Origin of the sequence: Cupriavidus sp. L7L (assembly GCF_004353535.1) — a bacterium.
In the GTDB taxonomy this organism is placed as follows: Bacteria; Pseudomonadota; Gammaproteobacteria; order Burkholderiales; family Burkholderiaceae; genus Cupriavidus; species Cupriavidus oxalaticus_A.
This window is the reverse complement of record NZ_SMNY01000034.1, coordinates 1-57,671: the sequence shown is the minus strand read 5'-3', so window position 1 is coordinate 57,671 and position 57,671 is coordinate 1. Positions and strand designations below refer to the sequence as shown.

Sequence of the window (57,671 nt, the reverse complement as noted above, 5' to 3'; positions counted from 1 at the left end):
TCAACTATAAGGAGCCAATCGCCCACCGTCAAGGAAGGACCAACGAGGGTTTACGCCAGTCTCGGCGCCAGCTCGAAAGGAGCCAAGCAGTCTCGTGACACGGTTGCTTGCACAGCCCCGACTCAGCGGGGACTACGGCGAAGCAACAGAAAGCCCAAGATTCCCACGATCGGGCCTGGCAGAAGGATCCAGGAAGTTCTCATCCCCAGATCGCCGAGCAATGTGGACACAAGGGCAATGGAACCCACCGTCAACGCGAATCCGATCGAGTTTTGAATCGCGAGCGCTCCGCCGACCAGCGCCGGCGGGCATGCCTTGGCAGCGAGCGCTGAAAACTGTGGCGAGTCCGCCACGACTGCTGCCCCCCAAATCAAAAAGAAGAGCAACAACCAACCTGGCGATAGCGACTCCGCTGCAAATGGCAGGAGGAGGCAGCACGCGCCGGATATCGCGAGCGCACTGAGCGCAACGTGGGCACTGCCTACCCAACGTGTCAGCAAGCCGCCGAAGACGCATCCGACGGCGCCAACACCAGTAATGGAGAACGCCAGCGCTGAGACTCCTTGGACTTCGAAGAGCGAAGGCAGGGACGAGCGAGCAACAAGCATGGGTAGTACCGTCCAAAACGCATAGAGCTCCCACATGTGGCCGAAATAGCCGACCGCTACCGCTCGGAACTGGCGATCGCGAAAAGCATGCAACGGATTGCCCGGATTCGGGCCCTCCTGGCGGCGCACGGGCAAGTGCGATCCGTTGCCCAAGTGGATGACCATTGCTGCCGCAATACATGCTAGAAACGACGAACCAGCCATGACGTACTGCCAGGGCCATTGCGCGGCAACGATGCGCAAGCCATGCGGTAGCGCAGTCCCTAACGTCAGCATGCCCACCAGCAATGCAAGCGCCGCCCCTGCTCTCTCCGGGGCCCAGCTAATAATCAGCTTCATCCCGATCGGATAGATGCCAGCAAGACACACGCCCACAGCGAACCTAAGTCCGATCGCAGCGGAGAAATCTCCCGAAAGACACGCAAACCACGCATTGAAGGCGGCGCCAAGCAGCGCCGAAAGGCAAAAGATTCGGCTCGCGGAGAACCTGTCCGCGAGTCCAAATAGGGCGAATACCAGAGTTCCCAAAATGAAGCCGCTCTGAACCGCCGCCGTGAGCATGCCAATATTTGCGGCCGTCAGCCCCCAAGTCCGTGCAAGATCGTCGGCGGCGCTGTTGGCGCTGAACCAGAGCGAGGTCCCGAACAATTGCGCGGCGGCTATTGTCATTACAGGGTCGAGACGGAGCGATCGCGACTTCAGAGCGGTATTTGAGGACTGAACCATATTCTGGGAATGTATTCTGCGCTGGTACCGGAGCGTCCGCGGGATTAGCCAGCGCAAAATCTTTGATCTGTGAGGGGGCGATGGGGAAGACGTCTGCGCTACTGCTTCCGTGCACCATCCGGGTCACTGCGGTGGTCGATGTTAAGTTGCATGAAAACTAGGTCGAGCCACTTGCCGAACTTCGTGCCAACCTCCTTCATCAGGCCAACCTGCTCGAAGCCCAGCTTTTCATGTAGCCGGATCGAGCTCGCATTTCCCGCTTCGATGGCGCCTACCATGATGTGTTTGCCCAATTCATCCGCACGCTCAATGAGAGCTTTCATCAGCGAGCCGGCAATACCCTTGCCACGCTGGTCGGTTCGCACATACACCGAGTGCTCCACGGTATGACGATATCCATCAAATGCGCGCCAATCACCAAACGACGCATAGCCGACTACGACACCCTTCTCGTCCTGCGCTACAAGCACCGGGTAACCAGCTTTGCGACGCGCCGCCAACCAGTCGACACGGTTTCCGACATCGACAAGGACCTCGTTCCAGATGGCGGTAGTATTTTCCACCGCATCGTTGTAGATCGCACACACAGCCTCCATGTCTTCTGGCGCAGCGTCGCGAATCGTGATTTCTGTCATTCTTTACACCTTCAAATGTCGTTGCTCTTCTTCGGTTGTTTCCCATCGCCGTCACGGCATCGGGCCACTACGCGACTGTCGGAACCAGATGGGCTACTGCACGGGGAGCAAGATGTCTTGCCGCCTCCGCAGAAATTCCCCCACGCAAGCCAGCAAGTCGCCCGACCGTCTGAAAACAAGCATCCGCCACCTCCTCCCCTTTGGCAATCAAATGCTTCGCGAAGAATGCATGCACCGGTTCCTCCGGGCGGAAATTGTGTGGCGTCAGGACCATCGAGAATACAGGTGTGTCCGTCTCGAGTTGGACACGCATCAGAGCGTCCACGACGGTCTGTGCTACGAACTCGTGCCGATAGATACCCCCGTCAACAACGAGCGCGCCTCCAATGACGGCTGCATAGTCACCGCGCGCTGCGAGCCGTTTGGCAAACAGCGGAATCTCGAACGCGCCTGGTACATCGAAGAAGTCGATTGTTTCCTTCGACACTCCGATCTCACCCATGCGACGCAGGAATCCCTCGCGTGCATTCTCAAGCAAATCCTTATGCCACTCCGCCTGAATGAACGCCACACGCGATTCGCGGGAAAAAATGCATGTCTTCATAACAACCTCCTGGCGGAGACATCGCCTCCGCCACAACATCAACCCAACCGCTATTGGGAAACGGTAGCCGTCAGACTCTGACGCGCGCTCCGCCGAGTCAGCAGCGTGACGATGACTAACGTCACGATATTTAGCACCAGCGCTACTACGCCGACATTCACATCCTTCAGGGCATTCGGCAGGAACGGGAACAGCGATGCCACCGACTGCTTGGTCAAGGAAACCCACGCGACGGTCGCCTCTCCGACAGCGATGCTGGCTATCGCCGCAACAGGCGTCACTGGATTGTTCCGCAGAAGGCTCATCAGCAGCACGGGGAACAACTGCGTCACAAACGCATAGGCCATTAGAAGCAATGCCACAATCGTCTTCCCACCTTGCAGCGCAAAGAACAGGCCCACTGCCATGATGCAAGGGGCCATCCATTTACTCAGTTTCACAATCTCAGCGCTGCTGGACGATGGTCGCAACGGGCGATAGACATTGTTGGCAAGCAACGTGGCCGACGTCATCAGAATCATGGATCCGGGTACGATCGCGGTGAGAACGCCTGCCGCTCCGATGACCCCCACAAACCAAGGATCAAACGTCTGGAGTGAGATCTTCAACAACGCCAGATCAATGTCGCTTCCCTTGAGCCCCGGAATCTGCAGAACGGCAGTAAATCCGACGAAGAAGATGAACAGGAGCATCAACTGGTAGATCGGCAGGACATAGGCATTCTTGCGCAGGACCACATCGTTCTTTGCCGTGTAGGTCGCCATGAACATGTGGGGCCACATGTAAAATCCGAGCGCTGAGAGCAGAACAGTTGAGACCAACCACACCGGACTTTCGCCCGATTCGCGCAGGGCAAGGAAGCCAGGCTTCGCTGCCTCGATGTCGGTGAACATCTGCCCCACTCCACCGTGGTAGTGGAACGGCAGATACAAGCCCAGGAACACGGCGACAAACATCACCAGAATGTCCTTGACCACCGATGTCCAGGCGGATCCGTGTACGCCGGAGATGGCCACGTACGACGCGACCACAATAGCGCCGATCCACATCCCATGATTCGAATCGATGGCGCCGTAGGATGCGACACTAACAATGATGCCGAGTCCCTTGAGTTGCAGCACGAGGTAAGGCATCAGCGCGACGATGCCAACTACCGCTACCAAGATACCCAAAGCGCGGCTTCCATACTTCGATGCAAAGAAGTCGGACTGTGAAATGAGATTCTTCTCTTTAGCATAGCGCCAGATCGGTGGCAGCAGCCAGTACGACAGCACGAAGCAAAGACTTCCGTATCCCAACATGTAATAGGCCGGTCCACCATGACCGTAGGCATAACCGCTAGCACCGAGAAAGACAAACGTCGTGTAGATTTCGCCAGCCATCAACAAAAACACGATCGCAGTACCAAATCCACGACCGCCTACAGCCCACTCCTCCAGACTCATCTTCTTGCCGCGCCTAGCCAGTAAGCCAAGCGCCAGTGCTAGGGCAATGGCGCCAAAAATGAAGAAAAGCGCGCTATTCATACGTGCTCCTTGCCAGACGCCCCGCGATCCGCTTGGGTCTTACTATCGAAATGGAAAATGGTTGCCATCATGACGGAGGTAAGTACGAGGTTGAGCGCAAGCCAGCCAAGCAGAAATGGCATGCCAAGAATTAGAGGGGTCACACGGTTCAGAAAGAACGGGCCAATCAGCACGCCTACGGTTGGTAGCAGGGCTAGTAGGTGGATGGGGCGCATCGGCATCTCCTTAGTGGCAAAAAAGTGGCGTCCTGCCCTCAGAACTGGCAATTGGAACTGCTACCACTTTGACGGGCGGGACTGGGCGGGTAGTTGTTGTGCTTATTAGAGTTATGCTGGTGTTCGTCGCTCTTAGGCGTCGGTCATCAGATGTGAAATGCTTTTCACGTTCGTGTAGCACTCGAGCCCTTCGGTACCTCCTTCGCGTCCGTAACCGCTTTCCTTCATACCTCCAAAGGGAGTCTCCGACACGGCCGAAGTAAGGTGATTAATCGCGAGGTTGCCAAGCTCCAGTTCGTCACCAAGTCGATAGGCGGTTGCCGCTGAGCGCGTGAAGGCGTAGCCGGCGAGGCCATAAGGCAGGCTGTTGGCACGCTCGATGGCTTCTTCGAGGGATTCGACAGGGGCGACAAGGCTCAGAGGCCCAAACGGTTCTTCATACATCGCACGTGCGGTGGGTGGGACGTCCGCTAGTGCAGTGAACGGGAACATGTATCCTGCCCCCGGCAACTGCTCACCGCCGCAGAGCAGTCGAGCGCCCTGCTTAATGGCGTCCTGCACCATTTCGCCGAGACTCGCAAGACGCCGCTCATTCGCGACAGGTCCAATATCGCTGCTGGACTCTAGGGCGTGCCCCACTCGGATCTTCGCACCGTAACGCGCAAATGCCTCGACGAACTTGTCGTAGACTTTCCGATGGACGAAGAAGCGAGTGGGAGCAACACAGACCTGTCCGGCGTTGTTCAGCTTGCCTTTGACACATGCAAGGGCCGCCGAATCGGGATCCGCATCCTCGCAGACGATGACCGGAGCGTGACCACCCAGTTCGAGAATCGCCGGCTTCATGTACTGGGCCGTCAAGCCTGCCAGGTGTTTCCCGACCGGCGTGGATCCGGTGAACGTGACGGCACGGACGACCGGACTTGCAATCAGATACGACGAGATCATCCCAGGGTCGCCGAATACCAGATTCAGTACACCGGGTGGCAGTCCGGCGTCACGGAAGGCTTCTGCCAGCAGCACAGCTCCAGCGGGCGTTTCCTCGGCCGCCTTAAGAATGATCGAACAGCCAGCCGCCAATGCCCCACCCACCTTGCGAGCGGGTGAACTCATCGGGAAATTCCACGGCGTGAATGCCGCAATCACGCCGATGGGCTCCCGAATCACGGTATGCCGCATCGGCGGCTCTGCCGGAATCACGCGGCCGTACAGCCGCTTGCCTTCATTGGCATCCCAGGTCATCAGATCACAACCTCGTAGTACCTCGGCTCGCGCCTGCGCCAAGGTCTTGCCTTGTTCCAGGGAGATTGCCGTTGCAATGGGCTCGACACGTTTGCGAATCAAGTCGATCGCTTTCAGCATGATCTCGGTGCGTCGCGCAGGAGACGTGCGACGCCACACTTTCAGGCCTTCAGCCGCCGCAGACAGGGCCGCATCGAGATCCGCCGTAGTCGCCATTGGCACCGTGCCAATGGTTGTCTCGTCAGAAGGGTTGATAACTGGGCGACCGGGCGCAGTGCGCCACTTGTCGCCAATCAGCATTCGAATTTCCGGATAGGAAGTCATGTGCATGGCCTGCTGGGGAAAAGTGAGTGGTCGATGCCGTTCCGTCGCTTGCGAAGGGTCGCCAGCAAAACTTGGTGCGCTTCAATAAGCGTTTGCAGTTGGCACGGACGAGCGTGTCCGACATGGGCGCATAGCGCCCATGTGCGACCTGATGTTTCGGGATTTTTGTAGCTGGACTTAGGCGGCTACGGCGACCTTCGCAACCGGCGCTTCAACACTATGGAAGTTCCGCGCAAAGTAGATCAATGCGTCGCGATCATTGTTGGTCCGCACAGCCTTGATTTCGCAGAGAAACATCGTGTGCGTTCCAACGTCCGTCATAGAGGTGACTTGGCAGTCCAGGGCACTAACAGTTCCGGCGATCACGGGGGCGCCTGTTACCAGGCGATCCCATTCCACACCGGCAAACCGCTCCTCGATCGAGACGCTCTTGCTTGAGAATCGAATCGCTGCATCCTGCTGGCCCGCCGCGAGGACATTGACGCAAAGGCAGCCGTTCTCACGCACAACCTCGTTGTTTTTGCTGCCGCGATTGATACAGACAAGGAGAGTCGGCGGCTCGTCGGTGATGCCGCAAACTGCCGACACTGTGCAGCCCGCCAGGCCGCTTTCTCCATTACTGGTGATAATGTTGACCGCGGCCCCCAGCCCGGCCATAGCTTCTCGGAACGATGATTTGTCTACCATAGTGTTCCCCTTTGCTTGGGACCTCTCAAACGGTTAATGGGGTGCTGCGCGGCTTAGCACGCGGCATTGCGAGCCTTTGCTGCGGCATGGGTTGCCGGCAGTCTGGCCTGACCGAACAACTTTTCGCGGTATGTACCTTCGCGATACGCCGTCTTGTACACGCCGCGCTCTTGCAGAATCGGAACCAGCAGATCAATGACGTCGTCAAGGCATTCCGGAGCGACCGTGCGCGAGAGGTTGAAGCCGGCTACACCGGTTTCGGTGGTCCACTCGATCATCAAGTCTGCAATCTGTTCAGCAGAGCCAACCCACGGCGCCTGACGGCTGCCCAGCGGCATCTGTTCGAGCAGTTTGCGCAGTGTCCATTGCGGGCCAGCACTGCGAGTCATGGCTTCGACGTTAGAGACGATTGCCTGGCTCTTGGTCACGTCGATCGGCTCGTCGAGGTCGTAGCGGGAGAAGTCGATGCCAAGCGAACTCGCTGCGTGCGCCAGCGCGCCCTCCGAACTCACATATCGCTTGTATTCCTCATACTTTTCTTGCGCTTCCTTTTCGGTCCGGCCGATGATTAGCGTTGCGCCCAGAAATGCCTTGACGTCATCCGCACTGCGACCGAAGGCCACAGCTTTTGCACGGATATCGTCAACGATGGACTTCACGCCATCCTTCTTCTGGCCATTCACGAAGACGCACTCAGCGTGCGTCGCGGCAAACTGCCTGCCTCGCGTCGACGAGCCTGCTTGATAAAGCACCGGTGTCCGTTGCGGCGAGGGGGCGCACAGATGCATTGCATCCACTTTGTATTGACGGCCGTGGTGGTGAATCACACGGACTTTCGTTGGGTCTGCGTAGATGCCTTTGACCTTGTCGTTGATGACCGCGTCATCATCCCAACTCCCTTCCCAGAGCTTGTAAACCAGTTCCAAGTACTCGTCAGCCAGGTCGTAACGGTCATCGTGAGCAACCTGCCCGTCGAGCCCGATGGCCCGCGCAGCGCTGTCCAGATAGCCCGTCACGATGTTCCAGCCGATGCGTCCACCTGTCAGATGGTCAAGCGTCGACATACGGCGGGCAAACAGAAACGGCTGTTCGTACGTAAGGTTGGCCGTGACGCCGAAGCCAAGATTGCGTGTGACCGCAGCCATTGCCGGAATTACCAGCATCGGATCGTTTACCGGCACCTGCACGGCATTTCGGACAGCCGCGTCGGCATTACCACCGAAGACGTCATAGACGCCGACAACATCTGCGAAGAAGATGCCATCGAACAGCCCGCGCTCGAGTTTCTTGGCGTAGTCCACCCAATATTGAACTTCGCTGTAGCGGGTTGATTCATCCCGGGGATGGGTCCACAGCCCCTGCTGAATATGACCCACACAATTCATGTCAAAGGCGTTCAGGTGAATTTCACGGCTCATTTCTGTTTCCAGGTTTTCAAGAATGAAAGTGCGAAGGGGGCAACCCCGCCTTCATGTCGTTTACTATAGTAGACGATAGAACACGAAAAAAGACTTTTTGGACTGGGGTAAACACTAGGTTCAGGTATGCCCAACGCCGACGCGTACCTGTTCTGTTTTGGTGCCAACGGGCCGAGGCCGCCGCCTGCGCGCCCGTAACTGAGCGCGCATCACCCGTTATCTGAGCCACGGTCTTGTCAAGGACGCCGTCGCTGCAATGCCGACGGGCTGGCGCGGGGGTGGTGGCCGTCGGCCGGGACGCACGCAGGCCGTACAGCTAGAGCACGGTCAACACCAGGGGCAGCGTGCCGCGTGCAGGCGTGCCGCGGCAGCAAAACGCGCCCATGGTCGCCGGGGATCGAGCTGGTGCTTGGAGGTGACCGACAAGGGCAGCAAGGCCCGGCTGGTGCCGGCGACTGACGAATTGATTGCCGAACTAGCGCGCTACCGCCGGGCCCACGAGTTGCCGGCCTCCCCCGCAGTTCGGGAAGAAGCATCCACTGGTGCTGCCGGTGATTGGAAGCAGCGAGAAAGCGCTGTCACGCGTGCTTTGCACCTGATCCTGAAGGAGGTGTTTGGCATGGCCGCGGAGCGCCTGCGGGCGCGCGGGCCGGAATGGAAGGCGCAATCCGCGGTGCTGGCCAGCGCCTCGGCGCACCGGCTGCGCCACACCGCCGGTTCGCACATGACCGACCACCAGGTCGACCTGCGCTACGTCAGGGATAACTTTGGGCATGCGTCGATCTCGACGACGAGCGGGTACCTGCACAGCGAGGAGGATGCACGCCATGAAGCCACGCAGGCGCGGCACCGGATCGGCTGGGGCACTAAGAAATGACGGGACGGCCGGCTATTTCGCGATCGTGAAGCTTAAGTTGCCCGCCGTGATGAAAGCTCGCGAATCAAGTTTGTAGTCAAAGTCTGGCGATTAATTGCATTTAATTCTGGGCAGCAGCTACGCGCCTTGTTGTTGAACATCGTGATTCGGGGGAGTGGAACGAAATTGGGGGAATGCGGCATGTAGTTTGGATAGGCGACAGTTTATCAAATGCTACATCACTGATTCTGTCGGAGCGGTAGAGATTCGCCTCCCCGCCCGCCTTTGGGTGACATGCACGAAGGCCGATCTGACGCCTTTCAAAAAGCATTGATCACCTTGTCATCTCACGAGTTCCCGCAAGCGATGCCGCACAACATGCAGTGCGCAGCAAGATCGAAGCGAATTGCTCTATCAGAGCTCTGTAGCCGGCCAAAGTCCGGAAGGATTGCGCAGCTAAGTCCTGCTTTCATTGATCAGCCGGTGGAGCACGGTGATTCGTAACCGTCCGACGGACAGCGTTCGTGACGACGGGGTTGCTTTCAGGCGGCGGTCGAGCGGATCTGCTCAGCCATGGCCCATGGCAGCAGTTGGCTAACGCGATTGACGGGGTGGTCGGCGATGCGCGCAATGACGTGGCGCAGGTAGGCCTCGGGGTCGAGGCCGTTCAACTTGGCTGAGGCCACCAGCGAATAGATAGCGGCACCGCGTTCGCCGCCACTGTCAGAGCCGAAGTGCAGGAAGTTCTTTCGGCCGAGGGCAACGGCCCGCAGCGCACGCTCCGCTGCGTTGTTATCGATCTCAACGCGACCGTCACTGGCATACAGGGTCAATGCCGACCACTGATTCAATGCATAGCCAATAGCCTTCGCGGTATCGCTTTTGGGCGACACCTTGCTGAGCGTCGAACGTAACCAGATCTCGAAGGCCTCCAGCAATGGACGCGCCCGTTCCTGTCGGACGCGCCTTCGCTCGTCGGGAGGCTTCCCGCGGATATCAGCCTCAATAGCGTAAAGTTCGCCGATCCGGCGCAGCGCCTCAGTGTTGACGTCGTTCCTGCGTGCCAAGTACAGATCGTGGAACTTTCGTCTCGCGTGAGCGACACATCCGGCCTCTTGCACCTCGCCGTCTCTGTAAATCGAGTTGTAGCCTGCGAATGCGTCAGCTTGCAGGATCCCCCTGAAGCCTTTCAGGTGGGCTTGCGGATATTCGCCTGACCGACTCGGGCTGTACGCAAACCATACGGCTGGCGCGTCCACTGAACCAGCGGGCCTGTCGTCACGTACATAGGTCCAGAGCCGTCCGGTCTTGGTCTTACCCTTCCCAGGTTCAAGTACTGGTACCGGCGTATCGTCAGCGTGGATCTTCGACGCCGCCATCACGTACTGCCGGATTGCATCGACCAGGGGGCGCAATAGTGCGCTGGCTTGTCCGACCCAATCGGCAAGTGTCGAGCGGCTCAACTCGACGCCATCCCGCGCGTATATCGCCGACTGCCGATACAGAGGGAGATGGTCGCAGAATTTTCCAACCAGGACATGGGCGAGCAGACCAGGACCAGGCATACCGCGATCAATGGGCCGGCTGGGCGCTGGTGCCTGTACGATGCAGTCACAGCAGGCACAGGCTTTCTTTGGTCGACGATGCCGGATCACTCGCCAGTGCCCCGGCACGTACTCGAGTTGCTCGGCGATGTCTTCGCCAAGCTCGTTGAGCGTTCCGCCGCACTGCGGACAGCACACATCGTCAGGTTGATGGACGAGATCTTCGCGCGGTAAATGATCAGGGAGGGCTCTGCGTCCAGTCGGCCTGGTCGCGTCCTTTGAGCGCTGCTCGCTTGCGTCGAGCACTCCGGCACCTTCGTCGGCCTGCAGATCCTCCAGACGTAATTCCAATTGTTCGATCTGGCGATCAATCTTCTCGGACTTGCGCCCGAACTGCATTCGTTGGAGCTTTGCGATCCACAGCTTCAGGCTCTCGATTTCCAGTGCTCGATCTGAGAGTGTCCTCTGAAGCGTCGCGACCGTGCCACGTAGATTTTCCACGTCGCTGTCGCGCTCGCGAAGCTCAGCTTCCCGCGCCAGAAGTAGGGCCTTCAAGGCGTCGATGTCGTCGGGAAGTGAAGCGTTACTGGAGGTCATGCAAGCAGTCTAGGCGCCAGCGTCACTCCCCACGTGTGTTGTCACAGACGTTTACAAAGCACTGCACGGACGGGCCGCATCGATGGGTTGCCGCCAGTCGAACCCCTCCAACAGAAGGCCAAGTTGCGCATTCGTCAGGGCCACCACGCCACCTTCGGCACGCGGCCAGGCGAACCTACCCCGTTCCAAACGTTTGGCGAACAGGCACAAGCCACCGTCCCGCCAGTACAGGCACTTGAGCAGATCACCACGTTTGCCCCTGAAGATAAAAACGTGGCCAGAGAATGGGTCTTTCTGCAGGACCATCTGTACTTTGGCAGCTAGGCCATCGAAACCACATCGCATGTCAGTAAATCCTGCAGCAACCCAGATCCGGGTGTTCGCCGGCGGCTCCATCATCAGCTCAGGCACTGCACCACCATACGCAGGGTTTCCGGATCGACTCGGCCTTCAATGCTCACCTGGCCCTTGGCTAGGTGCAATCGGATGACTCCTGCTGGCAACGCTTCCGGCCGCTCGCATGGCTTGCCCGTGAGCGACGCTTCGACTCCGGGGCCTCTGACTACAACGGGGAACAGAACTGGGGTGTCACCAACATGGGGGATCCCTAGTTGGCCTGCTCGAAGCATGCGACGCCACCGAAAGACCATGTTCACGTTTAGACCGTGTTCCAGCGCCAGCTTTGAAACCGAGACGCCTGGCACGCACGCAGCTTCTGCAAGCCTTTGCTTCAGTTCGATCGGATGATTGCGGCTGCCGCGTACGCGGCCACCACGCTTAGCCACAGTCTCCAAAGTAGTCTCCACCAGATTTTTGATGGGAACTACTCTGGATAGGTTCGACTCTCGCGTCTACACGGCCATCAGCGGACGCTTACGGTGATTCAACGGCAGCAATTTCCCAGGATTCATCAGGTTTCTTGGATCGAGCGCGCGCTTGATTTGCCACATCAAGTCCAGCTCCACCGGAGCTTTGTAACCTTCTAGGCTATCGCGCTTAGCCACACCAATACCGTGCTCTGCTGAGATCGATCCGTTCTCTGCGTGCGCTAGATCGTCGACTAAGTCAGACACGGGCTTGGACCACCGTGCCAGAAACTCCCGGGCGTCTTGATCCACTGGACGCAGTGGGTTGAAGTGCACGTTTCCGTCCCCTATATGGCCGTAGACGACCATACGCATAGCTGGCTCCAGCGACTGCACCTCTGCAGATGCCTTCTCGATAAACTGCGCGATGCGCGAGATTGGCACCGAGATATCGCACTTGATGCTGCCGCCGGCGTAACGCTGAGCATCCGAGATCTCTTCACGAATGCGCCAGAAAAGTTGTCCGTCGGCGAGGCTGGCGGCCACCGCCCCATCAACCACCCACCCATGCTCTAAGCCACGTTCAAGAAGCTCCATCATCGAGTTGTTCAAGTGCTCCTCTTCGGTGCCAGCCGTCAGCTCGATGAGCACCATCCAGTCGTACCGACCCTGCAGAGGCGACTGGACGCTGCCAAGATGGTTTAGCACCAGATCCAGGGCCGGCGCAGAAATCAGCTCAAAAGCCGTTACAGCCTCACCAGATAGCATACGTGCTTCGCTCAGCAGCTTCACGGCAGACGCTGGACACGGCACGGCGACGAACGCTGTCACGGTTGACCGCGGCTGCGGCATTAGCTTTAGCACTGCACCGGTGATGATCCCCAGCGTGCCTTCGGCACCAACAAACAGCTGCTTGAGGTCGTAGCCGGTGTTGTCCTTCCGCAGGCCTTTAAGAGATGAAAGGATGCGACCGTCAGGCAGCACCACCTCAAGGCCAAGCACAAGGTCGCGCATGCTGCCATAGCGGAGGACCGCAGTGCCGCCTGCGTTAGTCGACAAGTTGCCGCCGATCTGGCACGTCCCCTCCGAACCAATGCGCAGTGGAAATAATCGCTTTCGGTTCTCGGCCGCAGTCCGTGCCGCGGACAGCGTGACTCCGGCTTGCACCGTCATCGTGTCATTGATGGTGTCCACAGCAAGCACGCGGTTCATCTTGCGTAAGCTAATCACCACCGCTGTGGCGCTGTCGTCGGGCACGGCACCTCCCATCAGCGATGTATTGCCGCCTTGGGGGACCATCGGAATTCCATGCGCGTGGCACCAGGCAACGACCTGGCTCACCTGCGCGGTGGTGGTGGGCATGACCACTACTTGCGCCTTGCCGCGATACGCGCCGCGGTAGTCAGTGACGAATGGCTCGACGTCCGCTTCGTTTGCCAGGCAGCCGGCACTGCCGACGATGTCGCTGAGTGCCTCAAGCACTGCGGTTTGGGTCTCCACTGCGTTCAGTCTCCGTTGCAAAATGAAAGGACACACCTAGCGCACTGCACGCGCACTCAGAACTTCTGGCGCACGCCCACGGCAACACCGAACATGCCCCGCTGCCCCGCAGTCGGAAAGTATCCGTTCGCGAAGCCGAGCGCCGACGTGTCGAAATTGAGGCCCGCGTTGCGAGCATAGGCCGTGGTCAGGTAGACGTCGGTGCGCTTGCTCAGGTCGTAGTCGGCGATGAAGTTCACCTGCCAGGGGTTAGCCGGCTCGGTCGCTGGCGCGGTGGCCGACAGGCGCACGAGCCTCAGCCTGGCATAGGCATAGCCGAGGGTCAGACCCAGCGCCGGCGTCAGCTGGTAGTTCGCACCCGCCCAGTAGTAGTCGTCGCGCAGGAGCGTCGTGCCGTCGCCCGCATCGGCGCTTCCCCAGCGGTAGCCTGCCATGACCTTGACCAGCCCGGTGGCGTAGCTGAGCGCGCCGGCGGCCTTGCGTGCCTTGCCTGGCTGTCCGGCGACCGCTGCCGGGTTCCACTGGTCGTAGCCTAGCGCTGCGCCAAAGCCGTTGGCCAGATAGGCGACACCCGCTCCCCAGGCGGTGTTGTCGCGCAAATTGCCCGGGGTTTCGCCGTTGCCTCCATTGGCGAGCGGCATCCCGGCAATGGATCCCAGGCCAGTACCGAACGAATAGTGCGCCGTTGCCATGATGGGGCCGAAGCTGCCCGTGTACTTGAGCATATTGTCTTCGCGGTAGTTCGGGCCAAGCTGCCAGGCGATCGGCTCGTACAGCACCGCATACCGGTTAGGCGAGAAGTTGGCCAGCACGTCGAACAGGCTGGTGTACTGGCGACCGAGGCTGAGACGCCCAAGCTCGCTCTGCAAGCCCACATAGGCCTGGCGCCCGAACAGCCGGCCACCCGCGATCGGCACGCCGTTATCGAGGCCGAAGCCGCTCTCCAGCACGAACAGGGCGCTCAGTCCGCCGCCCAGGTCCTCGGTCCCGCGCAGCCCCCAGCGCGCGCCCGACAATCCGCCAGTCGTGGGCATCGCGATGCGCTTGCCGCCAGGCTGGTACGACAGTTGGTTGTCGACCACCGTCGGGACGCCCCGCCCCATGCGGTTGACGTACTCGACCGGCATGTCGACTACGCCATACAGGGTCAGGCCAGACAACTGCGCGGACGACTGCGCGCTTGCGGAGCCGCATAGCAGGCTCAGGATGGCAAGGAACGACCTTCTCATGGCAAATTCATCTCCCCTGGTATTTTTTTCTGGTCGCACGCGTAGACCGGCACGGGAGTGCGGTGGCGCCGCACTCCCGTGTCCACCGTGCGTTTCCTGCGGAATGAGACTGGCCAGCGGACCTAGCCAGCCGAACTCGCCGACAGCGTCTGCTTGACGAGCTGGGGCGAGCCAGCGCCGTTCGGACTGCCTCCGCTTTCCGCGTTGTGGGCGTGCGCCAGTTGATGCAGGCCGAAGGCAAGGTCGGTGCCGCTGCGGTATCCCATCAGGTCGTCGCACTGGTTGATGGCCTTCTTGGCAAGCGCCAGCCCCAGCCGTGGGCGCTGGGCGATGCGCTGGGCCAGTGCCAGCGATGCGTCGAACAGTTGCTCGCGCGGCACCAACCGGCTCACCATGCCGAGGCGGTATGCCTCGGCGGCCGACAGCCGCTCCGCGGTAAACAGAAACTCCTTGGCCCTGCGGCTGCCCAGCTCCCACGGATGCCCGAACAACTCGACCCCCGGGATGCCGAAGTCCACCGCCGCGTCGGCAAAGTAGGCATCCTCGCTGGCAACGATCAAGTCGCAGGACCAAGCCAGCATGAGGCCGCCCATGATGCAGGCGCCCTGTACCGCGGCGATGGTTGGCTTTGGCAAGTCACGCCAGCGCCGGCAAAGCCCGACATATAGCTCGCTCTCGCGCGCGAAGCGGTTCTCCACGCCGGTCTTGCCTACGTGGTCCCACCACAGGGACTTGCGCTCGAATGAGACATGCCGGTCCGCCGTCTTGCCAAGGTCATGGCCCGAAGAGAAGTGCGGCCCGTTGCCCCGAACAATGGCGACTGCGAGCTTGTCGTCGTAGGCGAAGCGCTCCAGGGCACGGTCCAGGTCATACAGCAGCGCGCCATTCTGTGCATTGCGCACCTCCGGGCGGTTGAGGGTAATGACGCCGACCGGGCCGATCGTCTCGAACAGCACGTTTGCCGTGCTCGATTGGATTTCCATGATGTTCATCGTCCTTGGGCACTGGATTGGCCGCCTGCGGCGTGCCGCAGGACCTCGGTGGTGTGCTCGCCCAACGCGGGCGGGGCGGTAAAGTGCTCGGCCGCCCCGGTCTTGATGGGGTTGCCGACCATGCGCGTGACCCTGCCGTTGGGCTCCTGCACCGACACCACCATGTTGCGGCGCGCGACGGTCGGGAATGCGAAGGCCTCGTCGACGCTTTGCACAAGGGCGGCGGGCACGTCGTGGGTACTGAAGCGGTCGATCCAGTAGGCGGAGGGATGGCTGGCGAATTGCGCGAGCAGGATGGACTCGAGTTCGTCGCGGTTGCGCTGGCGCAGCGCCAGGTCCGCGAAACGCGGATCCTGCGCAAGCCCGGGCAGGTGCAAGGCTTCGCAGTAGGCCCTCCACCAGTGCGGCAGCGCGCTCGGTGTCGCATAGACATGGCGGCCGTCGGCGCATTCGAATGCCTGGCTGGGCGGCAGGGTGGCATGGCGTGTACCCATGCGGGTATAAACCGTGCCGTGGGTAAGATAGTCCTGCGCCTGCCAGACCAGCAGGCTCAACTGCGCATCGAAAAGCGCCACTTCAACATGGCGGGGCTTGCCATCGGCATTGCGTCCGTGCACACCGGCCAGGATCGCGATCGCGGCCCAGAGGCCGGCACCGGTGTCGCCGATCTGCACACCCACGCGGGCCGGCGGGCCGTCGCGCTCACCGGTCAGGCTCATGATGCCGCTCAGGGCCTGGACCAGCGTATCCACGGCGGGACGGCCGGCATACTCGCCTTCCTTCTCGAAGCCGAAGATCGAGCACAGCACGATGTCGGGCTTGCGTTCGCGCAGGGCGGCGTAGCCGATCCCAAGCCGGTCCAGTACGCCAGGGCGGAAGTTCTCGCACACCACATCGGCACTTTCGACCAGCTTGAGGAATGCCTCCCTGCCCTCTTCCGACTTGAGGTCGAGGACAACGCTCTTCTTGTTCCGGTTGACACTGAAGTAAAAGGTGCCGACGCCTTCGTCATGGAACGGCGGAATCTGGCGGGTGGGATCGCCGCCGGGCGGTTCGATCTTGATGATGTCCGCGCCCAGGTCGCCCAGGATCATGGTGGCGAAGGGCCCGGAAAGAAAGTGCGTCAGGTCCAGCACGCGCAAGCCGCGCAGCGGCGGGGCCGCCGTGGTTTCAGCAGCAGGATTTCGCATGGCTCACACCCTCTTCAAGTGCGCGAGCGTGATCCCACCGTCCAGCAGGCGGCGGTTCGCCGGCACCTGCTCGGTCAGCCAGCGCACGCGTTCGGCATGTTCCGCGTTGCCGCGTGGCACGGTTTCATCGACACCAGCCTTGATATAGGACACCGCGTGCGGATCGGCCTCGGCGATCTCCCTGGCCCAGTCCAGCGCCACCGTCTGCGCCTGCCCCGGTTCGACCACACGGTTAACCAGCCCTGCGCGATACATGTCTTCCGCGCTCTGCACGCGGCCGAGCAACAGGATCTCCATGGCGATCTTGTGGGGCACCTTTGCCGCCAGCCCGACCGCGAAGCCGCGGGTCAGGCCAATGCGCGCTTCGGGATAGCGGAACCTGGCTGACGATGCGGCAATGCACAGGTCGACCTGCTGCAGCATGATCATGCCGGCGCCGATGCACCAGCCTTCGACCGCCGCGATCACGGGCTTGCGAACGGGCACCGCCAGGTTGGGGGCCCAGTTGGCGTTCAGCGGCGGGGCGCCGACATCGATGCCCGCCGTGAAATCTTCCGCGCCGGCGATCACCGCCACGCGGTCTTCGCTTTCGCCGAAGCGCAGCCACGCCTGCTCAAGTCCGCGCGCGACCGACTGGTTCACCGCGTTCTTCTTCCGGGGGCGCCTGATCGTGATCCGAGCCACGCCTTGCGCCGATTCATAAGACACCTCTCCTTCGGACACAGCCTCTCCTCGTCTTGGTTTGAATGGATACAGATTACACATTTGGTATCCCATTTGCAAATATCGACGAAGGCAATATCGAGGACACGCTCACTCGTTTACCCGGGGAAACTGGCGGAAATCCAAGTAAAAATAGGACATAGCGCCTGCTATGCGGCGTCAGCGTCATTTCAGAGCCAATTATTGTAACGCTGATGGATTCCATCAATTGAATCCCAAATATTTATTCTGTATCCTAAATCAAACCACAAACGAAAGGAGACGCACATGCCCACTAGGCCCGCCATCCCTCTGGTATGCGGTCGCACACCGTAGCGGAAGGACGAACTCCCGTCAGCCAACCAGAAGCAGTTGCAGCACCGGGACGCGTGCCTGCGCGCGTTCAACGCCCGGCGGTCCGGCCGGCCCGCCAAAGACCAACACCTCAGGGAACGTCATGCTTAATCCAACACAACTCATGTCACCAGCCACACCGCTACGCTCCAGCTACCGCTGGACAGTGCTGGCGTTGCTGCTCGTGGTCTACGCGCTGAATTTCGTTGACCGGCAGATCATTGGCATCCTTGCCATTCCCATCAAGCGCGAGCTTGCGCTGACCGACACGCAGCTCGGCGCGCTCGGCGGCGTTGCGTTCGCGCTGTTCTACGCCGCACTCGGCATACCGGTGGCCTGGCTCGCGGATCGCAAGAGCCGGAGCTGGATCGTGACGATCTCACTCACGTTGTGGAGCCTGTTTACTGCCCTTTGCGGCACGGCCACCGGCTTCTGGCAGCTCTTCCTCTACCGGATGGGCGTCGGCGTCGGCGAAGCTGGCGGGGTCGCGCCGTCCTTTGCGCTGATCACCGATTACTTTCCCAAGCACCAGCGCGCCCGGGCTTTCGCGGTGTACTCGTTCGGCATTCCGATCGGCTCCGCCACGGGCATCCTGCTCGGCGGCTGGATTGCGAATGCCGTCGACTGGCGCACGGCATTCGTGGTGGTTGGCCTGGCCGGCGTCCTCTTTGCGCCGATCTTCCGCATGGCGGTGCGTGAACCCGCGCGTGGCGGCCAGGACGAACACACGCCGGCACCTCAGGCCGGCACCAGCTTCGGCCAGATCGTCAGGCTGCTGGCCGGCAAGCGCAGCTTCTGGCTGATTGCCTTTGCTTCCTCGTTCGCGTCCATGGTGAACTATGGCCTGCTCTTCTGGCTGCCGGCGTTCTTCGGCCGGAGCTTCGGGCTCGACCTGGTCCAGATCTCCATGTTCTACGGGTCGCTGGTGCTGGTCGGGGGCCTGATCGGCATCTGGTGCGGCGGCTGGCTAGGCGACCGCTTCGGCGCCTCCAACCCCGCCGCCTATGTCTTGCTGCCGGCCTGTGCGTTCGTCCTCGTGGTCCCGCTCTACGCGATCGGGTTGCTGAGCCAGTCGCTGCTGGTGGCCTTCATCCTGCTGTTGCCGCCGAGCGCGCTGGCCTACCTCTGGATCGGGCCGGTCATCACCTCGATCCAGCATCTGGTGCCGCCGGAAATGCGGGCCACGGCGTCGGCCTGCTTCCTCTTCATCAACAATCTGATTGGCATCGGATTCGGCAGCCTGCTGTTCGGATACCTTGCCGACGTGCTTGGCGCCCAGTTCGGCTCCCAGTCGCTGAAGTATTCGATCCTGTTCGGGCTGAGCATCTATGTGCTATCGGCCGCCTTGTTCGCGCTGGCTTCGCGCCATATCCGCCGGGACAGTCACTGCTGAGTGCCAGGTCCTGGGTAGCGGCATCGCGCCGCCAAGAAAAAACCGGCAGCTTGTCAAGAGCGCCGGTTTTTTTATGCCGCAGGATGGGGCCGGTCCCGGCGCCGTGAGCTGCGCGTCACGGAAGCCGGACCAGCATCTTGCCCAGATTTCGCCCGGAGAAGAGGGCAAGGAAGGCATCGGGTGCGGACTCAAGACCTTCCATCACGGTCTCGCGCCCCACCACATCTTCATTGGCCACCCACCGCCCCATCGCCGCACGGAATTCATCGAGGCGATGGCTGAAGTCACTGACAATAAAGCCCTCGATGCGGATGCGATGGGAAATCACGCGGAACAGGTTGCGCAACGCGACCTGTTCGGTGCCGTTGTACATATCGATCATGCCGCATACCGCCACCCTGGCGCCCTGCCTAGCGACGCCCAGCGCCGCATCGAGATGATCGCCGCCGACATTGTCGAAGTAGACATCGATGCCATTCTTCGCTACGGCGGCAAGCTTTTCCTGAAGGTCACCTTCCGACTTGTAGTCAATAACGGCATCTGCGCCGAGCGACTTCACGTACGCGCACTTCTCTGGCCCGCCAGCCGAAGCGATGACCGTCATCCCCGTGAGCCTCGCGATTTGCACCACTGCTGAACCCACCGCGCCTGCAGCGGCAGAGACGAACAGGGTTTCGCCAGGCTTCGCTGCTGCCACGCCAAGCAGTCCAAAGTATGCGGTGGCGCCGATCATGCCCAGCGTATTGAGGTATGTCTGTGGCGGAACACTGCTATTGCCAAGTTTGACGAAAGTGTGCGCGGGGCCCACGATTTCGTCGCGCCAACCGAACCGATGTGACACGAGATCGCCTGGTGCGAAGCCCTCCGCTTTCGACTCCAGCACTTCGCCGATCGCAGCGCCGTCCAGGGGCGCATCTAGCGAAAAAGGAGGCACATAACTTTCTACGTCGTTCATCCGTCCGCGCATATAAGGGTCCACGGATAACCACCGGTTTCTGACCCTGATGGTGCCGCTGGTCAGGGGCGCCAGTTCCACCGACCGCAGTTCAAAGTTGTCGAGGCTCGGCATGCCCGCCGGCCGCGATTTCAGGTACCAGGCTCTTGCCACATCTGCTCCTTGGAAGATATAAGGCGAGCGCGTCTGCGCTCGCCGGTGCCGTCTCGGCTCAGGCTGCCGTCGTGATGAACTTGTTCACCAGGTAGGGCTCGACCGCATCCGGCCCGCCCTCTTCACCGTAGCCCGAATCGCGCACGCCGCCGAACGGCACTTCCGGCAAACCCAGGCCACTGTGGTTGATGGTGGTCATGCCCGCCTCCACGCGGGTTCCCACGGCGTGGGCAATCGCCGTCGAGCGCGTGTAGGCGTAAGAGGCAAGACCGTAGGGCAGGCGGTTGGCTTCGTCGACGGCCTCGTCCAGCGTGGCAAACCGATTGAAGAGCACAACCGGCCCGAAGGGCTCTTCGTTCATAATGCGCGCGGTGAGGGGGACATTGGCCAGCACGGTAGGCGGGAAGAAGTTGCCTGCTCCGCCCAGGCGGCTGCCGCCGGTGATCAGTTCGGCGCCATGCACCACGGCATCCTGGACCAGCGCCTCCAGCGCCGGTGCGCGCCGCGCATTGGCGAGCGGACCAATCTGCGTGTCGGGGGCAAGCCCGTTGCCGATGCGCAGCGACCGCGCGGCGGCGACAAAACCATCGAAGAAGCGGTCGGCGACCTTGTCTTGCACTAGGAAGCGCGTGGGTGAAGCGCACACCTGCCCGGCGTTGCGAAATTTGGTGGTGATCAGGATATCGATGGCGCGGTCGATGTCGGCATCGTCGAAGATCAGTACCGGCGCATGGCCGCCCAGTTCCATTGTGGCCCGCTTCATGTGCAGGCCAGCCAGCGCCGCCAGGTGTTTCCCCACCTCCGTGGAGCCGGTGAACGAGATCTTGCGGATGACAGGATGGGGAATCAGGGTCTCCGAGATCTCCGCTGGAACGCCGTAGACCAGGTTGATCACCCCGGCCGGCACCCCCGCATCCAGGAAGGCCTGAACCAGCGCGGCCGGCGACGCCGGCGTTTCCTCAGGCGCCTTGACGATCACCGAGCAACCGGCAGCCAGCGCGGCAGCCAGCTTGCGTGCCACCTGGTTGACGGGAAAGTTCCACGGTGTCAGCGCGAGCACCGGGCCTACCGGCAGCTTCACCGTCAGCTGCATGACCTGGGAAGACCGCGAGGGGATAACGCGCCCGAAGGTGCGCCTGGCCTCTTCGGCCAGCCAATCCGTCATGTCGGCCGAAGCGCCGATCTCCACCGCCGCCTGCGCCAGCGGCTTGCCCTGTTCGCGCGTCAGCAGCCAGGCAATATGCGGCGTGCGCTCGCGCAGCAGGGTTGCGGCCCTGCGCAGGATCTCCGCGCGCTCGACCGGGGCAAGCGCGCGCCAGGTCCTGAAGCCTTTTTCCGCGGCAGCTGCGGCCGCCTCCAGGTCCGCGCGCGTTGCCCGCGCTACCGAGCCGATGGTCCCGCCGGTAGCCGGGTCGACCACGGCAATGGTGGCGCCGTCGGCGGCATCCCGCCACGCTCCGTCAATCAGCAGCTGGACATCCGGATAGCTTTGTTCAAACTCCGAAACGCTCATTTGATATTCTCCGGCGGCGCGCAGGCCATGGCCTCGCGCCGCAATATGGAACACATTGATATGGGGCCGGCATCCGGCGCGCATGCGTCAACCGGGGCCGCATGGACGAATGCACCGGACCGACGCCGGCGTTCACGACAAAGCGCGATGGAGCGCCGCGCAAGCCGCGTCAAATTCCGCCCGCGCCCGCCGGCTCTCGTTGCGCATGCGCAGGAAACCGTGAACCAGGTCGCCCGCCAACCGGTACTCACATGGCACGTCTGCGGCGGCGAGCCTCGCCGCGTATTCGGCGCCCTCATCCAGCAGGGGATCGAAGCCGGCGCCTGCGACAAAGGCCGGCGGCATGCCAGCCAGGCTTTCGGCGCGCAGTGGCGCGGCATAGACATCGGGGGTCGCCCATGCCTCGCCCAAGTAGTGATGCAGGAACCAGATCATGGTCTCCCTCCCCAGGATGGGCGCATCCGCATTACGCCGGTACGAGGGCCGCTCCACGTCGACATCCAGCGCCGGGTAGAGCAGGCACTGGAAACAGAACGGCATGGCGCGGCCCCGGTCGCGATACGCAAGGCACAGCGCGGCGGCGAGGTTCCCGCCCGCGCTGTCCCCGCCGATAGCGATACGCCCCGGATCGAGATCGAGGCCGTCCAGGTTGGCGTACAACCATTCGGCCACCGCCTCGCCATCCAGCAGCGCGGCCGGATAGCGGTGCTCCGGCGCCAGCGCGTACTCGACCGAGATCACCGTGCACGAGGCGCTGGCGGCAATGTCGGCGGCAATGTCGTCATAGCTGTCGACACTGCCGACCATCCAGCCGCCGCCGTGGAAGAACAGCAGCGCACGGCGCCGGCATGGTGCCGGCGCGTCCGGCCGATAGAGCCGCACGCGCACGCTGCGCCCGGCGTGCGTCGCAATCCGGTCCTCCACCGCCATGCCGGACGGACGTGAGCCGGTGCCGGCACCGGAGTTCTCGAGGGCAGCCCGGAAAGCCTGTGGCTGCATCCGGTGGATGGGCTGCGGCAGCGCCACTTCGAAGCGCGCCAGGAAAGGCCTGATCTCTTCGTCCAGCCGCGCCGCGGGCGCGGCAACTGCACCGGCGGCCTTCATGGCGTCAGCACGGCGCGGCCAATCAGTTTGCCGCCATGCAACTCCGACAAGGCCTCGTTGACGCGGGCCAGGCGCACGGTCGTCACGGGAATGGCCGGGATGTCCTTCTCCTGCACCAGATCCAGCAGTTCCTGCGTTTCCTGCAGGTTACCCACATAGCTGCCCTGGATCGTGATCGCCTTGATCGCAATCAGCGGCAGGGCCCAGGGTGCGCCGCCGCCGAAAAGGCCGACCGTCACCAGCTTGCCGCCCTTGCGCAGGCACTCAAAGCCGAGCGTCGCCGTATCCGGGTTGCCGACGAAATCGATCACCGCGCTGGCCGGCCCGCCCGCCGCGGCAACCACCTGCTGCACGGCATCCGGCGCGGCGGCGTCTACCGTGGCCAGCGCCCCCGCCCGGGCCGCGGCTTCCCGCTTCCTGGCATCGATATCGACCACGATGGCGCCCTTGCCGCCCATGGCGCGCAGCAGCGACAGCGCCATCAGGCCCAGCCCGCCAGCGCCAAGGATCACGATCGGCGAGGCGAACACATCCTGCACCTTCTTCAGCGCCCCGTACGCCGTGACTCCGGAACATGCGTAGGGCGCGGCGGCGACCGGGTCGAGCCCCTTCAGGTCCAGCAGATAGCGGGCATGCGGCACCATGACGTGGTCGGCATAGCCGCCGGCCTTCTGCACGCCGATATAGGCCGGCTGCAGGCACATATGCTCGTCGCCCGCCCGGCACACCGCGCACTCGCCGCAGCCGATCCACGGGTAGACCAGCCGCACGTCGCCGACCCTGACGCCGACGGCGTCAGGCCCGACCGCCACCACCTCCCCGGCGGTCTCGTGGCCCATGGTGATCGGCAGTTTCATGCCCCGGTCCGCGAACGACAGCTTCTTGCGCCCGTGGCCCAGTTCATAGGCGCCTTCCCAAATATGCAGGTCGCTGTGGCAGATGCCCGCGCCGACGACCTTGAGCAATACCTGCGTGCCCTGCGGCGCCGGCGTCGTGGCATGCACCTCGACCAGCGGCGCACCAAACTCGGTAACCTGATAGCTCTTCATGGCTTTCAATCCTTGATGTAGATGGAGTCGATATCGAAAGGGGCCGCCGGCGACGAGGCCGGGGAGTCGGTCGCGTAGTCTTCGTCGGGCCGCCCGAAGCGGAAGCCGGGGTAGCCGCGCGCCTCGATGCGTTCGCACAGCTGGCGGTAGCGTCCCACGCCACCGGCGTATGGCATGAACAGGCGCGGCTTGCCCGGGATATTGGCCCCCATGTACCAGGAGGTTCCTCTTGGAAAGAGCGTGGCATTGGCAAGCGTGTTCAGGTGCTCGACCCACGCCTGCTCGGCGGACGGCATCACCTCGATGGTGTCGGCGCCGGTCGCGCGCATGGTTTCGATGCAGGTACCGATCCAGTCCACGTGTTGCTCGATCGACGTCATCATGTTGCTCAGCACCGAGGGACTGCCCACCGTAGCCACCAGGAACAGGTTGGGATAGCCCGCGCTCGACAGGCCCAGGTAGGTACGCGGGCCGGCCTCCCAGTGCCGGCGTAGCGGCAGCCCTCCCCGCCCGACGATGTCGATGGCATGGATGGCGCCGGTCATGGCGTCAAAGCCCGTGGCAAAGACGATGGCATCGACCTCATAGGCGGAATCGCTCGTCACCACCCCGGAGTGCGCAATCTCGACGATCGGCGAAGCCTGCAGGTCGACGAGCGTGACGTTGTCGCGGTTGAAAGTCTCGTAGTAGCCGGTGTCCACGCACGGACGCTTGGCGGCAAGCGGGTAGCCTTTCGGCACCAGGCGTTCGGCGATCCCGGGATCGCGCACGATACCGCGGATCTTGCGCCGCACGAATTCCGCGGCGGTCTCGTTCGCTTCGGCGTCGACGCGCAAATCCATAAACGTCGACGCGAAGTTGAGCCCGCCTTCCTGCCACTTGCGCTCGTATTCCGCCTCGCGCTCTTCCGGCGAGACCTGCAGCGCACCGACGGTCGGGTCGATACGGTTCACGCCCCCCGAGTTGTAGCGGGCAGTACGGCGGCGCTGGGCATAGCCAGCCTTGATTTCACGATCCTGGCCGTCGGTGATTGGCTGGTTCCGCGCAGGCAGGCTGAAGTTCGGCGTGCGCTGGAACACGTAGAGCCGCTCGGCCTGCTGCGCGATCATCGGGATCGACTGGATCGCCGATGAGCCCGTGCCGATCACCGCAACGCGCTTGCCGGTGAAATCCACCCCCTCGTGCGGCCAGTCGCCGGTGTGATAGCTGGGTCCGGCAAAGGTGTCGCGCCCCTTGATGTCGGGCACGTTGCCGACCGACAGGCAGCCGGTAGCCACAATGAAATAGCGCGCCGAGACGAGCTGACCTTTGTCCGTCAGCACCTGCCAGCGCCGGGCCGCCTCATCGTAGCTGGCACGCACTACCTGGGTATCGAACTGGATGTCGCGCCGCAGGTCGAAGCGGTCCGCGACGTGATTGACGTACTCCAGGATTTCAGGCTGCGTGGCGAAACGCTCGGACCAGCGCCAGGCCTGCTGCAGCGTGTCGGAGAACGAAAACGAATAGTCGGCGCTTTCAATGTCGCACCGGGCGCCCGGATACCGGTTCCAGTACCAGGTACCGCCGACATCGGCACCGCGCTCGAAGGCGATGGCATCGAGGCCAAGGCCGCGCAGCTTGTGCAGGGCATAGAGGCCGGAAAAGCCGGCGCCGACGATCACCACATCTTTCTCGAAACGGTCGCTGACGGCGGGCAGCACCTCACGCTTGCGGAGCAGGCTCATCGCGCGCCTCCCGTGTCGGTCCCATGCAAGCCCGACGCCCTGGGGCGCCGGGGAACCTCGCGCGCCTCGCGCGCTGCCGCGGCCATGCCGCTTACCGCCAATGGGTGATCCATATCGCTTGTCTCCTTTGCTGCCTGGTTGATGGAATCGGCCGGTCCCGGGGTGCCGCAAACCCTTGTCGATTGTTGTACACCGTATTTATTTTCAGGATACCGCAAATAAACTTGGTATTCAATTAAGAATGCGGCGTCCATGGGCCTGTGTGACCTGGCTTCATCATTTGCACGCATGGCCATCACTTTCGGCAGCAACGCCAACGGCATCGCTTGTCGCACCCGGGGCAACTTCGATAAGATTCCATACCACTTCGATAATCTGTATCCCGGGCCGGCGATGTGCCGCCCGCCCGGCCTGACCAGGAATGCCACTACCGATGTCATCGCCGTTGCCCACTGAAGCGTCCCAGCTGCGCGAGAAAACGTATGAGGCGCTGCAACGCCTGCTGCTCTCCGGGGAGTTCCCCGTGGGCACGCCGTTGACCGAAATGAAGCTGGCGGACCGCCTCGGCGTCAGCCGCACGCCCGTGCGTGAAGCGCTGACCCGGCTGGCGGACGATGGTCTGGTCGACACCCGGCCGAGTGGAACGCGCGTGGTCGCCGACCTCGGCAAGAAGGTCGCGGAAGTGCTGCAAATCCGCGTGCAACTGGAACCCTTCGCCGCCGGCCTTGCCGCGCATCGCGTCAACACGGACGACCTGAACGCACTGGGCGAGATCCAGGACCGCATCGAGCTGCTGATGAAGGACTGGGACAGTCATGTCGAAGAGCTGCTGCGCCTCAATCGCCAGTTCCACCGGCAGATCGTGGGCCATTGCGGCAACGCCAGCCTGGTCGACGTGCTCGACCGTCTGAGCCCGTTTGCCGTCTTCCCGCGGACGCTCACGCTCTACACCGAAGCCCAGCGCGTCCAGGCCTTCGCCGAACACCGCGACATCCTCGATGCGCTGTGGAAGCGCGACCAGGCGGGCGCGGAGGCCATCACGCGCACGCACCTGATGCGTGGTGCCACCGCCATCAGGAAGGCCATAGGCTGACGCCGCACCGCGGGCACGGCCTTGCCGCCCCGCCGGTGGCAGCAAGGCCCGCCTAGGTCGCGCGGACCTGGCGGAATGCCGCCACGATCTCGGCCAGCACCTCAGGGTCCTCGACGGTCGCCGGGATCGACCAGTCCTCCTCGTCCGCGATGCGCTTCATGGTGCTGCGCAGGATCTTTCCGGAGCGTGTCTTGGGCAGCCGCGGCACCACCACGACACGCTTGAACGTAGCGACCGGCCCGATGCGCTCGCGCACCAGCGCGACCAGCCCCTGCTCGACGGCGTCCGGCGTGCCCGCCGCATTGGCCTTGAGCACGACCACACCCCAGGGCGTTTCGCCCTTCAGCGCATCGCGTACGCCGATGACCGCGCACTCCGCCACGGCCGCATGCGAGGCGATGACTTCCTCCATGGCGCCGGTCGACAAGCGGTGGCCAGCCACGTTGATGACGTCGTCCGTGCGCCCCATGACGAAGACATAGCCATCCTCGTCGATAAAGCCGGCGTCGGCCGTGTTGTAGTACCCCGGGAACGTGCCGAGGTAGGCATCGCGAAAGCGCGCGTCTGCCCGCCACAGCGTGGGCAGATTGCCCGGCGGCAAGGGCAGCTTGATGGCGATGGTACCCATGCGGTTTGCCCCCAGCCGCTGGCCGTCCGCGTCCAGGATATGGAGCGCGTATCCCGGCATCGGCACGGTCGGAGAGCCCGCCTTCAGCGGCAAACGATCGCCGACGACCGGATTGCCGACGATGCACCAGCCGGTCTCGGTCTGCCACCAATGGTCGATAACAGGCACCCCCAGCTGCCGTTGCGCCCATTGCACCGTATCGGGATCTGCGCGCTCCCCGGCCAGGAACAAGGCACGCAACGAGCACAGGTGATGGCGCTCGCGCTGGTTGCCTTCGGGATCTTCCCGCCGGATGACGCGCAACGCGGTCGGCGCGGTGAACAGCACCGCCACGCCATAGTCGGAGATCACGCGCCAGAACGCGCCGGCGTCCGGCGTGCCCACCGGCTTGCCCTCGTACAGCACCGTGGTACAGCCATTGAGCAAGGGTCCGTAGACGATGTAGGAGTGTCCGACCACCCAGCCGACATCGGAGGCACACCAGAAGGTCTCGCCGGGGCGCACGCCGTAGAGATGGCGCATGGTCCATTGCAAGGCCACCAGGTAGCCCCCGCAGTCGCGCACAACGCCCTTCGGGTTCCCGGTCGTGCCCGATGTGTACAGGATATAGAGCGGATCAGTCGCCAGCATTGGCTCGCACGCCGAGGCGCCGCCGGCGCGCCTGATGGCTTCGATCATGGCCGCCCAGTCGTGGTCGCGTCCGTCGTTCAGTTCGGCGATGGCCTGCGGCCGCTGCAGTATCACGCAGGCCGACGGCACATGGTTGGCTTGCCGGATCGCTTCATCAAGCAAGGGCTTGTATGGCACGATCCGGCGCGTCTCGATGCCGCAGCTGGCACTGAGCACAACGCGCGGAGCCGCGTCGTCGATCCTGGCGGCGAGCTCCTTCGCGGCAAACCCGCCAAAGACGACCGAATGCACGGCCCCGATCCGCGCGCACGCGAGCATGGCGATCACTGCCTCGGGAATCATGGGCATGTAGATCAACACACGGTCGCCCTTGCGCACGCCCAGTGTCTGCAGCATGGCACCGGCGGCGGAGACTTCATCCTGGAGCTGCGCGTAGCTGATGCTGCGCTTCTCTCCGGCAACCGGGCTGTCATAGAGAATGGCAGTCTGTGCGCCACGCGTGGCGACATGCCGGTCCACGGCGTTGTAGCAGGCATTGCACCAGCCATCGACGAACCAGCGCCCATACACCCCCGCGTCGGCATCGAAGATGCGGGTGGGCGGCCGGATCCAGTCGATGGCGCTCGCGGCTTTGGCCCAGAAGGCTTCCGGATGTTCAAGGGAATGGCGATACGCCTGGATGTAAGGATGCGTGTCAATAGCCAGGGTCAAAGCGGTCTCCATGGTTTCAGCTGCCGGCCGGTGTTGCGCGTGGCCTTGCCCGCGGGTCAGGCGCCGCGCCGTGCCAGCCAGCGTGATGCCGCGTCGCCCACCCGATTGAGTGCCAGCACGCTGGCGGTGATGGCCAGGCCCGGTGCCATGATCTGCCAGCCGCTGTGCGACATCGAGCGATACGCGCGCGCCAGCATCTGGCCCCAGCTCGCGTCCGGTGGCTGCACGCCGAGCCCCAGGAAGCTCAGGCCGGCCTCGGCCAGGAAGGCGAAGGAAAGCATCAGGAACCACTGCACCAGGATCGGCCTCAGGCTGTTTGGCAGCAGGTGGCGGATCATGATGGCGACCTCGCTCATTCCCATCAGTCGAGCCGCCTCGACGAAGGACTGCTGGCGTATCACCATGACCTGTGCGCGCAACAGCCTCGCCAGGCGCGGCGAGTACACCAGGCCGATTGCACACATCGCATGCCCGAGACCCGGCCCCAGGATGCCCACCACCGCAAGCGCCAGGATCGTGGCCGGGAACGCCAGCATTGCATCGACGATGCGCATCAGCATGGCATCCACAGCGCCGCCCATCGCGCCGGCGGCCAGGCCGACCGGTAGCCCGATCAACAGCGCCACGGCGCCGGCCGCACAAGCGCCGAACATCGAAGTGCGCGCGCCATACATCAGCCGGCTGAGGATGTCGCGCCCGACATCGTCCGTCCCGAGCGGATGGGACCAGGAGGGCGTCCGCAGGATATTGGCCAGGTCCTGCACATAGGGATCGTGGGGCGCGAGCGCCGGCGCGGCGGCCGCCACGACCACCAGCAGGACGACGAAACCCAGTGCCATCCAATGGCCCCAGCCGAGCACGGCGGGCACCCCGACGCCGGCGCGGCCAGATCGCGAAAAGGCTGGAGGGACTACAGCGTTGGCTTTTGGCATGTCATCGGGTCCGCGGGTCGAGGAAGCTGTAGAGCACATCGATAAACAGGTTGGTGAGAAGGACCAGCACCGCCAGGGCCAGCACGACGCCCTGCACCACCGGGATGTCCCGGTTCTGCACTGCCGCGACCGCGAGGCTTCCGATCCCCGGCACGGCAAAGAGAATCTCCACCACCACGCTGGCACCCAGCAGGTGCTGGAAGATCAGGCCGATCACGGTAGACAGCGGGATCGCCGCATTGCGCAAGGCGTGCTTCAGGACGATGGTGCTCTCGGGCAGGCCGCGCGAACGCAGCGCGGCGGTGTGCTGCGCTTCCAGCGCCGCGATCACGGCCGAGCGGGTATGGAGCACCAGTTCGCCGGCACCGGCGCTGCCCAGCGCCAGCATAGGCAGCACCAGGGCGTGGACAAAGCCGGCGAAGTTCTCGGCGGGAGGGCGAAAGCCGGTGGCCGGGAACCACTTCAGTCCGATCGAGAACACCAGCACGAGGAACAGGCCCAGTACGAAGCCGGGCACCGAGATCATGACCGCCGCCGCGGTGCTGATGATGCGGTCAGGCCGCCGCCCGGCGAACGCCCCCGCGAGGATTCCGCCCGCCAGCCCGACGCCGCAGCTCACCAGCATCGCGGCGCCAACCAGCAGGAGGGTGACCGGCAGGCGCTGCGCCACGGACAGCGCGACCGACTGACCGTCGAACAAGGAATGCCCCAGGTCACCCTGGGCCACGTTGCGCAACCAGGCGGCATATTGATGCCAGGCCGGCAGGTCGAGTCCGAGGTCGCGGCGGATCTGCTCGACCAGCTGCGGGGTAGCCGACTCGCCGGCGATGACCACCGCCGGATCGCCGGGAATCAGCCGGCTCAGTCCGAACACCAGGAGGCTGAGCACGAACAGCAGCGGCGCCATCGCCATCAGCCGGCGCAGGATCGTGCCAGTCATCGCGCCTCCCTCAAGCATGGCATCAGGTAGACAGTTGGTTCGGGCATGCTGGCCTCATCGGGAAAGGGAGACACCATCGAAGCGCGGCTTCGACAGCAGGTTCGGCACGAACCCCTGCACGCGCTTGTCATAGGCGACGATGCCTGCCTGGAAGAACAGGGGGATGTTGAATGCCTCGTCGAGCAGGATGCGGTTCACCGTCGCGTAGGCCCTGGCGCGCTGCGCGAGGTCGGTCGTCGATTCGCCCTGCGCCATCGCCGCCAGCAGCCCAGGCGATTCATGCTTGCCGACGTTGGTAAAGCCGTTGCGGGAAAACTGGCCGGCGTATGTCATGGCCGGATCGATTCGGCCGGTCCAACGATTGTTCAGCACAGGGACTTCGCCGCTGAGGTAGCGGCTGATGGCCTGCGCGGTTTCACTTGGCAGCAACTCGACCTTGACATTGATCCGGGCCAACTGGGCCTGGATGACTTCGGCGCGGCGCTCGTTGATGGCCCCGGCCTCGAACGCCATCTTGAAGGTGAAGCCGTCGGGCAGGCCCGCTTCGGCAAGCAGGCGCCTGGCCTGCTCGAGATCGTAGGGCGGCTGGTTCGCGATTGCCGGCGTATAGGCCCATTCGCCGGACGGCATCGGCGACCAGGCCGGTTCGCCGTGCCCCTGCTGCACCGCCGCGATCAGGGCATGGCGATCAATTGCCATGCTGAGAGCACGGCGCACCTTGACCTGGTCGAACGGCGGCTTCGCCATGTTGATGTACATCTCGAAGTAAGCCAGCGACTTGGAGACGACGGTCTGCAGGTTGCGCTGCTGTTGCAGCGTCGGCAGCGAGGCCGGGTCGACGTCGTAGATCAGGTCGACGTCGCCGGAGCGCAGCGCGTTCAGGCGGGTCTCGGGGTCCGGCATCAGGCGAAAGAGGATGCCGTCGAGCCGGGGCTCGCCCCCTACATGGTACTTGTCGAACTTCGCCACCCGGATCCGGTCGCCCGAGACCCATTCCACGAAGCGGTAAGGGCCGGCCCCGACCGGGTTGCGACCAAACCCGCGCGGATCGCGTTCCAGTGCGGTCGGTGAAACCATCATGCCGGCACGGTCTGCCAGCGCCAGCAGCACGCTGGCAGCGGGGTATTTCAGATGCAGCGTGACCTCGTGCGTGCCGCTGGCCTCCACCGACGACACGGCCGCAAGGTCGGCGGCGATGGTCGCTTTGCCGGACACCAGCCGATCAAGGTTGAACTTCACCGCCGCGGCGTCCAGCGGCGTGCCGTCCTGGAAGGTTGCGCCTTCCACCAGCTTGAGCCGCAGCGTTTCCCGGTCCACCCATCGCCACGAGGCCGCAAGGCCGGGGGTTGCCTGCAGGGTTTCGGGATCGAAGTTGAGCAAGGTGGCGAAGATTGTCCACAGAATGACATGCTCGCTGCCCTCGGTGCCGTTATGCGGATCGAGCGTGCCCGGATTCTGTGCGCGAAACGCGACCCGCAGCGTGTTGCCGGCGGCGGCATCCGCTGCGGGCTTGCCGCAGGCGGATAGGAGGGCTGCCAGGCACAGGGCGCACACGGCCAGGCAGCGTGAAAGAGAAGGGGCAGATTGGCTCATTGGAAATCGGTACGATCAGTTTGGCGTGGCAAGAGCGATGAGGGGGGTGCGCTGGTCGTCCCGGGATCGAGTCCCCGCGCCATCCGCCGGAGCGGCGCGGCAAGACGTTCGGAAAAGTGGCAGGCGACCATGCCGCCGCCATCGACCTGACGAAGCACCGGCCGCACTTCGGCACAGCGCGCCTCGGCAAACGGACAGCGCGTGCGAAACTGGCACCCGCTCGGCGGGTGCAGCGGGCTTGGCAGTTCTCCGCGCAAGTGGCTGCGCGGACTGGCCTCGCCGGCCAGGTAGCCCTGCGGAGATGCGCCCAGCAACGCAGCCGTATAGGGATGACGCGGACGCGTCATGAGTCGTAGTGCCGGTCCCTGTTCCATGACTGTGCCCAGGTAGAGCACGATTACCTGATCAGCCAGGTTCGAGACAAAGGAGAGGTCGTGGGAAACCAGCAGGCACGACGATCCGGCTTCGCGCGCCAACGCCGCCAAGTGCGTGCCGACGCCTGCCTGCACGGAGACATCGAGCGCCGAGGTCGGTTCGTCGGCCACGAGCACGGCCGGATCGCCGAGCAGCGCACGCGCGATGGCGACCCGCTGGTTCTGCCCGCCGGACATCTGGCCTGGCCTCTGGTCCCATACCCGCTCGGGCAGGCCAACCGAGCGGATAAGCTGGCGTGCGCGCGCCGCACGCGCCACGATGTCGTCACGCCCCCACCCCGCCAGCAAGGACTGGCGCACGGTGAAGCGTGGGTCGAGTGAAGCGGCGGGATCCTGCCAGATCATCTGCAGCCGCCGCGAGCGGCGCAGTGCCAGCCGTGCGCCACGGCCGATGCGGCAGAGGTCCATGCCGCCAAGCAGGATCTGGCCGGCATCAGCCTGTACCAGGCCCATGATGGTCCTGGCGATGGTCGATTTTCCGGAGCCGGATTCGCCCACCAGGCCGACGATGCTGCCCGGCTCGATCGCAAACGACACACCGTTCACGGCGCGCACGCGCGACGCGGCCTGCCACGGGAACGTCCTGCGCGCAGGAAAGCTAACGTGGAGATCGCGGACCTCCAGGCGGTTCTCAACTCGCTTGTTCATGGTCTGGTTGCGCTTGCGGGCGCCGCGGAATCGCATCGATCAGGCTGCGGGTGTAGGGATGGGCAGGGCTGCCGATCACCGCGCGGGTCGGCCCCGCCTCAACGGCCCTGCCCGCATGCATGACGATGACGCGATCGCAAAGCTCCGCCACCGCGCTCAGGTCGTGCGAGATAAAGATCAGCGAGGCACCGCGCTGGCTGCGCAGCTCGCCCAGCAAGGACAGGATCTGCGCCTGGATCGACACGTCAAGCGCGCTGGTCGGCTCGTCGGCAATCAGCAACTCCGGCTCGCAGGCCAGTGAGAGCGCGATCATCACGCGCTGTGCCATGCCACCCGACAAGGTGTGGGGAAACTCGCGCAGACGCTTCTCCGGTTCCGGAATGCCGACAGCATCGAGCAGCGCCACGGCGCGTTCGACCGCGGCAGCCGTCCCGAGACACTGCCGCCAGCGCAGCGTCTCGACCAACTGGGACCCGATGGTGAACACCGGATCCAGCGCGGCCTTGGGGTTCTGGAAGATGTAGGAAACAGGCGCGCGCAGCGCTGCGAGGGTTTTGTGGTCGCCCGCGAACAGCGAGCGGCCCTGCAGGCGGATATCGCCGGACACGCGCGCCGGGGACGGCAGCAGGCCGGCAATTGCCTTGGCGGTGACGGATTTGCCGCTCCCGCTTTCGCCGACGATGCCAAGGGATTCCCCCCGCGCGAGGGTAAAACTGACGCCCTGCACCGCGACAACCCCCGCGTTGCCGCTGGCCTGGAACGCTACGGACAGCGCTTCCACGCTCAACCAATCCGTCATGCCATGCGCTCCACGCCAATCCATGCATCGACGTTAGCCGTGACGTCGTGCCACGGTGCAAGCCAGATCCCTGAAAGAACTCCGCCATGGCGGGGTGGTTGTGAATTGGTGGACATCTGCCTGCCTCCTGGCTAGAACCGGCCATCTACAATGGGATTCAGTTTATTATTTCGGTATCCTGTTTATAATTAAGGTATACCATTATCCGGAGGATGTGCGTGGTGGATTGCCCGACTTCTTGTTCAAGCAGTGTCAGGCAGTCACTTTGCGCCCCGCCGCATAGCGCATTGCGTAGTGCCACGCCAGGTCGGCCATTGGCCCGGCCTTGCGCCCGGTTTCCAGGGCATCGGCCGCCGCCGCATTGCCTTGCCGGGCACGTTCGGCGATGCCAAACAGGATGGCGGCGAGGCGAAACAGGTTGTAGGCGATATAGAAATCCCAGTGTTCGATTCCCGCCGTGCCGTTGGCATCGAGATACCACCGCATGTAGGTTTCCTCGGCCGGGATGCCAAGGCCAGCAAGGTCGAGACCGGCGATACCACGCCATAGCGACGACGGGATGTGCCAGCTCAGGCAGTGGTAGGCAAAATCGACCAGCGGGTGACCCAGCGCGGACAGTTCCCAGTCCAGCACGCCGATGACCTTCGGTTCGGTCGGATGGAAGACCAGGTTGTCGAGGCGGAAGTCGCCATGGACGAGCCGGGTGTCGTCGACTGCCGGGATGTTCCGAGGCAGCCAGCTCGTCAGGGCTTGCATGGCGGAGCTGTTCGCGGCGCCGGTGGCGCGGCACTGGCGTGTCCAGCCGGCGATCTGGCGCGCGAGGTGGTTCCCGGCGGGGCTGTAGTCGGCAAGCCCCACCGTCTCGATATCGACCCGATGTAGCGCCGCCATCACACGATTCATCTCCGCGTAGATGGCGCCGCGCTCGACGCGCTGCATGCCCGGCAGCGACTGATCCACCAGCACCCTGCCATCGAGGTATTCCATCAGGTAGAACGGGCTGCCCAGGACGGAAAGATCTTCGCTGAAAAGACACACGGCGGGGACCGGCACGCCGCTGCCTTGCAGCGCGCGCATGACGCGGTACTCACGGTCGATGGCATGCGCCCTGGCCTGGATCTGCCCGACCGGCTTCATGCGCAGGACATAGCGCTGCGTGCCGGACAAGACCAGGAAGGTCGGATTCGACTGGCCGCCGGTCAGGCGGGTGGCGGTGAGCGAGGCGTGCTCGATCAACCCGTGCGCGCGCATCAGCCGTGCCAGCGCATCCCAGTCACGTTGGGTGGTTTGGTTCATCGGTCTGTCTTCCTCGCTGGTGTGTGGAATCGCGCGCTGCATTACAGCGAGCTGACGAGGTGCCCGCCGTCGACAGGCAGCACGGCACCGGTAATGTAGTCAGAAGCCTCGGAGGCCAGCAGCAGCAACGCGCCGTCAAGTTGGGAGGGCTGTCCGAGGCGCCGCTGCGGGATCCGCCTGACCATGGCTTGCCCGCCTTCGGTCTCGAAGAAGGCCCGGTTGATGTCGGTGGCAAAATAGCCGGGCGCCAGTGCATTCACGCGGATGCCATGACGCGCCCATTCCAGCGCAAGCGCCCGCGTGAGCTGGATCAGGCCAGCCTTGGCGGCCGTGTAGGCGGCGACTTGCTGCGCGACCCGCAGGCCCAGGATCGAGGCAATATTGATGATGCTGCCCGGGCGGCCGGCATCGCGCATCTGCTGGGCGGCGTACTGCGCGACGCGCCAGGCACCTGACAAGTTGGTTTCGATCACCCGCGCCCAATCCTGCTCGGTCGTTTGCAGCGCGGGCTCGGTGGTCGCAATGCCGGCACTGTTGATGACGATCTCCACCGCGCCCAGCGCCTGCTCAGCCTGGAAGAACGCGCCGGATACGGAATCGGCGTCGCACACATCCAATTGCACGACGCATCCGCTGGCGCCCGCCGCGCGGATTTCCGCCAGCAAGCGCTCGCCTTCGGCGAGCCGCCGGCCGGCAAGCACCACGCGGCATCCCGCGTTTGCCAGGGTCAGGGCGAAGTGGCGGCCAAGCCCGCTGAATGCGCCGGTCACGAGTGCCACTTTGCCTTCCAGGTCGGGAAAGACAGGTTGAGGACGAGGTGCGGAAGCCATATTTGCCGTCTCCTTCGACGCGGTGTCGGAACGAAGGTTAAGCCGCCGCGTTCGGGAAACCAGCCACCCGAACGGGTAGCCCCCCGCACCACCACCCTCCTACCAGCCTCGCGAAGCCTGGCGCCTCCCCTATCGGGGGGCTGAAAAACAGTGCCACGGTGCTTACGCTGCCAGGCATCCGGCGTCCCTGGCGCCAGCATGCAAGCACTGGCGCATGCTGCCCGGGCCGCTGCCACAGCGATCAAGGAGTCCCTCCGTGACACGGCCTAACCCCATTCCACGCACCCCATCGGCGTATGCCTATCCGCTGCTGATCAAGCAACTCCTGCACGCGCCACTGGCGGTCAACCCAGAGCAGGAAATTGTCTACCGCGGCCAGGTGCGGCACAGCTACTGGACCATGCGGCACCGAATCGGCCAACTCGCAAGCGGCCTGCAAGCGCTCGGAATTGAACCGGGCGACACGGTGGCAGTGATGGACTGGGACAGCCATCGCTACCTCGAGGGCTATTTCGGCATCCCCATGATGGGCGCGGTGCTGATGACGGTGAATGTGCGGCTGTCGCCGGAGCAGATTGCCTACACCCTGAACCACGCCGACGTCAGGCTGCTGATCGTTCATGCCGACTTCCTGCCCGTGCTTGAATCGATTCGCGCTCAACTCGAAAGGGTCGAGCGTTTCGTCCTGGTCGGGGAAGACAGCTTTGCACTCGACAGCGCGCCCCTGCCTGATGGCTTCAGCGCTGAGTATGAGGCGTTGCTGGCAGCATCACCGCCCGACTACCCCTTCTTCGATTTCGACGAGAACGCCCGGGCGACGACCTTCTACACCACCGGCACCACCGGGCTGCCGAAAGGGGTGTACTTCAGCCATCGGCAGATCGTGGTTCATACGCTGGCCACCATGGCGGCGCTGGCCGGTGCGCCCAGCCAGGGGCGCGTACATAGGGACGACGTCTATATGCCGCTGACGCCGATGTTCCACGTGCACGCATGGGGCATGCCCTATGTGGCGACGGCGCTTGGCATGAAGCAGGTCTACCCGGGTCGCTACGCCGCCGATCACCTGCTGCGGTTGATGCAAGACGAGCGCGTCACGTTCTCCCACGGCGTGCCCACGCTGCTCCACATGATCCTGTCGCATCCGGGTTCGGCCGCAGTCGACCTGAGCGGCATGAAAATCATCGTGGGCGGGTCGGCGCTGCCGCGTGGCCTGGCGCAGGCCGCCATCGACCGCGGCATCGATGTGTTCACGGGCTACGGCATGTCGGAGACCTGCCCCATTCTCACGCTGGCGCAGGTGAAGACCACGCTGCTTGGCGATGCCGCCACCGAACTCGACGTGCGCACCAAGACCGGCCTGCCGATTCCGCTGGTCGACCTGCGTATCGTCGATGACGAGATGCGCGACATTGCGCACGATGGCAAGGCCAGCGGCGAAATCGTGGTCCGTGCGCCGTGGCTCACGCAAGGCTATCTGGGCAATGCGGCGGAGTCCGAGCACCTGTGGGCCGGTGGCTACCTCCATACCAACGACATTGGCTCGATCGACAGCGATGGCTATCTGCAGGTCACCGACCGCATCAAGGATGTGATCAAGAGCGGCGGCGAGTGGGTGTCGTCGCTGGAGCTTGAAGACCTGATCTCGCGTCACGCCGCGGTGAGCGAAGTGGCGGTTATCGGCATCAAGGATGCGCGGTGGGGCGAACGCCCGCTGCCCTTGATCGTGCTGCGGCCGGGACAGTCGGCCGGGACAGAAGAGATCCAGGAGCATCTGCGCGATTTCGTCCGCCGTGGCGCGATCTCGAAGTATGCGATCCCGGAACGGGTGCTCTTTGTCGAAGCAATCGAGAAGACCAGCGTGGGCAAGATCAACAAGCGCCTGCTCCGCGAGAAATACCAGGCAGCCCCGACCCTTTCCTCAAATTCCGGCACCAATCCATGAGCCGGCAGCCAATGCCGGTCTGGAAAGGGCGTTTTCCCTAGAAAAACCGCTTCAGGAGACAAAGCAATGCAAGCTTCCCCCACAACAGAGCGCATCCGGCGCCATCCCAGGTTCGGCGAACTGGTCCGTCGCCGCGCCCGCCTCTCGCGGACCTTGCTGGTCCTGGTCCTCGTCCCCTATCTCGCGCTGATGCTTGCGGTTGCAATGCAGCCTCAGCGCTTGGCCGAACCGCTTCATCCGGAAACATTGCTCAACCTTGGCATCGTCCTCGCTGTAGGCAGCGTGCTGCTGGGCTGGGGCGCAACGTGGTACTACGTGCGCCTTGCCAATGGCAAGCTGGAGACGATGGTGCAGCAGATCCTGTCGGAGGCCAACCAATGAATCTCCAGGCCATTGCCATGTTCCTGCTCTTTGTCGCGCTGACGCTGGGCATCACGTACCGGGCCTCCTTGCGCACCCGGACCGCCAATGACTTCTTTACCGCCGGCGGCGGCATCACCGGCATGCAGAACGGCCTGGCCGTGGCGGGCGACTATATGTCGGCGGCCACGCTGCTCGGGGTGGTCAGCCTGGTCTATGCGCGCGGCTTTGACGGACTGCTGTATATCGTCGGGTTCTTCATCGGCTGGCCGGTCATGCTGTTCCTGATGGCCGAGCGGCTGCGCAATCTCGGCAAGTTCACCTTCGTCGACATTATTTCGGATCGGCTCGATCCGGTCAGCACGCGCTGCATGGCGGCAGCCAGCAGCCTGGTGGTGGTGCTGCTCTACCTGATCGTGCAGATGGTCGGCGCCGGCGAACTGGTCCAGTTGCTGTTCGGCATCGACTATGTCTATGCCGTCATCGGGGTTGGTGCGCTGATGATGATCTACGTGACCGTTGGCGGCATGATCGCCACCACATGGGTGCAGATCATCAAGGCCGTGCTGTTGCTGTTCGGCGGCTCGCTGCTGATGCTGCTGGCGCTGGGGCACTTTGGCTTCAGCCTTGAAGCGCTGGCCGCCAAGGCAATCGCGGTGCACCGCAGCGGCCCTGCCCTGCTCGCGCCTGGCACGCTGTTCGCCGATCCGGTCTCGGCGCTTTCGCTGTGCGTGGCCACCGTGCTCGGGCTGTCGGGACTCCCGCATATCCTGATGCGCTTCTTTACGGTGCCGAATGCATGCGAGGCACGCAAGAGCGTGCTGGTGGCCAGCACCTGCATTGGCTACATGTTCCTCGCCATGTTTGCCATCGGGCTCGCGGCCATCGTGATCGTCGGTACCGATCCGCGCTATTTCGAAGGCGGCCAGATCGGCGGAAAGCTGCTCGGCGGTGGCAATATGGTCGCGATGCATCTCGCCAGCGCGACAGGTGGCAATCTGTTCCTCGGCTTCCTGGCGGCAGTCGCCTTTGCCACGATTCTCGCCGTGGTTTCGGGCCTGACGCTGGCCGGCGCTTCGGCGATCTCACACGACATCTACGCGGGTGTCCTGCGCCGCGGCGCCGCCACCGAGGCGGCGGAGATTGCTGTCACCAAGCGGGCCACGCTCGCGATCGGCGTCGTCGCTGTACTACTGGGGATCGTGTTCAAGGGGCAGAATCTCGCGTTCCTGGTCGCGCTGGCATTCAATGTGGCAGCCTCGGCGAATTTCCCGGTCCTGGTGCTGTCGATGTACTGGCGCGGGCTGACCAGCCGCGGCGCGGTCTGGGGCGTGGCGTCGGGCCTGGTGTCGTCGGTCGCGCTGGTGATCCTTTCTCCTGCCGTGTGGAAGAACGTGCTGGGGCATCCCTCAGCCATTTTTCCGTACGACCACCCGGCGCTGTTCACGGTCCCGTTCGCGTTCCTGGTCACATACCTGTGCTCGCGCTTCGACCGGAGTGCCAGGGCCGAGGCAGAGCGCCAGGCCTTCGACGCGCAACTGGTCCGCGCACAGACCGGCCATGGGGCGGCGGCAGCGTCCAGGCACTGACGCCCCGGCACGCGTCCGCGTGCGCCGCCTACGACACGGCATGGGCCAGCGCGGCATAGAATGCCGCGTTGTCCCAGTAGGCGCGCATGAACTCGATCCTGGCCTCGCTGTCCACGCGTGCGATGAAGACGTGCGGCAGCGAGAAGGACTGGCTCCGGTTGGCTATCCCCAGCACGTCCCGCGCCTGCGTTCCCGTAATAGTGACTTCTGCAATCACGGTGCGTTGAACGTCGTCGGAATAGATCGCGGTGACCCGATTGCCCAAGTCCGGGAAGCCATCAACCAGCGTGCTCCAGATATTCCTTCCTGTCTCGTCGACCGGCCCTGCCATCATCATGGGGACATAGTCGATTCGCGCACCTGGCGCAAACAGTGCCAGCATGCCCTTAAGGTCATGCTCGCGGTAGCGCGCGAAAAACGCCTGAACGGTCTCGATCTGGCTCATCATGGGTCTCCCGGAAGATTGGTCACGGGCAAAGCTGCCATTGCATGCCTCAGCCCTTCCGCACATCATCTCGCTTGCGCGAGCGCAGTCAATGGCCCTCCCCGAACAGGTGGCACTCAGTCCGCCCCGCGCTAGCGCAGGCGCTCGAAGGCAAGCACAATCTCGTCGATTGCAGCGCGTATGCGAGCGCTGTGACGCAGGTCCTTGTGCGTCACCAGCCATACTTCGTAGGGCGCCTCGCGGCTGCGCTGCGGCCATAGCCTGACCAGGCCATCGGCCTCGCCCATGTAGACCGGGATCTCGCCGACGCCCAGGCCCGCCTTGATGGCGGTGCGCACCATCAGGCTGGAATTGACTGACGCCACGATGCGTCCGCCCGAGATCGGCTCTCCCGCCAGCGTCGGCGCCCTGGACGCCAGCACATACGGCTGATACACGACCAGGTCATGGCCGGCAAAGGCGGTTCCGGGCTCGGGCTTTCCGTGCGCCCGCAGGTAACCGGACGAGGCATACAGGCCCATCGGCCACTGGGCCAGGCGCCGCGCGATCAGGTCAGGGTTGTCGGGCCGGACGGTGCGAATCGCGATATCGGCTTCGCGCCGCGCCAGGTTCAGCATCTGGGTTGATGCGTGAATCTGCACGACCACATCCGGATACCGGGCGCGCAGGCCCTCCAGGGCAGGCATCAGGAAATCCATCGCCAGGGAATCTGTCGTGGTAATCCTCACCTCGCCCGCAAGACGATCGTCGAGGCCTTGCGTCAAGCGCTGAAAATCATTGGCCGACTGCTCCATGCGTTGCGCCGCATCGAGCACGCTTTCGCCCGCCGCGGTCAGTACATAGCCCCCAGACGTGCGCAGGAACAGGGTGGCCCCGACCACGCCTTCCAGTGCAGCCAGGCGCCGTCCGACGGTCGCCTGGTCCACGTCCAGCGACCGCGCCGCGGCGCGCAGCGTGCCTTCGCGATAGAGCGCGAGAAATACCCGGGCATCGTCCCAGTTCATATTGCCCTCTTTATCTCAGATAACCGATGCGATTCTGCATGGCAGCCATGAAACCCTGCATCACCTAATCAACCCGCTGCTACCTATACTCGCTCTCAACCGCGATGGCCACCCCATGATGAAGGTCTTCGCCAAGTCTCGCGAGTTAATCAGGAAAATCTATGCATTCGCCTTTGAATCACATCCCCGATACCATGACGGCTATCGAAATCACTCATCCTGGCGGCCCTGAAGTGCTGGTGCCCACAAGGCGTCCGGTGCCCACGCCCGGCCCGGGCGAACTGCTGATCCGCCACCAGGCGGCAGGCGTCAATGGCCCCGATGTATTCCAGCGCAAGGGGCTATACGATCCGCCTCCGGGCGCCTCCGATATCCCGGGCCTGGAAGTGGCAGGAGAGGTTGCGGCCGTCGGCCGCGGCGTCACCAGGTTCAAGGTAGGCGATCTCGTCTGCGCCCTGATCCCGGGGGGCGGATACGCCGAGTATAGTGTCGCCAACGAGCACAATACGCTACACCTGCCCGACGGCCTGCAATTGGTGGAGGCGGCCGCGATGCCCGAGACGTTCATGACGGTCTGGCTCAACCTGTTCCAGCGCGGCAGGTTCACCCGGGGTGACACAGTCCTGATCCATGGCGGCGCGTCCGGCATCGGCACCACTGCCACCATGCTCAGCAAGGCCTTTGGCGCGTCGAAGATCATCACCACCGTGGCCTCGGACGCCCAGCGCGACGCCAGCCTCGCACTCGGTGCCGACTACGCGGTCAATTACCTGGAAGAGGACTTTGTCGATGCCGTCATGCGCGTTACCGATGGAAATGGCGTCGACGTCATCGTCGACATCATCGCCGGCGATTATGTCGCCCGGAATTACACCGCCGCCGCCATTAACGGGCGCATCGTGCAAATCGGCGTGATCAAGGGCGTTGCCAAGGAAGTCGACTTGTTTCCCATGCTGACGAAGCGGCTTACCCATATCGGCTCCACCTTGCGCTCACGCACGCCTGAAGAAAAGGCCGAGATCATCCGCGAGCTCGAGGCGCAGGTCTGGCCACTGATGGCCACCGGAGCCGTCAAGCCGGTCATCTACCAGACCTTTGCACTGGAGCAGGCTCGCGCTGCACATGAGTTGATGGACTCTGGCACCCATATCGGCAAGATCGTGCTGAAGATGGATAAGTAGCGGCAATGCCGGGATCGCGCAAGCCGGGCACGGGCGATGGTATCCGTGCTCGGCCCGGGCGAGGTTCCGGCTACCTGGCCCCGGGGGGCGCGCGGTACTAGCCGTAAGCGCTTCACGCCTCGCAGGGCACCCGTCAACGATGCCTGCGAACGTCAGCATCACGGCGGAGAACTCCCAGCGCTCTCGGTATAGCGCACAGATCGGGGCGGTACACTCGCCGCCGCCATGACGTGACAAGGATCGCGCCTTGAAGGGCGAACGCACGCCCTGGCTCCATGCGGGTTGCATGCAAGGCGGGTCCGGCTGGGCAGTACATGGGACAGGCTAATGGGGGTTCGCGCTCGGGTCTTGCGCGCGGGCCGCTAGCTCTGCGGCACGGTTCGCTCCGTGACCCGGGGCAGGTCCCGGCCCAGGCCGCTTCGGACCGCCTGGATACGCGAATTCACTTTCAGCTTCTCAAAGATATTCTTCAGATGCCACTTCACCGTTTCCGGGGCGACGCGAATGGCCCGGGCAATTTCCTTGTTGGAAAGCCCCCGTGCCACATAGTCCAGGATCTCCACCTCGCGGGCGCTCAGCCGGCTGGCTGCGACCGGCTCCGCCTGCTCATCCTTGACGCCTGGCGCGCTTGCCGGCGCATCGAACCCGGCGTAAAGCTTACTCAGATACCAGGGCTCGATCTCGGCCAGGCGGTCTTCCTGCTGGCGCAGCGCGTCAAGGATCTCCCGGACCTGTGGTCCGGCGTCAAGAATTACACGGTGCAGGCCGTTCTTCTGGCCATACGCGAGCGCGGCGCGCATCGCCAGCACGGCCTCTGCACGCTGCCCCGCACTGTGCAGCGCGACAGCCAGCATCACCGAAATCTGGGCGGACATGTACTGCATGCCCGCCGCACGCAACTCCGCCTGCACGCCCTGGAGAACCGGCACGGCTTGCGCGGCGCGGCCGCGCCCCACCAGCAGCCGGCAATACGCCACCTGGAAGCGTTGCCAGGTCTCCAAGTAGCTGCCTTGTAAGGTCGCCTGCTTCGGCCCGACCAGCGCCTCTAAGTCGTTCCCGATCCGCGTGGCGCGGCTGATATCTCCGGCACCGATACTTATACGGATTGCCTCGGCCTTGCACGCGACCTGCATGCGCAGCCACTGGCGCTCGCGGGCAACGGCTTCTGCGTCGTCCACGATCCGGTAGGCTTCGTCCTGCTTGCCCGCCAGCAGCCGCAGCCGCGCCAGCGTCACGCAAAAGCCGATCAGAGGCCCCAGCGAGCACGCTTGCAGCGCCATCTCGAGCCGGCCTTCCAGCAATTCGGCGACCCGGTCCAGGTCATTCCATTCATAGTGGATGGCGGCCAGGTATCCAACCGGGAGCACGGATGCGGCTGAATGCCTGCCGGCGCGCGCATTGGATTCGCGCAGTACATCCTCCAGCGACTGAACCGCCTCGCCCAGCCTGCCTTCCACGAACAGGCTGAGCCCGACCATGCTCTGCCGGTACACCTTGGCGTAGATCGGCGCATCCGCCCCGGTACTGAGGATGAGCGTACGTCGCAGGCGTTTGACTTCGTCGAATCCCGCCGCATAGCTTAGCCCGAAGATCTGCGTCGTCAGCCCGATGCCTTCCTCCCATGAGCCGGCTTCCGGGCCGAGCGCAAGCACCTTGCGCCCCATTTCCAGTGAGAGCTGGCTCTCATCGGACAGGCCCGCGATCAGCGCCTTGACCGCCTGCAGCTCGACGCGCACCACATTGCTCAGGGGCAGCTGCCCGCGATCGATATCGTCCTCGACCGCCTGCAGCGCAGCTTTGGCCGCGAGGGTCTGCATCGTCAGCGCAAGCGCCCATGCATGCGCCAGCCTTAGGCGCAGCCGACCGTGTACCGCCTCGGCGGGCAGTTTGGCGACCCAGCTTAGGACCGTGCGCACGTCGCTGGCTTCGACCAGGTTCATCGCGCACTGCTCGACCCAGCCGGCGGCGCGATCGACATCCCCCGCGGCCAACGCGTGCCTGACGGCTTCCGGCCACAGCGACTGCGCCGCGAACCACTCACTGGCACGGCGATGCAGACCGACCGCTTCATGCGGCCGCTCCCGCAGCAGGCGCTTTCTCAGGTACTCGGCAAACAGCGCGTGATAGCGGTACCACTCGCACTCGGCGTCGAGCGGCCTGACGAACATATTCCTCGCGACGAGCCACTCGAAACTGGCATGTGCGGCATCGGTCGCCGCCACCGCATTGCACAGTGACACGGACATCCGATCCAGCACCGATGTTCGCAATAGAAAGACCTGCAGCGGCCCAGGGACGTGAACGAAGACGTTCTCATTGAGATACGCTTCGATGCTGCGCCGGGCAAACGGCAAGCGTTCTGTAAACTCCCTGGCCGGTTCGTTTTCGCTCAAGGCAAATGACGCCAACTGCAAGCCGGCGACCCAGCCTTCGGTCGCCTGCAGCAACGCCTCGGTCTGCGCAGCGCTCAGCGTGCGGCCGGAAACGACAGAGAAAAACGCCTGCGTCTCCGCGGCGTCAAAGCGCAGCGCTTGCGCATCCAGCCTCAGCAACTGGCCACGCGCCTCGAAGTAGCTCAGCGGAAATGCCGGCTCACCGCGCCCCGCGACGAGCACGTGCAGGTTATCGGGCGCATAGCGCAGCAAGCGGAACACCGCTTCGTGAATGGCAGGAGCGGCCAGCCGGTCGAAGTCGTCCAGGACCAGCACCAGCCGTCGCGGCAGCGTCGCGACCGCATTGAGCAACTCGGCAAGCATTGCCTCGGCGGACGCCAGAGGATCCGGCTCCAGCTGGCGCGCAACCGCCTCGCCAGCTTGCCGGTAGGCGTTCCTGGCTGCAGCAAGCAGGTAAGCGCAGAACTGGAACAGATCGTCGTCGTCAGCGTCAATGCTCAGCCAGCCGACGGCGCAGCCTTCCTTCTCCAGGCAATGCTTCCATTCACTCAACAAGGAAGTCTTGCCGAAGCCGGCCGGTGCCACCAGCACCGTCAGCTTGCACTCCAGGCCGGGCCGCAGCAGCCCGATGGCGCGCGCACGGTGCACATAGTGTCGCGTTCGCGGCGGCGCCAGCTTTGTCAGGATCAGCGCCGGCCAGCACCGGGGCTCCTGCGCCGCGTCGGCATAAGACGATTGGGTCGGAGGCGCATCCCGGTCTCGCGAGCGATTCACTGGACGATCACATCCCATTCATCGGCCTGTTCCCGGCGCACCATCTCGCCAGCTGACTGGGGCCTGACCGTGCGATAGGGATGCGACGCGGCGGTAAGGACATCGATGATGGCATCAATCATTTCCTGCGGGTCATGCTGGTTATTCAGCGGACGCTTCACGCCTGGCTGCATCACTTGCTTTCCGTCTTCCCACCATTGGTCCATTCTTTCCATGCCGGTATCGTTGATACCCAGTGCGATAGGCACCGGGATTCTCCGTTGCAACTTGGACGCCGTAAGGTTTCAATTCCTCGCGCATTGATGCGCACAACGCCTCGACAGCCAGTAACCAATACGGTCGTCCCCATCACCAGGCTCCCAGAAGTTGCAGGCTGGCCCGGAGGCGGTTAGCCGTTACCGCTTCAGCATATCGCCGCCTTTCGGGTCTACATAGTCGACGTAACTGCCCCGCTCCCCAACCATCCTGACAAAGTTAACAGATTCGCCCATCCAGGTGCGTGTAGCCAGATCCATATCGGGATACTTCTGAAGCTCCCAAAAATCAAGAGGATTTTCTTGCCACCCATGTCTTGACTCGCCTTCACTAGGATCAGTCGAGCAGATTCGGGTACGACCGTAATAGATGATCGCCGAAACGAAAGTCAAGCCACAAGGGCATGGGATACCGTCAGCGGGGGGGAAGACGGGGGGGATTGCCCGACGATGCCATTTCGTCGCTGTTGCCAAGCATCCTTTGTGCTGTGCCGAATGCTCGTGGGCTAAAGCAGAACGCCGACTTCGGCATCGCGCCTACATTGCCGAGGCCAGACTACCCCCCACTTAGGGAGGAACCTTGCAAAGGCCGCAAAGATGAACTGATCATTGCGTTAGCGAGGCTTGCTTCTTCAGGCTGACGACGAATCTCGCCCTTCCACAAGCAACTACTCGCGAAGGGAACCGCAGGCCATAGCGTGGCATGTTTAGTTTGAAGCATTCTGGAGGAACGTCATGCGCAGTCGTAACGTTCTTCAAGTCTCGATTTCACCGCGAACTTCTGGCCGAGCCTGGCACGGCAGGCGCGAGATGAATTCAACCAAGGAGCCTGCCATGTCGACTATCTCACGACGTTCCTTCGTCCAGTCCATCGGTGCCGCTACACTCACGCCGGGAGTGTTTCTCGCCTCGGCCGAAGCGGGGGCTGCGTCGGAAAGCCCTGCTCCACCCCAGGGGGCCGGCGCGAACTACGCCGATTACAAGCATATCCAGGTCACCCAGAACCACGGCGTCGCTACCGTTACGTTGAACTACCCGCCGTTCAACCTGCTTGATGAGGTACTGTCGGAGGAGTTCGACCGGCTGACCCGACAACTGGAACAGGATGCGAACGTACGCGTCGTCATCCTGCAGAGCGCCCTGCCGAAGTTATTTATCGCGCACTCCGGCCTGCACCGTGTCGGCTCGGCGCCGAAGACCACTTCGAATACACGCACCTTCCGCCTAACCCAGATGCTTGGGGAGCGCCTGCGCAACATGCCCAAGGCTGTGATCGCCAAGGTCGAAGGCATCGCCCGCGGCGGCGGCTGCGAGATCGCGCTGGCCGCGGACATGTGTTTCGCCGCGCTCGACAAGGCTGTGTTCGGCCAGCCGGAAGTCGTCTGCGGACTCGTCCCCGGCGGCGGGAACACACAGCGCCTGCCGCGGCGCATGGGGCGCGCACGTGCCCTCGAGGTGCTGTTGGTTGGCGGAGATTTCTCGGCGGAACTGGCCGACCACTACGGCTATATCAATCGTGCATTGCCGGCCGGGGAACTGGGGCCGTTCGTGGACAAGATCGCGCGCCGCATTGCGACCTTTCCCCCCACCACGATCGCCCACATGAAAGCGGCCGTGGACATGGGGTCAGACACATCCTTCTCCGAAGGGTTGTTGGTGGAAGCGCGCGAGGCGGATCTTTGCGTAGCCAACGAGGCGATACAGGCGCGAGTGAAGGCGATACTCAAAGCCGGCGCCGAGACCTACGAAGGCGAACTCCACTTCCCTGAACTGTCCGCGAAGCTGCCGCCCGCCGATTAAGCAATCGACCTGCCTCCGAACAATGGTTACCCGCAAGTATGCGGAGACGCTTAATACGAGCGGGAAGTAAGGGACACAGCAAGGCGCCGGAGTGCATAGCCCATGCTGGTGATTGGGGGATTTCCCTCATTTGATGTAAAAGCCGGTGGAAACTGAGTTCTAAAACCCATTTTTCTTTAGAAGGAAGCCTATCATGACGTCCCAGACAGACAGCAAGCAGCCGACGCCTGACCCAGCCGAGCGCAAGGCGTTTTTTCCCTCCCCCTACTCACTTTCGCAATTTACGTCGCCCAAGTCTAATCTCGCGGATGCCGACTATCCGGACGCTTATCAGGGCGGTCGCTGGAAAGTATTGCTAGTCGCTGCAGATGAGCGCTATCTCCTGACTGGAAACGGTACCTTCTTTTCTACTGGCAACCATCCCGTCGAGACCCTCCTGCCGATGTATCACCTGGACCGCGCAGGCTTCGAGTTCGACATTGCCACCTTATCGGGCAATCCGACAAAATTTGAATGGTGGGCATTCCCTTCTGAAGACGCCGAGATAAAGGCCCTCTACGCAAAGTACGAACAGAAATTCCAGCAGCCGCTTAAGCTTTCTGATGTGGTAAATTCCTTGGACAAGGATGCGAATTACATTGCCGTTTTCGTCCCTGGAGGACATGGTGCCTTGATGGGGCTACCCTTCAGCGCGGACATGAAGGCGACCCTTCAGTGGGCAATGCAAAACGATAGGTACATCATCACGCTGTGTCACGGGCCTGCAGCCTTGCTTTCCGCCAGCGTCGACGGACCCAACGGTGAAGATCTTTTTCGCGGTTACCGCATCTGTGCATTCCCAGATGCCATGGACAAGCAGACGCCGGACATTGGCTATATGCCCGGTCCATTGCGTTGGTTCTTCGGCGAAAGACTTGCTGCTATGGGAGTCGAGATCGTAAACACTGAAATCGATGGAAGCACGTTTCGTGACCGGAAACTCCTCACCGGCGACAGCCCGTTCGCGGGAAACAATCTTGGCAAGCTGGCTGCGCGCGCGTTACTGGACGAAGTACAGAATGCAGGCGTGCGCTAGTTCTCACACCATCAGAGACCTTGTCTGCTCGGGCGCTTTATTAGCACTGCCTGCATAGACATGGATTCGCCTCTTGCGGCGCGGGATGCCTTCTCGTCCCGCACTGCGAGGCTTCCGGGCGGTGGGCAATGCATTGCCGCCATCTTCGAACGGATCCGAGGTTTTGCCTGGCCGAGCCTTGCATGCTGGCATTGCCTCGGCCAACTATTTTCAGCCGAACATGCTTAATGACGAGCCGATAACCACGCGTGCAGATTGCCGCCATGCGAAGTCCAACCAAATCCTTCCGGGAGCGTTCAATTGCCTTTTTCAAACTCCAGAACGAGGTTCGGGAAACGACTGAGCGAGTGCATGGTCATGCCATCAAGAGGGCGAGCAACGGTGATGCAAGCTATCTGGCGCACGTTGCGGTTCTGATCGACGCCCTGATCGACCGGTCCGATGCTCGCGGACGCGTCATATGTTTTGCGTCGGCAGCGGAGTTCGGATTGTCACTACATCATCATGGTGAACGTTGCAGACAGGCGGCAATGCTCACCGGATCTGACTCCATCATGGTCCTCTACTGGGCGGCCGTTCGTCGTATGCATGGACATGGGAGCAGCGTAGCCAAGAATGCTGAGATGAGCGAGCCGTTGTCAGGCAGCAGGCCGGCCAATACCGCCCCCGCCGTCAATGGAAACGGCGAAGCCGACACAACGTGGCTGCATTCTGAGCGCAGCAGCCTGTGCGAGAAGCTCCATGGCGATTCGCGCTGCGCCAACGGTCACAACGCACTCCGCCCAATCTCCGGGAAACATTTCCGCAGCGTTGGCGAGAGCTTAATTTCTGAGGCCCAGGTATTTCAATGCAGTGAGTGCGAGGCGATCTGGACACAATATAGGCATCGATCAGACCCGTTCGCGATGTGGTCCATTAAGAATAGACGGTGAAGAAGGTGCTGCTCATTCGCCGAGGCAGCGGCTCGACTGTCCCCCGCTCTCGCGTGCTCAGCGCAAGAACTGCAGCTGCTCGTGGTCCATCGTGTGGTTCATCGGCAGGCGTCTCCAACGCTTCTCCGCGCCAGGGGCTCACATTGTCAATGACATTGCGCCGGCGCTCTCACGTACCGAACGCCCTGGTTGGACTCTTCCCAAGCCATGGTGCCACGCAAGTAATCAGACGAGCAGAACGTCCGTTCTGGACGAGGGCCTTTCCATATCGCGGGGCGGGTTATCCCTGCCCCCCCGCCATCGCCCCCCGCCGGAGTGGCTGAGTTGCATGGCATGTTCTCGTAATCTCCTCGCAGAAGTTCATACACATAAGAGGAGACACTCATGCATTCGAACTCGCCGGAACGCCGTTACACCTTCCGCTCGAAAGCTTTAGCCGCCACTACAGCGGCAGCCGCGTTTCTAGCGGGCGGCGTCGCGCAAGCTCAGGAGACGTTCAAAATCGGCATCGTGACCTATCTCTCGGGACAGGCGGCAGAAAGCTTCGGCATTCCAGCAGCCAACGGTGCCAAAGTCCTCGTGGAGGCCTTCAATCGCGGCGCAGCACCATCCCCATACAACAAACCCGGCTTCGGCGGCCTGAAGATCGAAGCGGTCTACGTCGACGAGGCCGGAGGCGCAACCAAGCAGGTCCAGGAGCTTCGCGCGCTGTACGACCGCGAGAAGGTCGACGCCGTCGTCGGCTACATCGGCTCGGGCGATTGCCTGGCCGTAGCGCCGGTGGCCGAAGAGCTCAAGCGCTTCCTGATCCTGCACGACTGCGGTACGCCGCGCATCTTTGAGGACAACAAGCTGTCCTACGTTTTCCGGACGGCGTCTCACGCGACCATGGATAACGTGGCGCTCGCCCGCTATTTGAAGGCCCGCAGTTTCAAGGTTGAGTCGCTCAACCTGATCAATCAGGACTACGCCTGGGGACATGACTCGAAGGCGGACTTCATCTCTGCCATGGCCAAGTTCTATCCGGCCGCGAAGGTGGGCCAGAACCTGCTGCCCAAGTTCGGCGCGGGGCAATATGGCACTGAGATCTCAGCCCTTATGTCCAAGCCGGCCGACGTGACTCAAACGAGCCTTTGGGGTGGTGATCTGCAGGCACTGATTCTGCAGTCCGCTCCGCGTGGCCTGTTCAAGCGGACGCAGCTGGTGATCTCGGCGGGCGACCATGTGCTGCCGGTGCTCGGCGAACGCATGCCCGACGGCGTGATCCTCGGTGCACGGGGCGCCTACGGCCAACTCGCCCCGAAATCTCCCCTCAATGACTGGTGGAACGATGTCTATTCGAAAACTTTCAACAGCCCGCCTCTGCACGCACCGTATCGGATGGCGCAGGCCTTGATGGGGCTCAAGCTCGCGGTGGAGAAGGCTATGGCCGGCAATGGCGGAAAGAAGCCGTCTCCCGAGCAGCTTGCCGCGGCACTGCGGGGCAGCGAGTGGGACTCTCCGGGCGGGCGCATCCGCATGGCGGTTGCCCAAGGTCAGCAAGGCATCCAGGATACGGCAATTGCGCGTACCCGCTATGACGCCACACGCAAGATGGTCGTGCTCGAAGATGTTGTGCGCTTCCCCGCGGAGTGCGTGAATCCGCCTAGCGGTACCACCGCCGAAGAATGGATCAAAGCCGGCTTTCCCGGCGCCAAGGGCTGCCCCTGATCCCACGCGTCCGACTCGCGTGTGCGAGTTCCCAGCCCTGCTTTTCTTCGCCAAGGAGTCCGCTCATGGACAATCTACTGACCCTGCTTATTGACGGCCTGAACTACGCGTCCTGGCTGTTCATCGTTGCCCTCGGTCTCACGCTGGTGTTTGGTGTCTTGAAGATCCTCAACATCGCCCACGGCAGTTTCTACGCTCTCGGCGCCTATGCCGCCGCAAGCTTCGTAGGGTGGGCAGCAAGCATGAAGTTCGCACCATGGCTGTCACTCGTCGCAATGCTACTGGCGGCCGTCACGGTCGCGGTGGCGATCGCCCCGGTCATCGAACGAGGCCTGCTTCGCTTCTTTTATGGAAGGGACGAGGTGTTGCTCGTGCTGGTGACCTACGCCTTGTTTCTCGTCATGGAGGATCTAACGAAGCTGATCTGGGGCGCGAATCCCTACTTTGTGTCTGAGCCCTACGGCCTCTTCGGCAGCGTCGATTTAGGGCGGATGTCCTATGTCGGCTACGACTTCGCGCTGGTAGGCTTAGCGGTGGTTTCGGGGCTGGCGACGTGGTGGGCCTTGAATCGCACTCGCCAGGGCAAGATCGTCCTAGCCGTAATCCACAGCGCGGAGATGGCCTCCAGCATGGGCATCAATGTCTCCCGTGTCTACACGCTAGCCTTCGGCGCCGGCGTGTTTCTGGCGGCCGTCGCAGGCGCCTTCACCGCTCCGATGATCTCGGTGCAGCCCGGGGTTTCGGTCGGAGTCGTGGTTCTCTCGTTCGCGGTCGTGATCATCGGCGGCCTGGGCAGCATCGAAGGCGCGGCCATCGGGGCGCTTCTCGTTGGCCTCGCCCGGTCTGTCGCAGTGCACGTGGCGCCTTCTTCCGAGCTCTTCGTAATCTACGCGGTCATGGCTATCGTGCTGATGTTTCGGCCGGAAGGTCTGTTCCAGCGCATTCAAGCACGCAAGATTTAACGCGACTACACATGAATACCACAATCAACGCCAACGCCTCCCGGCAAGCGCCAGCTTTTCTGTCACCCCGCGTGCTAGCGTATGCGGTCGGGACATTCGCTTTGCTCGCCGTAGCCGGCTTCCACGCGCCCACTTGGCTCACCTATTTGATCACTATGGCGGCCGGCAATGCCCTCGTCTCGATCGGCATTGTGGGCCTGATGCGCGGTGGCGTCGTTTCATTTGGACAGGGCATGTTCTTTGCCGCGGGAGGCTATGGAGCAGCGTTGCTGTTCACCCACTTCGGGTGGACGGACGCACTGGTGCTATCTATCGCAGGAGGTGGCGTGGCTTTGCTGCTGGCCTTGCCTTTCGCGCCATTGCTTGCGCGCTACCGCGGTATCTTCTTCGCAACGCTAACGCTGGCGCTATCGATGGTCACCTACGGCGTGTTGATGAAGGTGCCAGAGCTCGGCGGGTCCGACGGCTTCTCCGTCGGCAGACCCACCCTGCTGGGAGAGCGTCTCGATGGCGCTTCAGGCTCCTACAGACTCTACCTCCTAACGATCGCATTCGCGTTTGGAATGGGGCTGTTAGCCAAGGTCAATTTCGATTCGCCAAACGGACTGGTGACGCTCGCAGCCCGAGACAATGAGCTGCGAGTCGAGTACCTCGGCACCTCCGTGCGACGACTCATGGGTGTCAACTTCCTGCTAGCCGCGTTCTGCGGCGGCGTCGGAGGAGCGTTGGTCGTAATCTCACTCGGCCACGTTGAGCCCGGCTTCAGCTACTGGACCACCTCGGGCGAGTTCGTCTTTGTCGCCATCCTGGCCGGATATCGAAGCGTTCCAGCGGTGTTCGTGGCCAGCGTCATGCTCGAGATCGTTCGCTCATTCTCGAGCGCCTACTTTCCGAACACCTGGCAACTCGCGCTCGGCCTGTTTCTGCTGTTGATCATCCGATTTCTGCCGCGTGGCATCGGCTCGCTCTGGAACAGGGAGGAACGCAAATGAAAGCCATTCTTGAAGCTAACGGTGTCGGCAGGCGGTTCGGTGCCGTCGTTGCGGCCTCGGACATCAACGTGAAGGTCGGGCCGGGCGAGCGTGTCGGTCTCATTGGCAGCAACGGTGCAGGCAAGACGACCTTTGTCAACATGATTACCGGGTATCTCAAGCCCGACGAAGGGCAGATCAAGCTGGCCGGGACTGACATCACGCGGATGAACCCCCGTGTCATCAGCGCACTCGGTGTTGCGCGGTCATTCCAGATTCCGCAGTTGTTTGGCGACCTATCCGTCATCGACAACATGCTGGTGGCACTGGCCTGCGATGCCAGCCGCTCCGGTTTCTTGCGGCCCGCCCGGGATCCGTTGGCAGTCGATCGGGCGGAGGAACTGCTGCGGCGCTTTCACCTTCATCACCATCGCAGTCGACGCGTCGGCGAGCTGCCGGGGGGTGTACGCAAACTGCTGGACATTGCTATGGCACTGACAGCGCGGCCCAAGCTGCTGCTGCTCGACGAGCCGACCAGTGCGGTCGCGGCCGACGAGAAGTTTCAGATGATGGAAACCATCATGTTTGCCCTGAAAGAAGATCCGGACACTCCGGTCCTCTTCGTGGAGCATGACATGGAGATCATCGAACGGCACGCGACACGCGTCATCGCGTTCTACAGCGGCCGCATCATCGCCGACGACGCGCCGCAGGCCGCCTTGGCCCAAGATGATGTGCGCCGGTATGTCACCGGCGAACTTGCAACGGAGTGATCAGGATGCTCAGCATTGAAGGAATCCACGTGTCGATTCAGTCCGCCGCGGTGCTGCGGGGACTTTCCATGACGATCCCCGACCGAACGATGGTAGGGCTGGTGGGACGCAACGGCGCCGGCAAAACCACCTTGATGCGCTCCCTGATGGGGCATTTGCGGCCGTCTCAAGGGCGGATGCTGTTCAACGGTTGTGACCTTTCGACCTTGGCTTCGCACGAGCGCGCCAGGCTGGGGATCGGGTACATGCAGGAGGACCGTGGCCTGGTACCCGAGCTGACCGTCGAAGAGAACATCTTGCTGCCCGTGTGGGCAAGTCGCACGCTATCGGCTAGCGAACGGCTTGCATTCGTCTATGGCATCCTCCCCGAGATCAAGGAAATGCGTCACCGTCGGGCTTTGCTGTTGTCGGGGGGGCAGCAAAAGCTCGTCGCGCTAGGTCGTGCACTCGCTGTGGGCACCCGACTCCTCCTGCTTGACGAGCCTTTCGAAGGCGTTGCGCCTGCGCTCAGCAAGCGTCTGGCCGAAGTGATCCTGAAGCTTAAGGCGAGCGATCTGTCGATTTTCATCTCCCAGAGCGACTTGAATCATTCCCGGCGTATCGTCGATTTGGAGTACACCATCGAGCGCGGTGCAAATATTGGCAGCGTCCAGCCGTAGAACAATGGCAAAGGGTTTCCCGTACTTTGTGTCAGAATTGCGGGTCTTCCGCAATTTTTGTGACGACGGCGAACTCGCGTGGAGGAGACCTTGCCGTCGTCTCCCCCGCCCCACTACCACCATTCTTCTGCTTGTTGACAAACTTGAGCGCGCCCGCCAGCCTCATCCCGGCCGTACGAGCTCACCCGCCTGCGATGGCTCCCGCACTAGATCCTATGAATGAGGACGGGTCGGCAACTTCGCAGAGCGGTCCTAAAGTGTCCCGCACTTTGTGTGACGGCCAAGTCAAGGCCTTGATTTCCGGCCGGTTTGGCCGTACGTTGATCGTTACCATGAGGCAAGTTCTCGGTGGGATCGAACGTATTCTCGCCCGTGTGGGCAAGCGCTTCGTCTCCAGCGAAGTGCAAGGGGAGACCATTACTGTCGAAGCCCGCAGTACAGCTCGCAGGGCACCGTGCCCGGCCTGCCATAGTTGGAGTCACCGACTCCACGGCCGCTATGTGCGCAAGCTGGAAGAACGTCCAATGCTCGAGCAACGGGTCGTTCTCGCCATTGAGGTACGTCGCTTCAAGTGTATGAACGCCAACTGCCCTCGTCGTACGTTTTCCGAGAACATCCACGCCTTGGCCGGTCGGTATCAACGTCGTACGCGATCGCAGGCTCGGGCGTTGTACGCGCTGGGCCACGCCCTCGGTGGTGAGGCAGCAGCCCGGCTTGCCGACGCCTTGGGCTTGCGCACCAGTGCTGACACCGTGCTGCGAGAATTGCGCAGAGTACCTGAGCGCAAGCGCAAACCACAGCCGCGGGTCGTCGGCATCGATGACTGGGCGATCGCGCGCGGTCACCAGTATGGAACGATCATCGTCGACTTGGAGCGACGTGAGCCGATCGAAGTGTTCGCCGGTAGGGACGCCATTGCGGTGGCTGCGTGGATGCGTGCGCACCCATCGATCGAGATCGTCGCCAGGGACCCGGGCCGGGGCCCATTCCGAAGCGGTCGACCTCGCGCTGCCGGCGGCCAAGCAAGTCTCGGATCGCTGGCATCTGCTGAGCAACCTGTGCGACAACGTCGAGCGGCTGCTATACCGACTCGGGCCACAACTGCGCCAAGCCGCCCAGCAAGTAAACGTCAGTAGGGTGACCCTGGGCCGGCAGGGTCTGCGCCGAAGCTCACAACGGTCATGGGAGCGTCTGAGCGCTCAGCGACGCGCCAAGCGGCTAGCGTTGTATAAGGAGGTGATGGCGCTACGCGCCCAGGGCGGCACGATCAGAGGAATCGCGCGCGAACTCTCAATCAGCCCAGCAACCGTGCAGAAGTACGTCAAGGCCGGAGCATTCCCCGAGCGTGCACCCAGGGCGGGGGGTCCGAATGGACCGGCAGGGGATTCCCCGCCGAAACTCACAGCGGTCATGGGAGCGTCTGAGCGCTCAGCGACGCGCCACGCGGCTGGCGTTGTACGAGCAGTTGATGGCGCTACGCGCCCAGGGCGGCACGATCAGAGGAATCGCGCGCGAACTCTCAATCAGCGCAGCAACCGTGCAGAAGTACGTCAGGGCCGGAGCATTCCCCGAGCGCGCACTCAAGGCGCGGGGTCCGACGCCTTTGGATCCCTATCGCGACTATATCGAGGAACGAATCATCCAGGGCTGTCGTTTTCCTGAACTGATCTGGCAAGAAATCAAGCAGCGCGGCTATGAGGGCAGTCCCGCCTGCGTGCAGAGTTGCGTGACCCGCCTCTTCTTTCCGCTGGGCAAGACCCCGCTTGTCCTGAAGCCCACGATGCCGATGCCGTCGGCCCGACGCGTGTTCGGATGGCTCGTCGGATGGAGGAACCTCGCCATCGAGGAGCCAAAAAGCGCGGACCACGAGCGGTTCGTGAAGGCGCTGTGCAAGATCGAACCCGTGGTGGGCGAGGTCCGCAGTCTCGCGCGGGAGTTTCTCGGACTCATGCACCGGCGAAGTGTGCTGCATTTCGATCGATGGTTGAAACGTTTGTCGTGCTGCGACGCTGAGGAAATGCGTCGGTTCGCGCAAAGCTTGCGCGCCGACTTACCGGCTGTGCGGGCGGCCTTCAGGCTGCAATGGAGCAATGGCCAGACTGAGGGTCATGTCAACCGGCTCAAGCTCCTCAAGCGCCAAATGTATGGCCGCGCCAATATCGAGCTTCTGCGGCTGCGGGTGTTGAAGCCAAACTAAACCGGCCTGCCTTGTCCTACTGGACCCGCTGGTCCGGTCGCTATCGTCGGCGCCTGAGTTCGTGCGGCCAGGACGAGGCTGGCGTGCTCGCTTACGTTAGTCAGTAAGAAGAACGGTGGTAGTGGGGCGAAAAAGACGCCGGCAAGGGTCCTCCACGCGAATTCGCCGTCGTCACACAAATTGCGGAAGACCCAAAGTTACTTCCGCCTGTCCCAGCAAATGCATGCATACAAGGGTGTAGGCGGCCATGCTCAGGACAAAATCTGGTCGACTCGCTTCAGTCCACGCACCATCACCTGACGCATGCGTCCGACCGTCTTGACCCAGCCAAAACCTTGTTCGATCAGCTTGCTGTCGGGCATCGTTAAGCATGATCTTGACAGCCTCGGCTCGACGTGTCCGTCAGCAGTACTCACCAGGGCGGATAGCGGAACTGGCACGCTACCGCCGCGCCAACGAATTGCCGC

50 protein-coding genes and 1 pseudogene are annotated in these 57,671 nt (G+C 62.9%); 17 read left to right on the top strand and 34 right to left on the bottom strand.

Annotated elements, in window-relative coordinates; translation table 11 throughout:
• Nucleotides 1-122: 122 nt before the first annotated feature.
• The 8 genes from E1J61_RS28235 to E1J61_RS28200 all read right to left on the bottom strand — a co-directional run bounded on the left by E1J61_RS28235 (nt 123) and on the right by E1J61_RS28200 (nt 7,985).
• The gene (locus E1J61_RS28235; RefSeq protein ID WP_243737011.1) at nt 123-1,277 is read right to left on the bottom strand and encodes a nitrate/nitrite transporter; all 1,155 of its coding nucleotides are present in this window, start codon (nt 1,275-1,277) and stop codon (nt 123-125) included.
• Nucleotides 1,278-1,432: 155 nt separating this feature from the next.
• Entirely contained in the window at nt 1,433-1,969 is a 537-nt protein-coding gene (locus tag E1J61_RS28230; RefSeq protein ID WP_133097229.1) for a GNAT family N-acetyltransferase, read from the bottom strand.
• A gap of 67 nt (nt 1,970-2,036) precedes the next feature.
• Nucleotides 2,037-2,573, bottom strand: coding sequence for a 6,7-dimethyl-8-ribityllumazine synthase (locus E1J61_RS28225; RefSeq protein WP_133097228.1), 537 nt, complete (start codon nt 2,571-2,573; stop codon nt 2,037-2,039).
• A gap of 50 nt (nt 2,574-2,623) precedes the next feature.
• Nucleotides 2,624-4,099 (bottom strand): sodium:solute symporter, encoded by a 1,476-nt coding sequence (locus E1J61_RS28220; RefSeq protein WP_133097227.1) that lies wholly within the window; start codon nt 4,097-4,099, stop codon nt 2,624-2,626.
• Nucleotides 4,096-4,314 (bottom strand): DUF3311 domain-containing protein, encoded by a 219-nt coding sequence (locus tag E1J61_RS28215; protein WP_133097226.1) that lies wholly within the window; start codon nt 4,312-4,314, stop codon nt 4,096-4,098. The genes E1J61_RS28220 and E1J61_RS28215 overlap by 4 nt, the downstream gene beginning before the upstream one ends.
• A 132-nt stretch (nt 4,315-4,446) precedes the next feature.
• Entirely contained in the window at nt 4,447-5,880 is a 1,434-nt protein-coding gene (locus E1J61_RS28210; protein WP_133097225.1) for an NAD-dependent succinate-semialdehyde dehydrogenase, read from the bottom strand.
• A 177-nt stretch (nt 5,881-6,057) separates the two neighbouring features.
• Nucleotides 6,058-6,567, bottom strand: a complete 510-nt coding sequence (locus E1J61_RS28205) for a flavin reductase (RefSeq protein WP_133097224.1) — start codon at nt 6,565-6,567, stop codon at nt 6,058-6,060.
• Between the two features lie 53 nt (nt 6,568-6,620).
• Complete coding sequence (locus tag E1J61_RS28200; protein ID WP_133097223.1) at nt 6,621-7,985, bottom strand: LLM class flavin-dependent oxidoreductase; 1,365 nt, start codon at nt 7,983-7,985, stop codon at nt 6,621-6,623.
• A gap of 403 nt (nt 7,986-8,388) precedes the next feature.
• Between E1J61_RS28200 and E1J61_RS28195 the strand changes: the two are divergent.
• Nucleotides 8,389-8,862, top strand: a pseudogene (locus E1J61_RS28195) (tyrosine-type recombinase/integrase); the annotation flags it as partial.
• Nucleotides 8,863-9,383: 521 nt separating this feature from the next.
• Here E1J61_RS28195 and E1J61_RS28190 read toward each other — a convergent pair.
• From E1J61_RS28190 to E1J61_RS28155, 8 genes are all read right to left on the bottom strand, one after another.
• A complete protein-coding gene (locus E1J61_RS28190; protein ID WP_133097221.1) occupies nt 9,384-10,982 on the bottom strand; it encodes an IS66 family transposase in 1,599 nt (532 codons plus the stop codon).
• A 51-nt stretch (nt 10,983-11,033) separates the two neighbouring features.
• Nucleotides 11,034-11,393 (bottom strand): IS66 family insertion sequence element accessory protein TnpB, encoded by a 360-nt coding sequence (tnpB, locus tag E1J61_RS28185; RefSeq protein ID WP_371704817.1) that lies wholly within the window; start codon nt 11,391-11,393, stop codon nt 11,034-11,036.
• Entirely contained in the window at nt 11,381-11,767 is a 387-nt protein-coding gene (locus E1J61_RS28180; RefSeq protein WP_256376144.1) for a transposase, read from the bottom strand. Before E1J61_RS28180 ends, tnpB begins: the two co-directional genes overlap by 13 nt.
• A gap of 66 nt (nt 11,768-11,833) precedes the next feature.
• Complete coding sequence (locus tag E1J61_RS28175) at nt 11,834-13,288, bottom strand: FAD-binding oxidoreductase (protein ID WP_371704816.1); 1,455 nt, start codon at nt 13,286-13,288, stop codon at nt 11,834-11,836.
• Nucleotides 13,289-13,344: 56 nt separating this feature from the next.
• Nucleotides 13,345-14,517, bottom strand: a complete 1,173-nt coding sequence (locus E1J61_RS28170) for a porin (RefSeq protein ID WP_133097219.1) — start codon at nt 14,515-14,517, stop codon at nt 13,345-13,347.
• 122 nt (nt 14,518-14,639) lie between these two features.
• The gene (locus E1J61_RS28165; RefSeq protein ID WP_133097218.1) at nt 14,640-15,500 is read right to left on the bottom strand and encodes an enoyl-CoA hydratase; all 861 of its coding nucleotides are present in this window, start codon (nt 15,498-15,500) and stop codon (nt 14,640-14,642) included.
• A gap of 5 nt (nt 15,501-15,505) precedes the next feature.
• Nucleotides 15,506-16,699: a CaiB/BaiF CoA-transferase family protein gene (locus tag E1J61_RS28160; RefSeq protein ID WP_133097217.1), complete on the bottom strand. Its 1,194-nt coding sequence runs from the start codon at nt 16,697-16,699 to the stop codon at nt 15,506-15,508.
• Between the two features lie 3 nt (nt 16,700-16,702).
• Nucleotides 16,703-17,422: an enoyl-CoA hydratase/isomerase family protein gene (locus E1J61_RS28155; protein WP_165971560.1), complete on the bottom strand. Its 720-nt coding sequence runs from the start codon at nt 17,420-17,422 to the stop codon at nt 16,703-16,705.
• Nucleotides 17,423-17,921: 499 nt separating this feature from the next.
• Between E1J61_RS28155 and E1J61_RS28150 the strand changes: the two genes are divergently transcribed.
• Complete coding sequence (locus E1J61_RS28150; protein ID WP_207951264.1) at nt 17,922-19,148, top strand: MFS transporter; 1,227 nt, start codon at nt 17,922-17,924, stop codon at nt 19,146-19,148.
• Between the two features lie 115 nt (nt 19,149-19,263).
• Here the strand turns inward: E1J61_RS28150 and E1J61_RS28145 are convergent, their stop codons facing one another.
• The 5 genes from E1J61_RS28145 to E1J61_RS28125 form a co-directional block, all read right to left on the bottom strand.
• On the bottom strand, nt 19,264-20,256 hold the full coding sequence (locus E1J61_RS28145; protein ID WP_133097215.1) for an NADP-dependent oxidoreductase: 993 nt from the start codon (nt 20,254-20,256) through the stop codon (nt 19,264-19,266).
• A 58-nt stretch (nt 20,257-20,314) separates the two neighbouring features.
• Entirely contained in the window at nt 20,315-21,769 is a 1,455-nt protein-coding gene (locus E1J61_RS28140; protein ID WP_133097214.1) for an NAD-dependent succinate-semialdehyde dehydrogenase, read from the bottom strand.
• 132 nt (nt 21,770-21,901) lie between these two features.
• Nucleotides 21,902-22,873, bottom strand: a complete 972-nt coding sequence (locus tag E1J61_RS28135) for an alpha/beta hydrolase (RefSeq protein ID WP_133097213.1) — start codon at nt 22,871-22,873, stop codon at nt 21,902-21,904.
• Nucleotides 22,870-23,922: an alcohol dehydrogenase gene (locus tag E1J61_RS28130; RefSeq protein ID WP_133097212.1), complete on the bottom strand. Its 1,053-nt coding sequence runs from the start codon at nt 23,920-23,922 to the stop codon at nt 22,870-22,872. Before E1J61_RS28130 ends, E1J61_RS28135 begins: the two co-directional genes overlap by 4 nt.
• A gap of 5 nt (nt 23,923-23,927) precedes the next feature.
• Entirely contained in the window at nt 23,928-25,646 is a 1,719-nt protein-coding gene (locus E1J61_RS28125) for an NAD(P)/FAD-dependent oxidoreductase (RefSeq protein WP_133097211.1), read from the bottom strand.
• Between the two features lie 288 nt (nt 25,647-25,934).
• Between E1J61_RS28125 and E1J61_RS37530 the strand changes: the two genes are divergently transcribed.
• Together E1J61_RS37530 and E1J61_RS28120 are read left to right on the top strand one after the other, a co-directional pair.
• Complete coding sequence (locus tag E1J61_RS37530) at nt 25,935-26,102, top strand: hypothetical protein (RefSeq protein WP_165971559.1); 168 nt, start codon at nt 25,935-25,937, stop codon at nt 26,100-26,102.
• Nucleotides 26,080-26,739 (top strand): GntR family transcriptional regulator, encoded by a 660-nt coding sequence (locus tag E1J61_RS28120; protein ID WP_165971558.1) that lies wholly within the window; start codon nt 26,080-26,082, stop codon nt 26,737-26,739. Before E1J61_RS37530 ends, E1J61_RS28120 begins: the two co-directional genes overlap by 23 nt.
• Before the next feature lie 52 nt (nt 26,740-26,791).
• On the opposite strand, the gene E1J61_RS28115 is transcribed toward E1J61_RS28120, so the two are convergent.
• The 8 genes from E1J61_RS28115 to E1J61_RS28085 all read right to left on the bottom strand — a co-directional run bounded on the left by E1J61_RS28115 (nt 26,792) and on the right by E1J61_RS28085 (nt 36,180).
• Nucleotides 26,792-28,720 (bottom strand): propionyl-CoA synthetase, encoded by a 1,929-nt coding sequence (locus tag E1J61_RS28115; RefSeq protein WP_133097209.1) that lies wholly within the window; start codon nt 28,718-28,720, stop codon nt 26,792-26,794.
• A 44-nt stretch (nt 28,721-28,764) separates the two neighbouring features.
• Nucleotides 28,765-29,640, bottom strand: coding sequence for an ABC transporter permease (locus tag E1J61_RS28110; protein ID WP_133097208.1), 876 nt, complete (start codon nt 29,638-29,640; stop codon nt 28,765-28,767).
• Nucleotide 29,641: 1 nt separating this feature from the next.
• Nucleotides 29,642-30,580 carry an ABC transporter permease gene (locus E1J61_RS28105; protein ID WP_165971557.1) on the bottom strand — a complete coding sequence of 313 codons (939 nt, stop codon included), beginning with the start codon at nt 30,578-30,580 and terminating at the stop codon, nt 29,642-29,644.
• A 54-nt stretch (nt 30,581-30,634) separates the two neighbouring features.
• Nucleotides 30,635-32,173, bottom strand: a complete 1,539-nt coding sequence (locus E1J61_RS28100) for an ABC transporter substrate-binding protein (protein WP_133097206.1) — start codon at nt 32,171-32,173, stop codon at nt 30,635-30,637.
• A complete protein-coding gene (locus E1J61_RS37920; protein ID WP_207951263.1) occupies nt 32,170-33,255 on the bottom strand; it encodes an ABC transporter ATP-binding protein in 1,086 nt (361 codons plus the stop codon). The genes E1J61_RS28100 and E1J61_RS37920 overlap by 4 nt, the downstream gene beginning before the upstream one ends.
• Complete coding sequence (locus tag E1J61_RS37915) at nt 33,239-34,054, bottom strand: ABC transporter ATP-binding protein (RefSeq protein ID WP_207951262.1); 816 nt, start codon at nt 34,052-34,054, stop codon at nt 33,239-33,241. The genes E1J61_RS37920 and E1J61_RS37915 overlap by 17 nt, the downstream gene beginning before the upstream one ends.
• 252 nt (nt 34,055-34,306) lie before the next feature.
• Complete coding sequence (locus tag E1J61_RS28090; RefSeq protein ID WP_133097205.1) at nt 34,307-35,350, bottom strand: phosphotransferase; 1,044 nt, start codon at nt 35,348-35,350, stop codon at nt 34,307-34,309.
• 41 nt (nt 35,351-35,391) lie between these two features.
• Nucleotides 35,392-36,180: an SDR family NAD(P)-dependent oxidoreductase gene (locus E1J61_RS28085; protein WP_133097204.1), complete on the bottom strand. Its 789-nt coding sequence runs from the start codon at nt 36,178-36,180 to the stop codon at nt 35,392-35,394.
• A gap of 256 nt (nt 36,181-36,436) precedes the next feature.
• Here E1J61_RS28085 and E1J61_RS28080 point away from each other — a divergent pair, with 256 nt between their 5' ends.
• The 3 genes from E1J61_RS28080 to actP all read left to right on the top strand — a co-directional run bounded on the left by E1J61_RS28080 (nt 36,437) and on the right by actP (nt 40,074).
• On the top strand, nt 36,437-38,125 hold the full coding sequence (locus E1J61_RS28080) for a fatty acid--CoA ligase (RefSeq protein WP_133097203.1): 1,689 nt from the start codon (nt 36,437-36,439) through the stop codon (nt 38,123-38,125).
• Between the two features lie 66 nt (nt 38,126-38,191).
• On the top strand, nt 38,192-38,506 hold the full coding sequence (locus E1J61_RS38405; protein ID WP_133097202.1) for a DUF485 domain-containing protein: 315 nt from the start codon (nt 38,192-38,194) through the stop codon (nt 38,504-38,506).
• Nucleotides 38,503-40,074: a cation/acetate symporter ActP gene (gene actP, locus E1J61_RS28070; RefSeq protein ID WP_243737010.1), complete on the top strand. Its 1,572-nt coding sequence runs from the start codon at nt 38,503-38,505 to the stop codon at nt 40,072-40,074. Before E1J61_RS38405 ends, actP begins: the two co-directional genes overlap by 4 nt.
• Before the next feature lie 28 nt (nt 40,075-40,102).
• Here the strand turns inward: actP and E1J61_RS28065 are convergent, their stop codons facing one another.
• Both E1J61_RS28065 and E1J61_RS28060 read right to left on the bottom strand, forming a co-directional pair.
• Nucleotides 40,103-40,522, bottom strand: a complete 420-nt coding sequence (locus E1J61_RS28065; protein ID WP_243737009.1) for a nuclear transport factor 2 family protein — start codon at nt 40,520-40,522, stop codon at nt 40,103-40,105.
• Between the two features lie 128 nt (nt 40,523-40,650).
• The gene (locus tag E1J61_RS28060) at nt 40,651-41,523 is read right to left on the bottom strand and encodes a LysR family transcriptional regulator (protein WP_133097200.1); all 873 of its coding nucleotides are present in this window, start codon (nt 41,521-41,523) and stop codon (nt 40,651-40,653) included.
• Between the two features lie 161 nt (nt 41,524-41,684).
• On the opposite strand from E1J61_RS28060, the gene E1J61_RS28055 reads away from it, so the two are divergent.
• Nucleotides 41,685-42,704, top strand: a complete 1,020-nt coding sequence (locus E1J61_RS28055; protein WP_243737008.1) for an NAD(P)H-quinone oxidoreductase — start codon at nt 41,685-41,687, stop codon at nt 42,702-42,704.
• A 362-nt stretch (nt 42,705-43,066) separates the two neighbouring features.
• Here E1J61_RS28055 and E1J61_RS28050 read toward each other — a convergent pair whose 3' ends face one another.
• Nucleotides 43,067-45,871: a LuxR C-terminal-related transcriptional regulator gene (locus tag E1J61_RS28050; protein WP_243737007.1), complete on the bottom strand. Its 2,805-nt coding sequence runs from the start codon at nt 45,869-45,871 to the stop codon at nt 43,067-43,069.
• Nucleotides 45,868-46,119 (bottom strand): hypothetical protein, encoded by a 252-nt coding sequence (locus E1J61_RS28045; RefSeq protein ID WP_183300248.1) that lies wholly within the window; start codon nt 46,117-46,119, stop codon nt 45,868-45,870. The genes E1J61_RS28050 and E1J61_RS28045 overlap by 4 nt, the downstream gene beginning before the upstream one ends.
• Before the next feature lie 840 nt (nt 46,120-46,959).
• Between E1J61_RS28045 and E1J61_RS28040 the strand changes: the two genes are divergently transcribed.
• The 9 genes from E1J61_RS28040 to E1J61_RS27995 all read left to right on the top strand — a co-directional run bounded on the left by E1J61_RS28040 (nt 46,960) and on the right by E1J61_RS27995 (nt 57,204).
• A complete protein-coding gene (locus tag E1J61_RS28040) occupies nt 46,960-47,925 on the top strand; it encodes an enoyl-CoA hydratase/isomerase family protein (RefSeq protein ID WP_133097198.1) in 966 nt (321 codons plus the stop codon).
• Nucleotides 47,926-48,118: 193 nt separating this feature from the next.
• On the top strand, nt 48,119-49,000 hold the full coding sequence (hchA, locus tag E1J61_RS28035; RefSeq protein ID WP_133097197.1) for a glyoxalase III HchA: 882 nt from the start codon (nt 48,119-48,121) through the stop codon (nt 48,998-49,000).
• A 248-nt stretch (nt 49,001-49,248) separates the two neighbouring features.
• Nucleotides 49,249-49,932 (top strand): hypothetical protein, encoded by a 684-nt coding sequence (locus E1J61_RS28030; RefSeq protein ID WP_243737006.1) that lies wholly within the window; start codon nt 49,249-49,251, stop codon nt 49,930-49,932.
• A gap of 384 nt (nt 49,933-50,316) precedes the next feature.
• Nucleotides 50,317-51,642, top strand: coding sequence for an ABC transporter substrate-binding protein (locus E1J61_RS28025; protein WP_133097196.1), 1,326 nt, complete (start codon nt 50,317-50,319; stop codon nt 51,640-51,642).
• Nucleotides 51,643-51,707: 65 nt separating this feature from the next.
• Entirely contained in the window at nt 51,708-52,604 is an 897-nt protein-coding gene (locus E1J61_RS28020) for a branched-chain amino acid ABC transporter permease (RefSeq protein ID WP_133097195.1), read from the top strand.
• A gap of 11 nt (nt 52,605-52,615) precedes the next feature.
• Nucleotides 52,616-53,596 carry a branched-chain amino acid ABC transporter permease gene (locus tag E1J61_RS28015; protein ID WP_133097194.1) on the top strand — a complete coding sequence of 327 codons (981 nt, stop codon included), beginning with the start codon at nt 52,616-52,618 and terminating at the stop codon, nt 53,594-53,596.
• A complete protein-coding gene (locus E1J61_RS28010; protein WP_133097193.1) occupies nt 53,593-54,348 on the top strand; it encodes an ABC transporter ATP-binding protein in 756 nt (251 codons plus the stop codon). The genes E1J61_RS28015 and E1J61_RS28010 overlap by 4 nt, the downstream gene beginning before the upstream one ends.
• Before the next feature lie 5 nt (nt 54,349-54,353).
• Nucleotides 54,354-55,007: an ATP-binding cassette domain-containing protein gene (locus tag E1J61_RS28005; protein WP_133097192.1), complete on the top strand. Its 654-nt coding sequence runs from the start codon at nt 54,354-54,356 to the stop codon at nt 55,005-55,007.
• Between the two features lie 1,468 nt (nt 55,008-56,475).
• Nucleotides 56,476-57,204, top strand: coding sequence for a transposase (locus E1J61_RS27995; protein ID WP_243737005.1), 729 nt, complete (start codon nt 56,476-56,478; stop codon nt 57,202-57,204).
• Between the two features lie 251 nt (nt 57,205-57,455).
• Here E1J61_RS27995 and E1J61_RS37910 read toward each other — a convergent pair.
• On the bottom strand, nt 57,456-57,671 hold a 216-nt coding region (locus E1J61_RS37910; protein ID WP_207951229.1), incomplete at its 5' end, for a hypothetical protein.

Coding starts and splice junctions, on each gene's coding strand:
- E1J61_RS28130 (WP_133097212.1), bottom strand. CDS start 23,922: ATGAAGAGCTATCAGGTTACCGAGTTTGGTGCGCCGCTGGTCGAGGTG.
- E1J61_RS28200 (WP_133097223.1), bottom strand. CDS start 7,985: ATGAGCCGTGAAATTCACCTGAACGCCTTTGACATGAATTGTGTGGGT.
- E1J61_RS28085 (WP_133097204.1), bottom strand. CDS start 36,180: ATGGCTTCCGCACCTCGTCCTCAACCTGTCTTTCCCGACCTGGAAGGC.
- E1J61_RS28065 (WP_243737009.1), bottom strand. CDS start 40,522: ATGATGAGCCAGATCGAGACCGTTCAGGCGTTTTTCGCGCGCTACCGC.
- E1J61_RS28040 (WP_133097198.1), top strand. CDS start 46,960: ATGTCGACTATCTCACGACGTTCCTTCGTCCAGTCCATCGGTGCCGCT.
- E1J61_RS28005 (WP_133097192.1), top strand. CDS start 54,354: ATGCTCAGCATTGAAGGAATCCACGTGTCGATTCAGTCCGCCGCGGTG.
- E1J61_RS28190 (WP_133097221.1), bottom strand. CDS start 10,982: ATGACCTCCAGTAACGCTTCACTTCCCGACGACATCGACGCCTTGAAG.
- actP (WP_243737010.1), top strand. CDS start 38,503: ATGAATCTCCAGGCCATTGCCATGTTCCTGCTCTTTGTCGCGCTGACG.
- E1J61_RS28055 (WP_243737008.1), top strand. CDS start 41,685: ATGCATTCGCCTTTGAATCACATCCCCGATACCATGACGGCTATCGAA.
- E1J61_RS28015 (WP_133097194.1), top strand. CDS start 52,616: ATGAATACCACAATCAACGCCAACGCCTCCCGGCAAGCGCCAGCTTTT.
- E1J61_RS38405 (WP_133097202.1), top strand. CDS start 38,192: ATGCAAGCTTCCCCCACAACAGAGCGCATCCGGCGCCATCCCAGGTTC.
- E1J61_RS28210 (WP_133097225.1), bottom strand. CDS start 5,880: ATGACTTCCTATCCGGAAATTCGAATGCTGATTGGCGACAAGTGGCGC.
- E1J61_RS37915 (WP_207951262.1), bottom strand. CDS start 34,054: ATGACGGATTGGTTGAGCGTGGAAGCGCTGTCCGTAGCGTTCCAGGCC.
- E1J61_RS28230 (WP_133097229.1), bottom strand. CDS start 1,969: ATGACAGAAATCACGATTCGCGACGCTGCGCCAGAAGACATGGAGGCT.
- E1J61_RS28215 (WP_133097226.1), bottom strand. CDS start 4,314: ATGCGCCCCATCCACCTACTAGCCCTGCTACCAACCGTAGGCGTGCTG.
- E1J61_RS28235 (WP_243737011.1), bottom strand. CDS start 1,277: ATGACAATAGCCGCCGCGCAATTGTTCGGGACCTCGCTCTGGTTCAGC.
- E1J61_RS28165 (WP_133097218.1), bottom strand. CDS start 15,500: ATGGAAATCCAATCGAGCACGGCAAACGTGCTGTTCGAGACGATCGGC.
- E1J61_RS28205 (WP_133097224.1), bottom strand. CDS start 6,567: ATGGTAGACAAATCATCGTTCCGAGAAGCTATGGCCGGGCTGGGGGCC.
- E1J61_RS28220 (WP_133097227.1), bottom strand. CDS start 4,099: ATGAATAGCGCGCTTTTCTTCATTTTTGGCGCCATTGCCCTAGCACTG.
- hchA (WP_133097197.1), top strand. CDS start 48,119: ATGACGTCCCAGACAGACAGCAAGCAGCCGACGCCTGACCCAGCCGAG.
- E1J61_RS28060 (WP_133097200.1), bottom strand. CDS start 41,523: ATGAACTGGGACGATGCCCGGGTATTTCTCGCGCTCTATCGCGAAGGC.
- E1J61_RS28010 (WP_133097193.1), top strand. CDS start 53,593: ATGAAAGCCATTCTTGAAGCTAACGGTGTCGGCAGGCGGTTCGGTGCC.
- E1J61_RS28140 (WP_133097214.1), bottom strand. CDS start 21,769: ATGAGCGTTTCGGAGTTTGAACAAAGCTATCCGGATGTCCAGCTGCTG.
- E1J61_RS27995 (WP_243737005.1), top strand. CDS start 56,476: ATGGCGCTACGCGCCCAGGGCGGCACGATCAGAGGAATCGCGCGCGAA.
- E1J61_RS28100 (WP_133097206.1), bottom strand. CDS start 32,173: ATGAGCCAATCTGCCCCTTCTCTTTCACGCTGCCTGGCCGTGTGCGCC.
- E1J61_RS28170 (WP_133097219.1), bottom strand. CDS start 14,517: ATGAGAAGGTCGTTCCTTGCCATCCTGAGCCTGCTATGCGGCTCCGCA.
- E1J61_RS28110 (WP_133097208.1), bottom strand. CDS start 29,640: ATGCCAAAAGCCAACGCTGTAGTCCCTCCAGCCTTTTCGCGATCTGGC.
- E1J61_RS28120 (WP_165971558.1), top strand. CDS start 26,080: ATGTCATCGCCGTTGCCCACTGAAGCGTCCCAGCTGCGCGAGAAAACG.
- E1J61_RS28125 (WP_133097211.1), bottom strand. CDS start 25,646: ATGAGCCTGCTCCGCAAGCGTGAGGTGCTGCCCGCCGTCAGCGACCGT.
- E1J61_RS28090 (WP_133097205.1), bottom strand. CDS start 35,350: ATGAACCAAACCACCCAACGTGACTGGGATGCGCTGGCACGGCTGATG.
- E1J61_RS28020 (WP_133097195.1), top strand. CDS start 51,708: ATGGACAATCTACTGACCCTGCTTATTGACGGCCTGAACTACGCGTCC.
- E1J61_RS28115 (WP_133097209.1), bottom strand. CDS start 28,720: ATGGAGACCGCTTTGACCCTGGCTATTGACACGCATCCTTACATCCAG.
- E1J61_RS28135 (WP_133097213.1), bottom strand. CDS start 22,873: ATGAAGGCCGCCGGTGCAGTTGCCGCGCCCGCGGCGCGGCTGGACGAA.
- E1J61_RS37530 (WP_165971559.1), top strand. CDS start 25,935: ATGGCCATCACTTTCGGCAGCAACGCCAACGGCATCGCTTGTCGCACC.
- E1J61_RS28105 (WP_165971557.1), bottom strand. CDS start 30,580: ATGACTGGCACGATCCTGCGCCGGCTGATGGCGATGGCGCCGCTGCTG.
- E1J61_RS28025 (WP_133097196.1), top strand. CDS start 50,317: ATGCATTCGAACTCGCCGGAACGCCGTTACACCTTCCGCTCGAAAGCT.
- E1J61_RS37920 (WP_207951263.1), bottom strand. CDS start 33,255: ATGAACAAGCGAGTTGAGAACCGCCTGGAGGTCCGCGATCTCCACGTT.
- E1J61_RS28160 (WP_133097217.1), bottom strand. CDS start 16,699: ATGCGAAATCCTGCTGCTGAAACCACGGCGGCCCCGCCGCTGCGCGGC.
- E1J61_RS28225 (WP_133097228.1), bottom strand. CDS start 2,573: ATGAAGACATGCATTTTTTCCCGCGAATCGCGTGTGGCGTTCATTCAG.